Here is a 55464-nt window from a genome sequence, read left to right as displayed (position 1 = left end):
GCGGGCGCGCGGGTCCTCGGCGCGGTAGACGCGGTGGCCGAAGCCCATCAGGCGCTCGTGGTTGTCGAGGATGTCGGTCACGACCTTGCGGGCGTCACCGAGCTGCTCGACCTTCTCGATCATCGGCAGGACGCGCGCCGGAGCACCGCCGTGCAGCGGGCCGGACATCGCGCCGATCGCACCGGAGATCGACGCCGCCACGTCGGCGCCGGTGGAGGCGATGACGCGGGCGGTGAACGTGGAGGCGTTCATGCCGTGCTCGGCGGCCGAGACCCAGTACGCGTCGATGGCCTTGACGTGCTTGGGGTCCGGCTCACCGCGCCAGCGGATCATGAACCGCTCGGTGATCGTCCGACCTTCGCCGACACGGCTCTGGGGGACCATCGGCAGGCCGAGGCCACGCGCGCTCTGCGCAACGAACGACAGGGCCGTCACGGACGTACGGGCGAGGTCCTCGCGGGCCTGCTCGTCGCTGATGTCCAGCAGCGGGCGCATGCCGTACGCCGGTGCGATGATCGGCAGCGCGCTCTGGACGTCCACGCGGACGTCACCGGAGTGCACCGGAAGAACGTGCGGCTCGGCCGGAGCCAGCCCGGGGGTGAAGCTGTTGTCGACCAGCAGCCCCCACGCGTCACCGAAGGAGACGCGGCCAACGAGATCTTCGATGTCGACTCCCCGGTATCGGAGAGCCCCGCCCTCCTTGTCCGGTTCCGCGATCTCAGTCTCGAAGGCCACAACACCCTCGAGGCCGGGTTTGAAGTCGGACATGTTCTGTCCTGCCTTTCGTCCCCTTGATGTACAGACGCCAACTGGTAATTGAACCGCTTCATCCGCCGTGAGCCGTACCCGGGGGGGTGTGAGATGCGCAATTCTTTCCGTTTGGGCAACTCTCGCGGGAACCTTGTCGCGTCGTCCATGGTCCCTCGCGAGAGGATGTCCTGTCGTGGAGCATCATGATGTCGCGGCCATCCGAGAGTCCTACGCCGGCGCGGGCCTGCACGCCCGAGACCTCGCGGCCGACCCGCTGACCCAGTTCGGAACGTGGTTCACCGACGCCGTCGGGGCGGCGTTGCCCGAGCCCAACGCGATGGTGCTGAGCACCGTCGACGCCGACGGGAGGCCGAGCGCACGGACGGTCCTGCTCAAGGGGTACGGTCCCGAGGGCTTCCGCTTCTTCACCAACCATCGCTCCCGGAAGGCGCGGGCGATCGCCGCCGATTCCCGGGTGGCCCTGCTGTTCCCGTGGCACCCGATGCGCCGGCAGGTGATCGTCGAGGGGACCGCCGAGCGCCTGTCACGCGAGGAGTCGGCCGAGTACTTCCGGACCCGGCCCCGCGGCTCGCAGCTCGGGGCCTGGGCGAGCGAGCACCAGTCCGCGGTCGTGTCCGGCCGCGCCGAGCTGGAGAGCCGGTACGCCGAGCTGGCGGAGCGGTGGCCGGACGAGGTGCCGATGCCGGACTTCTGGGGCGGCTACCGGGTGATGCCGACGAGTGTCGAGTTCTGGCAGGGGCGTCCGGACCGCCTGCACGACCGGCTCCGCTACCGCCGTGCGGACCCCGGCGAACAGGGCGAATGGGTCATCGAGAGACTTAGGCCGTGAGTTCAACCCCCGATCCCCCCTCCCCGGACCTGGACCCCACCGCGGACGCCGCCCCGTCCGCGGCTCCGCGCGGCGCACGGTCGACGCGCCTCGGCGGGCTGGCGCGGCGGACCGCCATCGACACGCGCCCGCTTCGGCATCCGGCGTACCGGCGGCTCTGGATCGGGCAGGCGGTGTCGTACACCGGCTTCGCGCTCACCTCGGTGGCCATCTCCGTCCAGGTGTATGACCTGACGAAGTCCTCGTTCTGGGTCGGGATGCTCGGCCCGGCCAACCTGATCCCACTGATCGTCTTCGGGCTGTGGGGCGGCGCGGTCGCCGACGCCATGGACCGCCGGCGGCTGCTCATCCTGGCGTCACTGATCACGTGGGTCTCCACCCTGGGCCTGCTGGCGCAGGCGCTCTTCCGCGTCGGGAGCGTCCCGCTGATCATCGGGCTGGTCGTGGTGCAGGCGGTCGGGTTCGCCGTCACCTCGCCGACCCGCGGCGCGGTCATCCCGCGCCTGCTGCCGACGACGCTGGTACCGGCGGCCAACACCCTCAACTTCACCGCCTCGCAGGTCGCCACCTTCATCGGCCCGATGCTGGCGGGCGTCGTGGTCGGGCACGGCGGCTACGCCGTGGCGTACGGCATCGACGCCGCGCTGTTCACCGTCGGGCTGTACGCCGCCATCCGCCTGCCGTCGATGCCTCCGTTGGGCGACGAGACGGGGCGGCCCGGGCTGCGCTCGGTCATCGAGGGTCTGCGCTTCCTCACCACCCGGCCGGTGCTGATGATGTCGTTCGTCGTCGACATCATCGCGATGGGCGTCGCGATGCCGCGCGCGCTGTTCCCGGAGGTCGCCGACACCCGCTTCGGCGGCGAGGAGGCCGTCGGCTGGCTGATCGCGGCGATCGCCGTCGGCGCCGTCATCGGCGGCCTGCTGTCCGGCTGGATCGGCCGCATCCGGCGCCAGGGCATCGCCCTGATCGCCGTCATCGCGGCCTGGGGCCTGGCCGTCGCCGCGGCGGGGCTCGCGCACTCGCTGTGGCTCGCCGTCCTGTTCCTCGCCCTCGGCGGCGCGGCCGACCTCGTGTCGGCGGTGTTCCGGCAGACGATCCTGCAGACGTACGCCCCGGACGAGATGCGCGGACGCCTCCAGGGCGTGTTCACGGTCGTCGTCGCGGGCGGTCCCCGGCTGGGAGATCTCCGCGCCGGAGCCGTGGGCGCCGCGATCGGAGCGACCGCGTCCTGGGTCGGCGGCGGCCTCGCCTGCGCGATCCTCGTCGTCCTCGTCGGGCTGGCGGTGCCGTCCTTCCGCGGTTACACCGCCGACCGGTAGACGGGGCGGGGGCCCGGGACGGGGCCGAAAGGATCTTGAGGAGACTCGCCGGGACAGGGCATTGCCCCAGCGCGACCGGCGCACTACCGTTCGCACCGCCCACGTGATCTTCCGTACCCGCCCGGAACCGAGGACTTCATGCAGCGACGCCTGCGAGCGGCGACGACGCTCGCCCTGATCGGCCTGCCCGCGGCACTGAGCGCGGCCCCCGCCCACGCCGCCGCGCCCACCCCATGGTCCGCCGCTCGCACGCCCGGGGTCGCCGCCCGGACGCCGGGCGTCGCCGATGTCAACGGCGACGGCTACGGCGACCTGGCGATCGGAGCGCCGGCCGCGACCGGCGGCGGCAGGGTGGCCGTCGTGTACGGCTCGCGCGGCGGCGCCGACGTCAAGCACCATCAGGTCCTGGCCCCGCTGCGGTCCGGGGGAGCGTTCGGCACCGCGGTCGCGACCGCGGACTTCGACGGCGACGGGCACGCCGACCTGGCGGTGGGCGCTCCCGGTCGCGGCACCATCGAGATCTTCACCGGGAGCCGTTCTGGCCTGAGCCGCCGGGCCGTCCTGACCCCCGGAGACGGGGCGGGCCGGGCCCTCGCGGTCGGGGACGTCGACCACGACGGGCACCCCGATCTCCTGGTGGCGGGGAACTCCGCGCTCCTCGTCGTCGGGTTCGCCACCGGCGACGCGAAGGTCGTCGCCACGATCAAGGGCCGGGCCGCCCGGCGCGTGGCGATCGCGGCCGGGGACGTGAACGGCGACGGGTACGCCGACGCGGCCTGGAACGCCGACGGCCGCCTGCGCCTCCTCCACGGCTCGAAGACCGGGCTGCGCACGGCGCCGGTGACGGCGAGCGTGGGCGCCACCGGCGGCGTCGCGATCGGGGATGTGGGCGGCGACCGTCGCGGGGACGTCGTCGCGGGCGACCCCGCAGGGGCACACGGCGGGCTCGTGAAGATCTACCCCGGCGGTGACCTGCGGCACCCCCGTTCGTACGGGCAGGACTCCAGCGGCGTCCCAGGGAAGGGCGAGACGGGCGACGAGTTCGGCGCGGCGGTCGCCGCGCGCGACGTCGACGGCGACGGGCGCGCCGAGGTGGTCGTCGGCGCGCCGGGTGAGGACATCGGGAAACGACGGAACGCCGGTGCCGTGACCGTCCTGCGCGGGAACGCCGGCTGGCGGCTCGGCGCCGGCTCCTCGTCGTTCAGCCAGAACACCGAGGGCGTGCCGGGCGTCTCCGAGAGCGGCGACCGGTACGGCGGCGCGCTGTCCCTCGCCGACCTCGACGGCGACACCCGCCTCGACCTGGCCGTCGGCACCCCCGGCGAGAACGGCGGCGACGGAGGTGTCTCGATCTACCCCGGCCAGGGCATCGCGGGGATGATGGTCTTCGGCGGCAAGTCCGCCGGCGTGTCCGCGGCCAAGGCCGGCTTCGGCGCCTCCCTGGCGGGCTGACCGCGCAGGCGAGCAGGGTGAGGAGACCCCGGGTCACCAGGCCCGGGGGATTCTTCAGGGCCGGGTGGCCGGCTGCAGGACCTCGGCGGCGACCTTCAGATCCGAGACCAGACCGGCGTACGCCGCGTCGCGGTCGTCGGCGCGCAGTACGGCCGACGGGTGGACGGTCGGGACGTAGAAGCCGTTCTGCGTGGCCGACTCGTCGTCCAGCGGCGGGCGCGGGATCAGCTGGCCGCGTTGCCTCGTGACGCGGAAGGACGGGCCGAGCAGCGCCTTGCCCGCCGTGGCGCCGAGAACGACGATCACCTCCGGGTCGATGATGCGCAACTCGGCGGTGAGCCACGGCCGGCACGCCGAGATGTGGGTGGCGTCCGGCGTCTGGTGGATGCGGCGCTCGCCCGCTCCGGACTGGCTGAACCGGAAGTGCTTGACCGAGTTGGTGACGTAGGCGTCACCGCGCTCGATGCCCGCCTCGGCCAGCGCCTTGTCCAGCAACCGGCCGGCCGGCCCCACGAACGGTGCGCCCTGGCGGTCCTCCTGGTCACCGGGCTGTTCGCCGACCAGGACCACGCGCGCGGCCGGGCCGCCCGACCCGAGCACGGCCTGGGTGGCGTCCGCGTACAGGTCGCAGCCCCGGCAGTCCTGGACGGAGCGGCGCAGGCCGTCGAGATCCGCCCCGGCCGGGACGTAGTGTTCGGCTCCTTCGAAACGTGTCATCGCGCGCTCAATCTACCCGGCGAGGGGGTCCGAACCCGGCGGGGAAGAGCACGTCCGCGCGGGACGTTTCGAAGAAAGAGAAGAAGTGGATCGCCCCCCTGCCGCCGTCGGTTCCCCAACCGTCGCTGATCCGCCGTAGCATGGGGCGAGACTGGAGGAAGCCTTGACCGCACACGGCTTGATCGACACCACGGAGATGTACCTCCGTACGATCTTCGAGCTCGAAGAGGAGGGCATCGTCCCGCTTCGCGCGCGCATCGCCGAGCGGTTGTCACAGAGTGGTCCGACGGTCAGCCAGACGGTCGCGCGGATGGAGCGCGACGACCTGGTCAAGGTCGAAGGCGATCGCCACCTGGAGCTCACCGACACCGGTCGGTCCCTGGCCGTCCGGGTCATGCGCAAGCACCGGCTCGCCGAATGCCTGCTCGTCAACGTCATCGGGCTGCCCTGGGAAGACGTCCACGTCGAGGCCTGCCGCTGGGAGCACGTCATGTCCGAGGAGGTCGAGCGGCGGCTGGTCAGCCTGCTCGACGGCCCGTCGACGTGCCCGCACGGCAATCCGATCCCCGGTCTGACCGAGTTGGGCGCCGACGCCGAGGCACCGGCCGGGGAGCCGCTGGCGCTCATGACCGAGGTCGCGACCGTGACCGGGGTGCCGGTGGTCGTTCAACGCATCAGCGAGCAGGTCCAGGGCGACCGCGCGCTGATGCTCCAGCTCAAGGAGATCGGGATTCAACCGGGACGAGAGGTGACGCTTGCGGCCGCCGACGACGGTATCCGGGTGACGTGTGACGACGCAGCCGATAGTCCGTCCATCGAGATTCCACACCGTGTGGCCGCTCACGTCTTCGTGTCGAAGCGCTGAGTTGCCGGTTCCACGTATCCCGGCGCGGTGTTCGTCGTTCAATAGGTCGGGGGACCGTATTCGGGGGGCCGCGTGAGCGTTCGCAAGGTGACAGGCCCATGAAGCGTTGGGGTGACTCGCCCGTCGACGCGCTGCTGCCGCCGAAGACCGTGCTGGACGCCGCGGAGATGGCGGTCATCGTCTGCGACCGCTTCGGCAACGTCATCTACACCAACGCGTTCACCGAGACCCTGCTCGGTTACGGCGGCCCGGAGTACATCGGCCGGTCGTGGCTGTCCCTCGGCGTGGCCGAGGAGGATCACGAGCAGGCCAAGGATCTGGGTCGGCGCGTCCTGCGCGGCGGGGTCTGGGAGGGCACGTTCTGCAACGTCCGGGTCGACGGCAGCACGGTCTACACCCGGGCGTACGCCGTGCCCCTGCGGCACCCCTCCGGGGGCGTCGAGGGCCTGGTGATCTTCGCTCGGGAGGCGTTGCGCAGCAACCAGCGCGACCAGGACCGCTACGGCCTGCTCGAGCGGATCGGGGAGCGGCTCGCCGGCTCGCTGGAGCTGCAGCAGACGCTGCGCCGCGTCGCCGACACGCTCATTCCCCAGTTCGCCGATCACTGCTTCATCGACCTGTTCAGCGGTGACAAGCTCTTCCGCCGGGTGTCCCGGCACGGGGGCGGCTTCACCCCGCCGCCGGGCACGTGGGCGGAGGTCGGCGAGACCGTCGAGTATCCCCCCGGCCACTTCTGCGCGAAGGCCATGGCACGCCGCGACGCGGTGCTGATCGAGGACGTCGTCGCCGACCGGATGAAGGCGCCGCACCCGGCGAGCAAGCGGCTCGGCGACGAGGTCGGCGTGACGTCGATCGTCGCCGCTCCGCTGCTGGCGCGCGGAGAGCTGCTCGGTGTGATGAGCCTGGCCCTGTCCAGCATCAGCGTCCGGCCCGATCCGCACTACGACGGGTTCGACCGCGACCTCATCGGCGCCATCGCGAGCCGGGTGGCGCTCGCGATCGACAACGCGATGCTGTTCGAGGAGGAGCGCGAGACCGCCCTGGCGTTCCAGAAGCAGCTCCTGCCGGGCGACCGGCCACCGCCCCTCGACGGGCTGGAGATCGCCTGGCGCTACGAGCCGGCCCGCCCCCTCGAGTCGCACGGCCAGGGCATCCAGACCCAGGTGGGCGGCGACTGGTACGACGTGATCCCGCTGTCGGCGGGCCGGGTGGGCCTGGTCATCGGCGACGTCGAGGGCAGGGGCGCCCGAGCCGCCGCCGTGATGGGGCAGCTGCGGGCGGCGCTGCGCGCGTTCGCGCAGGACGACAAGCCCCCGGCCGACATCCTGACCAAGCTGGACGAATGGGTGCGCACGATGAACACCCCGGTCCGCTACGCCAACGGGGCCACGCCCGAGGCGCCGGAGACGCCGCTCGTGTCCGTCACGTACTTCGTCTACGACGCCTGGTCACGGCACCTCTCCTTCGCCAACGCGGGACACCAGCCTCCGCTGCTCATCCTCGACGGCGAGGTGGGCGAGCTGGAGGCCAGCGGCAGGGGCGCCATGCTCGGCGTTCGCCAGCCGGGCGTGGGCGGCGACATCCGGTACGAAGAGGAGACCCGCGAGCTGCCACCCGGCAGCACCCTGGTCCTCTACACCGACGGGCTGATCGAGCGCCGGCCCAAGGACGACGGCGACTACCAAAGCCGCGAGCAGGCGCGCGAGCTGCTGTACGAGGCGGTCCGCAAGGCGGCACGGGGCGACGTCGAGTCGATCGCCAACGCGGCGTTCGACGCCGTCCCCGGCGACATCGACGACGACGTGGCCATCGTCGTCGTCCGCACCTCGCCGAACCGCCTTCACGTCGAGGAGCGCACGTTCCCCGCCGAGCCCATCATGGTCTCGGAGGCCCGTCGCCTGGCCGCCGAGACGTTCGCCGACTGGGGCATGCTGGACGAGCAGTCCGACTTCGCCTGCCTGCTGGTCTCCGAAGTGGTTACCAACGTCGTGCTGCACGCGGCCAACACCCCGGCACCCCGGCGCGAGTTCGTCCTCGAGGGGGCATTGGGTCTCGACGGGCCGGGCGGTTTCGAGGACCCGTGGGACATGCCCGACCTGGGTCGGCGCGAGCCCGCCACCAAGGAGTTCACGCTCCGGCTCCGGCGCGGCGAGAAGGCCGTCTGGGTCGAGGTGCTGGACAAGGACATGCGCCTGCCCCGCATCCGGAGCGCCGGCGAGACCGACGAGGGCGGCCGTGGCCTCTACCTCGTCGACCAGCTCGCCGCCCGCTGGGGCTCCCGCCCGACCAGCGACGGCAAGGCGGTGTGGTTCGAGATCCCGCTGAAGTCCTGAAGCGGGGGTAGGGCGGTGGCCCGCGGACTCCCGGCACGCCGACCGGCGGTGACCCCTCGGCCGCGCTGGTTAGGGTGGAGGAGTGCTGGCGTGGGAGGTAGGGGAGCCTGGGCCGATCAAGACCGGGCCGCTGCGGGCGATCGACCGGCCGGTTCCCGAGCCGGGGCCCGGCGAGGTGCTCGTGCGCGTGCGCGCCTGCGGGGTGTGCCGGACGGACCTGCACGTCGCCGAAGGGGACCTGCCGCCGCACCTGCCCGGTGTGACGCCCGGCCACGAGATCGTCGGCGAGGTGGTGACCCCCGGAGACCGGTTCGCGGCGGGGGACCGGGTCGGTGTGGCGTGGCTGCGCCGCACCTGCGGCAGGTGCGCGTACTGCCGGCGCGGTGAGGAGAACCTCTGCCCCCGCTCGGTCTACACCGGCTGGGACGCGCACGGTGGGTACGCCGAGTTCGCGGTCGCCCCCGAGGCGTACATCTATCCGCTGCCCGGCGACCGGGCCGACGCCGAGCTGGCGCCGCTGCTGTGCGCCGGGATCATCGGGTACCGCGCGCTGCGCAGCGCCGCGCTGCCCCCGGCCGGCCGGCTCGGCATCTGGGGCTTCGGCGGGTCGGCGCATCTGGCCGCGCAGGTCGCCATCGCCCAGGGCGCCGTGGTCCACGTGTTCACGCGCGCGGCGGCGGCCCGTACGCTGGCGCTCGAGCTCGGTGCGGCGTCGGCACAGGACTCGTTCGACCCGAGCCCGGAGCCGCTCGACTCGGCGATCATCTTCGCGCCCGCCGGCGAACTGGTCCCGGCCGCCCTCGAACGCCTCGACCGCGGCGGCACCCTCGCCATCGCGGGGATCCACCTCACGGACATCCCGGTGCTGAACTACCAGGCCCAGCTGTTCCAGGAGCGCCGGCTCCGCAGCGTGACCGCGAACACCCGGGCGGACGGCGAGGAGTTCCTCCGGCTGGCCGACCGGCTGCGGCTCAAGGTCACGGTCACGCCCTATCCCCTGACCGAGGCGGACTGCGCGCTGGCGGACCTGGCCGCCGACCGGGTCAACGGAGCGGCGGTGCTGGTTCCACCCGGCCTCCGCTGACCGACTCGGCCGTGAGGCGCAGCGTGCCGGTGCGGGCTACCGGCTGACCGGCTCGGCCGTACAGCCCAGCGGTGCCGGGGTGTTGCTCAGGTCCGGCTCGCGCGGGCGGGCTCGGCGGCGACGTAGGCCCATGACTGGGTGAACCACAGCTCCCGGCCGATCAGGCGCGGGCGGGCCCCGGTCTTCGGGCCGCCGTCGAGCTCGGCGGTCAGCTCATTCCGGATCCGGTCGCCGTCATCGACGTCGGCGAGCCACGGGTCGATCGGGCGCTCGATCGTGAACACCTCGAGTCGGCGCGTCTCACCCCCGGCCTCCCGGACCAGGTCCATCAGCTCGCGGAACGTGCGCGTCGCCGTACGGGCCGGGTCGCGGAGGCGTTCGAGGCGTCCGCTGTCGCCGCCACGGGTCCGTACGAGGTCGGAGATGACGAGCCGTCCGGCGCAGACGCCGAAGAGCCGCTGGATCAGGGCGACGGGGTCGGTGTCCGGCGTGGGAGTCAGGCAGGCGGTGATGAGCGTGAACGGTCCTTCGGGTACGGACGCAGCGTCCGCGCTGGTCACATGGCGGACCCACGGGTTGAGAACATCCGAGGTGCCGCAGTCGAGGTCGAGGCAGGTGTCGTCGAGGCGAGGCTCGGCGAAGTCCACAAGCCTGCGCAGGTGACAGGCGGCTTCGCTGAGCGCGTGCGCGCTGGCTTGTGGCATCGATGTCTCCCGGCAAAAGAGTGCTCCGTACGCGGTATGACGTCTCAGGTGCATCTTGGGTTCAGAGAATGCCCTCCCGATTCATCCGCAATGCTTGAGCCTCCAGGCTGGATGCGAAGGCTCTCGCCGGGTCCAGACCCGTCATTGTTCCGAAACCGCTCTGCCAAGGATACGGACCGCGGTAGGGTGCGGTGCTATGCAGTTACGGTACGCCTATCGCCTGGCCCCCACCCCGGGACAGCAGATCGCGCTCGCGAGGGCGTTCGGGTGCGCGCGCGTGGTGTTCAACGACGGGCTGCGCGCACGACACGAGGCCCGTGAAGCCGGACTCCCGTATCTGTCCGATGGGGAGTTGTCCAAGCGGGTGATCACGGATGCGAAGAAGACGCCGGAACGTGCGTGGCTGGGTGAGGTGTCGGCCGTTGCGTTGCAGCAGGCGCTCGCCGACCTGAACACCGCCTGCCGCAACTTCTTCGCCTCTCTGAGGGGGAAACGGAAGGGGCCGAAGATGGCCCCGCCTCGCTTTAGGTCGAGGAAGGACAACCGGCAGACGATCCGCTTCACCAAGAACGCCCGCTTCGCCATCACCCCGGGCGGCAAACTTCGGTTGCCGAAGATCGGTGACGTGGCGGTCCGCTGGTCCCGCACCTTGCCCGCCGAACCGTCCAGTGTGACGGTGGTCAAGGACGCGGCCGGAAGGTACTTCGCATCGTTCGTTGTCCAGGTCGGGGAGGAGTCCCTCCCGCCGGTCGAGGCCGAGGCCGGGATCGATCTGGGGCTGGGGCATTTCGCGGTCCTGTCGGACGGGCGGAAGATCGACTCGCCGCGTTTCCTGCGCCGGGCGGAGAAGAAACTCAAGCGGCTGCAGCGGGCGCTGTCCCGCAAACAGCCCGGATCGAACAACCGGGACAAGGCCCGCTTGGCCGTGGCCCGCCAGCATGCCAAGGTCACCGACGCGCGCCGGGAGTTCCATCACCAGCTTTCCACGAAGCTGATTCGCGATAACCAAGCGATCTACGTGGAAGACCTCGCCGTGAAGGGACTGGCGCGCACCCGGCTGGCCAAGAGCGTTCACGACGCCGGCTGGTCATCATTCGTCGCAATGCTGGAGTACAAAGCCCGCCTGTACGGGCGAACCTTCCACCGGATCGACCGGTGGTTCCCATCCTCCAAGCAGTGCTCCGTCTGCGGGACCAACGCCGAGTCGATGCCGCTGAACGTCCGGTTCTGGACCTGCCCCTGTGGGGCGGTCCATGACCGGGACGTCAACGCAGCCAAGAACATCCTCGCCGCCGGACGGGCGGAGAGGCTAAACGCCTCCCACACCAGTGGGCGGGACGGCGCACGCCGTCCCGGTGGAGGGCAGATAAGACCACCCCACCAAGGTGGCAAGCCCGTCGAAGCAGGAAGCCACAGAGGTGCCGCATGACGCGGCACGGACTGAAACCCCAGCCTTTCAGGCTGGGGAGCGCGTCATTTTCCGGCCTGCTGCCCCCACATCATCAGTACCACGATCACGAAGACGACCATGAGCCCGATGGTGCGGTCGCGGGACATGCTGAGCCCGACGCGCTTCAGGGCGCGGCTGGCGATGAACGCCAGCAGGATCGCCAGCAGTGCGAGCGTTACGACCCCACTCAAGCTTCTTCTCCTCCAGTCCGACCCGAGACCCAGACTAACCCGGTGGAGCCCCGCGCTGCATGACGTCACTCGTCCGTGGGTACGGCGAGGAGAATTACAGGTGGTAATGCAGCAATTACTGACAGGGGGAGACATGCAGCGTAATCCGTACGTGCGCGCGCTTCCGGCGGCGGCTGCGATGGTCATGACGGCGGTCACCGTCACGGCGGGTCCGGCATCCGGCGCCGCACGGCCGACCTCGGTGATGGTCTCGCCGACGTCTCGAGCCCCGGTGTCCGCCCAGGATCGCGCCTGGCTGAGAGAGGCCCACCAGGCCAACCTCGCGGAGATCGAGGTCGGCGAGCTGGCCGGGAAGAAGGGCACGACCGCGGAGGTGCGCTCGGCCGGCCGGATGCTCGTGTCCGACCACACCGCCTTCGACGGCAAAGTGACCCGCCTGGCCGAGCGCCTCGGAGTCTCCCTGCCCAAGACGCCCACGCCCGCCGACGCGACGGTCGCCTCCCGGCTGCGGAACGAATCGGGGAAGACCTTCGACCAGAACTTCCTCAGCACCATGGTCGGCGGGCACCAGAAGGTCATCGCAGACACCCGGACCCAGGTCTCCCAGGGATCGTCCCCCCAAGTGATCGCCCTGGCCAAGCATGCTCTCCCCGAGCTGCGCACGCACTTGGCGATGCTGCGGAAGACTCAGACCTCCGGCTGAGCGGCCACCCGGTCCTCACGCGCTCACGTTCGGTCTTGGCCTGAATCAGTACTCGGCGATCTGTTCTCCGACGTCGATTACCTGTGGGTTGGTGGGCCACTTGGCGGCCATGCGCGCGTGTACTCGGGCGATCTCTCCGAGTGTCTTGCTCCCTCCGGTCGCCGAGACGATCGCGTGGGCTTGCCGCAGCCCCATCGATGCGGCGTCGGGTTCACCTCCGGCGGCGAAAGCGCCAGCGGCTCGGACGCGGTACGAGGCGACCCATTCGGAGTCGCGTAGGGCAGAGGGCAGGGCCTTGAGGGCGTCTGAGATCGTGTTCGCCGCGCGGAGGTAGGCGATCGGGTCGTCCGCCAGGTAGGCGAGGATGATGCCGCGCTGCATCGTGAGGAGCTCCGGCTCGTAGAAGTAGAGCGATTCCGGGTCATCGCCGGATTCCCCGTGGGTGATGACCTGCTCGGCCTCGCCGATGGCGTGTAGAGCACCGTCCTCGTCGCCCATGATCGCGAGTGCGCGGCCTCGTTGCTGGATCGCCATGGTCCGGGTTCCGGTGGCCGTGGCCATCTCTGCGGCCGCACCCGATAGGGCTGCCATCGAGCCAATATCACCGGTCACCCACGCCAGGTGGCCCTGCATGGACAGGGCGGTGGCCGTCAGGTCTGCTGGCTCCTTCTGGGGTGATCTCCCGGCGGTTCTCGGGGCTGGTCTTTTGGTTCGGGCGGTTTACGCGGTCGTGGTGGGCGCTCGTCTGGGTTCCGTCCGGATGGCGGCTGGTCGAGGCCGCTGATATCGACCAGCTCACCCGCGCGGTGCTGGAGGCCCGCACGTGGCCGTGGCCTCGGACGACAACGGTATCCGGCAGCGGGGCTGAGCGGCAGCCGTCGGATGAAATACGCATGCGGTGATATGTGGCCTGATATCGTTAGGCTGATTCGTCAATGGCCGATCGTTCGCGCGGCCGAGAACTCACGCATCGCCGACCTCGCAATCCCCGGCTTTCGGGATAACGCATTTTAGCTGCCGTTCCTACCTTGGACTCATCGAGATTCTTCGACTTCCAAGAGAGGAAAACTCATGGGAAACATGGGGATCACCGCGCGGACCGGAATCAGGACCGCCGTGGCCGCGGCCGTCCTGGGCGGCGGTCTGCTCGCGTCCATACCCTCGGCCAGCGCCGACTCGGCCCGTAGTGTCGAGGTATTCCTGAACAACCTCGCCCGCTGCGACCTGCTCCTCGTCACCGCCCGGCTCGACCACGGTGAGTGGGAGGTCCGGCCGCCGCAGCTCATCCTGCTGGGCGACCAGGGGCGGTGGGAGTCGGTGTCCCACGGGATCGGCACCGGGACCGAGGGTGAGGCGGACTACTTCACCCAGTCCTGCCGGAATCCGGCTCACAACAACAAGCGGATTCACTTCCACTGGGACAATCCGTTCTTCGGATCGAACTCTTATGACAGCGCAGGGACCGACGGGGCTTTCCGCTCGAACATCGTCGGCGGCTCCGGAAATCACGCAGGGGTGTCCGTCAGCTTCCTGCCCGTCTGACGAACCCGGCGGGAGGCGCTTTACCCGGCATATCCCGCCATCTCGGATTCGCTGAACGGCGCGCTGCGGGCCGCCGCGGACGGGTTCCGCGGCGGCCCGTGAACCCTCGCCGCCGCTGCGGCACAAGGGTGACCACAATGCTCGGTAAAGGTCCTTGATCGCTATGGTTCGGCCAGCGGTGCCGGGTTCGGGATCGATGGTGTTTCGGGCGCAGGTCGGTTCGCGCGACGATGCCGTCGTGCGCGGGCGAGCGTGGGGAGGGCGGCGGCGAGCGCGCTGATGGCGGCGAGGGTCGCGAAGCCGTACCGGGTGTCCGAATGATCGGTGATGGCCGCCACGACGAGCATGACGGCGACGGTGCCGGCGAGAGCGCAGGCGTTGGCGACGCCGAACACCCTCCCGATCCGGTGCTCGGGTGCCGAGGCGAGAAGCAGCGCCCGCGAGGCGATGCGCGCCTGCCCGAACAGGCACGCGCCGACGAGCACCAACGGCATCAGCCCGGCCACGCCGAACCACGGTTGTAGCACCAGCACGACACTGCACAGCAGGAACCCGGTCAGTGCGATGCGCAGATCCCCCATCCGGTGGCCGACCAGGCGGTACGCCGCCGCAGCGAGCAGGAAGCCGGTGCCGCCCAGGGCGTCGACCAGGCCGAGGACCGCGCTGCCGCGGTGCAGCTCCCCGACGACGAGGACGGGCAGCAGCGCGTTGAAGACCGTCACGACGACACTGCCCTGCGCGTACAGGAGGATGAGCCGGCCGGTGGACAGACGCCGGTCCGTTCCCCTGAGCGGGTCGTGCGGGCCGGTCTCCGGCGCGACGGCGGGGCGCGCGGGGCGGCGGCCGACCGCGAGCACGCACAACGCCGAGGCGAGGAACGTTCCCGCGTTGAACGCGAAGAGCGGTGTCGCCCCGAACCACTGGACCGCGAAGCCGCCGACCGACGCCGACAGGAGCATCCCGGCCTGCATCGCGATCTCGTAGTTCGCGTTGAACCGCCGCAGCTCGGCCGGCCGGACCCGCTCCTTGATCAGACCGGCGCTGACCGGCACGAACAGGGTGGCGACCGCCGCCAGCGCCAGGTTGGCGGCGTAGACGACGGTGTTGGCGGGCGCGCCGGCCGCCAGCCCGGCCGGCAGGGCCAGCGCCGCGAGCGCGCTCGCCAGGTCGCAGCAGATCCAGAGCGTACGGCGGTCGAACCGGTCGGCGAGGCGGCCGCAGGAGGGGGACAGCAGCGCCTGGGGAGCGGCGACCGCGATGAACAGCCAGCCGACCGCGAGCATCGTCTGCCCCGCCCGGACGAGCAGCAGGGCCGCGGCGATCAGCTGGATGTTGTTGCCCAGTGAGGTGATGAACGTCGCGGGGATCAGCAGGTGCTGGGCCCGGCGGACAGGGGCGTCGTCAGGGGGCACGGGGGTCCTCGGTGAGTCGTGCGATCGCGGTCGTCGACCGATCATCACAGGCCCCGACTGACATCTCCTGTCAGGATTCCGCGATCCTCACGACGTACTTGCCGCTGCCGTGCCCATCGGCCAGCAACTGGTGCGTGGCGGGTGTCTCGGCGAGCGATCCGACCTCGGTGACGGGCAGGTCGAGCCGCCCGTCGGTGACGAGGTCGAGGACGCGGCGCAGTGCCACGGCGACGCGGTGCGGCGCGGTGACCGCCAGGGCGCTGACGCTGAAGCCGGCGACGGCGATGTTGCCGGCGCGCAGCCGGTCCAGAGGCGGGAGCGCGCCCGACCGTCCACCACCGGCGTTGCCGAACAGGACGATCCGCCCGCCGGGCGCGGTGACCGCGAGGTCGGTGTCCACCATGGCGGTGCCGAGCGGATCCAGCACGACGTCCACGGCTCCGCCGGCGGCGGCGCGTACGGCCTCGGCGAGGTCGTCGTCGCGGACGACGGCGGCGTCGTAGCCGCTCTTGAGGGCGGCGGGGATCTTCTCCGCGCGGCCGACGACGCCGATGAGCCGCCCACCGCCGAGGGCGGGGACGAGCTGTGCCACCGCGCTGCCGACTCCGCCGCTCGCGGAATGCACCAGGACGGTGTCACCGGCGCCGAACCGGGCGGCGTCGGTGAGCAGCATGAGGGCGGTCGTGAGCATCAGCGGGGCCGCCGCGGCGGTCGCCGACGGGACCTCGTCGGGAACCGGCACCGTGAGCGCGGCGGGCGCGAGGGCGATCTCGGCCAGGCCGCCGGCTCCGGGAAGAAAGGCGGCGACCCGCTGCCCGACGGCCAGATCCGTCACGTCCTCGCCGAGTTCCCGAACGGTTCCGGCCACCTCCTTGCCCGGCGTGAACGGCCACGAGGCGACGTAACCGGCGTCGCCGCGCCGGGCCATCACGTCGATGAAGTTGATCCCCGCGTGGGTGACGTCGACGGTCACCTCTCCGGCGCCCGGGCGGGGCGCCTCGACGTCCCGGACCTCGGTGCGGTCCGATCCCTGCGACGGCCCGGTCATCACCAGAGCACGCATGACATCTCCTCGTTCGAGTTTCGACGTTCGTCGTACAACGAAGTTCGTATCACGGTTGTACGATGTTTGTCGAAAGAGAGGTTGGTGGCATGGCCCGATCGCAGCGACGCGTGCTGACGCATCCCGAGGTCGGCGAGGTCGATCTGCTGGACGTCCTGCACGCACTGGCGGACCCCACGCGGATGACGGTCGTCCGGACGCTGCGCGCCGAGCCCGAGCGGGCGTGCGGGACGTTCCCCGTGGACGTCGCACCGTCCACGCTCACCCATCACTTTCGGGTGCTGCGCGAGGCGGGTGTGATCCGTCAGCGCGAGGACGGAAACCTGCGCTGGAACACGCTGCGCCTCGACGACCTCGATGCCCGTTTCCCGGGGCTGCTCGACGCCATCGTCACCGCGTACGAGCGGCAGGAGTCCGCGCCCGGCCGATCAGTGGAGGCTGCGGCTCAGCCGCACTGATCTCCGTCGCAGGCGTCCGGCTCACCGGCGGGCGCGGCCGACGCCGCCGTCTCGGTGAGCAGGCGCCGGGGACCCGGGCCCTGCTCGCCCAACCGGTCGTACAGGTTCGACAGGCGGCACCGGCTCAGGGACAGGCAGCCGCAGCCGATGCAGTCGGTCAGGTCGTCGCGCAGCCGCTGGAGCTGTTCGATGCGGGCGTCGAGCTCGCTTCGCCAGGAGGCGGACAGCCGCGCCCAGTCCATGCGGGTGGGGGTGCGCTCGTCGGGCAGTCGGGCCAGGGCCTCCCGGATCTGGCTCAACGGAAGTCCGACGCGCTGGGAGACCCGGATGAACGCCACGCGCCGCAGCACGTCACGCGTGTAGCGGCGCTGGTTGCCCGCCGTGCGGCGACTGCGGATCAGGCCCTTGGCCTCGTAGAAGTGCAGCGCGGAGACGGCGACGCCGCTCCGCGCCGCGACCTGCCCGACCGTGAGCTCGCCGGCGTCCCAGCGGGGATGTTCCATGCGTTCCACCCTAGAACCCGGCCGTTCTTGAGAGCTCCGTCATATGAACGGCGGAGTAGGGCGAGGTAACCTCGTACTGACCGAATTGTGTTCGGTTCTTGTTGGGACGGAACCCCGAGAAGAGACTTGGAGGCGTCGTGGCCGAGGCGTACATCGTCGGAGCGGTCCGTACCCCCGTAGGCACGAAGAAGGGCGCGCTGGCGGCCGTGCACCCGGCCGACCTGGGCGCGCACGTGCTCAAGGAACTGGTCGAGCGCACCGGCGTCGACCCCGAGGCGGTCGACGACGTGATCATGGGTTGCGTCATGCAGGTCGGCCCGCAGTCGCTCGACATCGCGCGTACCGCCTGGCTGTCCGCGGGCCTGCCCGACCGGGTGCCCGGCGTGACCATCGACCGGCAGTGCGGGTCGTCGCAGCAGGCGATCCACTTCGCCGCCCAGGGCGTCCTGTCGGGCACTCAGGACCTCGTCGTGGCCTCCGGCGTGGAGAACATGGGCATGGTCCCCATGGGCTCCAGCGTGGCCATGGCGCTGGAGAAGGGCATGCCGTTCCCGTACGGCGAGGGCTGGTCCGCCCGCTACGGCGACCAGGAGATCTCCCAGTTCCGCGGCGCGCAGCTGATGTGCGAGAAGTGGGGCTTCAAACGCGGCGACCTCGAGGCGTTCGCCCTGGAGAGCCACCGCCGGGCGGTGGACGCGATCGGGAACGGCTACTTCGACCGGGAGACCGCGCCCATCGCCGGAGTCACCAAGGACGAGGGCGCCCGCCCGGACACCTCGCTGGAGAAGATGGCCGGGCTCCAGCCGCTCCGCGAGGGCTGGGAGCTGACCGCGGCGATCGCCTCGCAGATCTCGGTCGGCGCCGGCGCGCTCCTCATCGCCTCGGAGGAGGCCGTCCGGGAGCACGGTCTGACGCCCCGCGCCCGCATCCACACGCTCGTCGTCGAGGGCTCCGACCCGGTGTACATGCTCACCGGGCCGATCCCCGCGACCGAGAAGGCCCTGCGGCGGGGCGGGCTCACGATCGACGACATCGACGTGTTCGAGGTCAATGAGGCCTTCGCGCCGGTTCCGCTGGCGTGGGCCAAGGAGACGGGCGCCTCGCTGGAGAAGACCAACCCGAACGGCGGCGCGATCGCGCTCGGCCACCCGCTGGGCGCCACGGGCAGCATCCTGATGACCAAGCTCCTGCACGAGCTGGAGCGCACCGGCGGCCGCTACGGCCTGCAGACGATGTGCGAGGGCGGCGGCCAGGCCAACGCCACCATCATCGAGCGGCTCTGACGACGGCGACGGACGGGGCGGGGCGCGTCGGCGCACCCCGCCCCGCCCCTCATGTGTGTGCTCGGCGATGAGCGCCGCGGGGCAGCCCGGGGGAGAAGAAAGCCCGCCGCCTGCGCCGGGGCCGCGCGCCATCCCCCGTGCGAGGGAGCGGGAGGCGGCGTATCGGTCGCGTCGGTGAGGGCCGAAGATCGCGCCCGTCGGCGATCTCTTCGCGGACTCCGGTCGGAAGGATCGAGGGCATGAAGAAACGCGTATCCGTCGCGACTCTCGCCCTTACCGCCGTCGTCGGCACCGCCCTCGCGACGACCGCCCCGGCCGCCTCCGCCGCGTCCACGGCGCCGTTGCCGCCGCTGAAACCGGACCTCCTGCGCACGGCGATCTCCGGGTTGCCGAACGCCACCGTGACCGGCGCCATGGTCAAGGTCGCCGGCCCGGCCGGGAAGTGGCAGGGAACCTCGGGCGTCGGGAACATCGAGACGAAGGAGCCGGTGCTCGCCGACGGCAGCTTCCGGATCGGCAGCACCTCCAAGGTGATCACCGCCGCGGTGATCCTCCAGCTCGTCGCCGAGCACCGGGTCGACCTCGACCAGTCGGTCCAGCACTATTTGCCCGGAACGCTGCCGGCCTCCTACCCGAAGATCACCGTCCGGCAGGTCCTGAACCACACCAGCGGACTGCCCGCCGGGAACCTCGGCTACGGGGACGCCCAGTGGTACGTCGACCATCACCTCCAGAGCTGGACGCTCCAGGAGATCGTCGCCGACGCCGTCAAGAACCCGATGGCCTTCCCACCGGGCAGCAAGCAGTACTACAACGGCACCAACTACTTCGTCGCCGGGCTGCTCATCGAGAAGGTGACCGGCCGGTCGTACGGCGACGAGGTCCGGCGGCGGATCATCCGTCCCCTCCACCTGCGCCACACGTACGCGCTGGACCGCGACGACGTCCGCCTGCCCGGCCCGCACGCGCACGGCTACGTGGCCGTCACCGAGAACGGGACGACGACGTTGCACGACGTGTCCGAGCAGAGCCCCTGGCCGTCGTCGGAGGGCGGCCTGATCTCCACGACCGCCGACCTCACCCGCTTCGTCAACGCCCTGTTCCGGGGGCACGTCGTCCCCCGCCCGCAGCTGAGGGAGATGTTCACGACCCCCGACGTCCCGTACGCCGACGGGAGCCAGTGCAACATCGGGCCCGACGCGGGCCGGGCGTGCTACAGCGTGGGCATGACGAAGACGACCCTTCCGAACGGCGTCACCGTCTGGGGCAAGACCGGCTCGCGGCCCGGGTACACGAGCGGGATGTTCGCCACCCGTGACCTGCGCCGGACGGTCGTGTACTCAATGACCCCGACGGGCAACAAGGACGGGTCCGAGGGTCCCTACGTGCAGAAGATCGCCGCCGCGGTTTTCGACCCGGACCTGCTGTCCGGCGGCTGACCCCGGCATCCGCACGAAGGCCGCGCCCTCCTGAGCGGAGGTGCGCGGCCTTCGTAAAGAAGCCCACAACGCCGGCGTGTACCGGCCGCGTGGCACGAACCCTGTGCCCGACGACGTCACGCGTCATGGTCCTCACTGAAGAAGAACACCGGCCGCTGTACTCCGTCGGGCAGGCCGCCGCGATGCTGGAGACGCGCCGGAGGTTCCTGCACCGCCTCGATCGGTACGGCGTCGTGTGCCCCCGGCGTACGCCGGGCGCCACGGGCAGCATCCTGATGACCAAGCTCCTGCACGAGTTGGAGCGCACCGGCGGCCGCTACGGCCTGCAGACGATGTGCGAGGGTGGCGGCCAGGCCAACGCCACCATCATCGAGCGGCTCTGAGCGAAGCCGCGCGAGCGGCCATTGGTGTACCGGTTCTCCCGCCCCTAGGGGCGGGAGAACCGGCTGTTCGGCGCCGCGGCGTTCCGTGGGCTCGGCCCGCAGCGGCACTGTCGGCGATGCGTCGGGTGGTCAGGCCGTCAGCTACGCCGGGCCCTCCAGAGCGAAGACCGCCGGGTCGACCGCAGAACCGACTTGGCGGTCAGCTCCGCGAGCCCGATGATCTGCTCGTCCTCCGTCATCGCCGCCCTGTCCACCGCGAACTTCGCGGCGGCCGGGACGCCCGACCAGTCGGGCGTCGGCGGAGCCGGCGCGATGACCGCGGCGAGGTTGGCCAGCGCGGCCCTGTGCTCAGGAGCCCGCTCCGCGGAGAGGGCGGCCTTGGCGAGCGTCCGGGCGTACCTGACCATGTGGGCGTGCTGCTGTTCTGTCGCGGCCGGCGCCCACGTCTTCAGCTCCGACTCCAGCTCGGCGCACCGCGCCGAGTCGAACGGACCCTCGACGGCTTCCTCGGTCAGCTCGGCGAGCCTTGCCTTCCGCAGCCGAGTCGTCTCGTCGGTTTGGTGAGCCCCGAGCCACGCATACAGCCACAAGAAAAAGAACTCCATCTTCTTGGCCTCTCTCGGTTTTCTGTCCTGGTGCTGTGTGCACCCGGTTCCGGTCTTTTGCCGGTGCCATCTACCGTCCCTCCGTAAGGCGGACGTGCAAGCGGGGTGAACGGAGCTGACGGGCGGGCGCAGCGGGCCGCGGGGAATGGAGGGCCGCCGAACCCTGTCGTTTGCCTCGGCCAGGTTGACCCGTGCCGCACGGCCGGGCGCCCGGACCGTCCAGATCGGGACCTGTCAGAAGGCGGGACCCGGCAGAGCACGGCGAAAGCCGTGCAGCGCGCACAAAGAGGGGAAGTCGAAAATGGCAACCGGAGGAAGCCCGCAGGACAAGCTGGACGAGGCGATCAGGACCCACGCCCCCGAGGCTGTCAAAAAGGCGGCCAGGCAGGAGGTCGACCGCGCCGAGGACCCGAAGCCGGCGCAGGCGACGGACGCCGGGGGCGTCAGCCGAGAAGAGGGCGCGCGCTACACCTCCATGGGTTAGAGGTGGCAGTAGATCGCCGCGCCTGACGGCATTCACTGTGCGTTCAGTGAGTGCATCAGCTAGGGCGACACGTCCGCGCCTCCGGCGCGGATGAGAACAGCCGGCCTTGCCCCGAGCACGTGGGGGCAAGGCCGGTTTCGCCGTCGGCAGACTGAATGCGCGCGACCCGGAGTTCCGGATCGGTTCGTAAAGAAGCCCACAACGCGGGCGTGTACCGGCCGCGTGGCACGAACCCTGTGCCCGACGATGGCACGCGTCATGGTCCTCACTGAAGAAGAACACCGGCCGCTGTACTCCGTCGGGCAGGCCGCCGCGATGCTGGAGACGCGCCGGAGGTTCCTGCACCGCCTCGATCGGTACGGCGTCGTGTGCCCCCGGCGTACGCCGGGCGGCCACCGTCGTTATTCGGCGTACGAGCTCGGCCGGATCCGCCGCGTCATCGAACTGGCCGACGAAGGCGTCACGCTGGCCGGGATCCGTCAGATCATCGGCCTGGAGAAGCGCATCCGCGAGTTGGAAGCCCAGCTCGACGTCGCCTGGGACCGCGTCTTCCAGTTGGAGAAACGCTCGGTGATCCCGCGGATGCGCCGCGAGCGGATCCCCCCGCTCTGACGGCTCGCCCGTTCCGGACGGCTTACCCGACTCGGACGGCTCACCCGGCCGACCACGGCCTGACCTCGATGTCGCCGAGCCGGGCCAGGTCGGCCCGGTTCTCGTCGGCGAGGACGCGGATCAGGTCCTCCGCCTCGGCCGGCGTGACGTGGCGCCCCCGGGAGCACCGCGCGGCGGTGTCCGGGCTCTCCAGCCACAGCCGCGGCCCGTCCTCCCAGATCATCTGCACGACGTCGCCGGACCCGCCCTCGAACGTGGCGAAGTTGCCCTTCCGGGGTGTCAGGTCGAGCAGCACCTGGCGGGACTCCGCGAGCGACATCGGGACCGCCTCGTCCTGGGCGCGTCCCCGTCCGTAGTCGCAGTAGGTCACCCGGAGCGGGCCGGCGGCCTCAGGCTCCGGCCCACCGGGCCAGGTGGCGAGCCGGCCGAAGCGCCTCCGCCGCCACGTCATGGGCACCTCGATCCGCTGACCGGGATCGCCGTTCCACTCCGGGGTGAGGCCGTGGCGGCGCAGCGCGGCGACGATCTCCTCACCGATCCCCGCGGTCGCGGAGCCGTCCTCGCCGAAGGCGCCGTACGCCAGGAAGATCCCGTGACCGGTGACGGCCGCCTGGACGTCCTGGAAGTGGCAGAAGACGTAGCCGCGCGTCTCGGTGCCTTCCGGCACCTCCCCGCCGATCTCGGCCGTGCCGCAGGTCTGGCAGCACGTGAAGTTCTCCCGGGCCACGATCCCGGCCGTCTCGAGGTCCCGGAACGCCCGGAGCAACCGATCGGAGTCGAGGAGGTCCGGCCAGGACTCCTGGTCGGCGCGGTAGGCGGCGAACTCCTCTTTCGCGATCTCGGCGGCCGCCTCGGCGACGGCCGCGGAGTCCGGTGCGGTGTCGAGGAAGTCGACACAGTCCCCGACGATGGCGTCGAAGTCGTCGTCGCCGATGGCCAGGGCCTCGCGGATCCGGTCGCGGAGCAGGTCGCGGTCCTCGCTGTCGATCATCCGGCGATTATCGCAACCGGCGACGACACTCCCGCTCACGACCGGGTGCGGTCGTAGTGGCGCCGGGCCTTGGTGCGGTTGCCGCAGCGCCGCATCGAGCACCACTGGCGGTTACGCGCGGGGGAGTGGTAACAACCGATTAGCGGGACTTATGAGTTACGATCCGGTCGTAAATGGAGCTGCGTGATATCGAGATCTTCCTGACGTTGGCCGATGAGCTGCACTTCGGGCGGACCGCCGCTCGGCTGCACCTCACCCCGGCCCGGGTCAGCCAATCGATCAAGCAGCAGGAACGCCGCATCGGCGGACCGCTGTTCGAACGCACCACCCACAACGTCCGCCTCACCCCGCTCGGCCGGCAGCTCCGCGACGAACTCGCCCCGCTCTTCCACGGGGTGCGGCAGAGCGTGGAGCGGGCCCGGCAGACCGCCAGCGGCACCTCGGGAACGCTCACCCTGGGCACGATGGGCCCCCAGGCATGGATGATCGATAAGATCGTCCAGTTGTTCCAGACCCGGCACCCGAACGCCCGGCTCCTACACCGCGACATCAATTCGGTCTACCCGCTCGACCTGCTGCGCTCCGGTGACGTCGACGTCGCGCTGCTGTGGCTGCCGATCCACGAACCCGACCTCACCGTCGGCCCGGTCACCCACACCTCCCCGCAGGCGCTCATGCTCGCCGCCACCCACCCCTACGCCGACCGTGACTCGGTCTGCCGGGAGGATTTCGGCGATCTCACCTTCATCGCGCACAACTCCTCGATCCCGGCGTACATGGAGGAGGTGTTCCAGCCCTTCCACACTCCCTCCGGTCGCCCCGTGCCCCGCGGGCCCCTGGTCACCAACTGGGAGGACCAGCTGAAAGCGGCCAGTTCCGGGCAGGCCGTCATCGCGGCCGCGGCCGAAGCCGCTCGCTTCTACCCCTGGCCCAACCTCGTCTACCTGCCCATCCGCGACGCCCCATCCGTACGATGGGCGCTCGTCTGGCGCACCGCCGCCGAGACCCCGCTCGTCCAGGCCTTCGCCCAGGCCGGCACCGATCTCACCGCCGATCTCTGAACCGCGGCCCGCACCGCGACGGGACGGCGCGGGCCGCTGCGCGCCGCGCGGTCAGGCGACGGGGCGGTGGACGTTCTCGCGGGCGCTCGGGCCGGGCTCGGCCTCGGCGATCCATGGGCCGGGGATGGACGGGTCGAGCACGCCGTCCTCCAGCCAGGTGTGACGGCCGTCCATGATCTGCCGGGCCAGCTTGGCGTCGAGGTCGTCGGTGTTGTGCCAGAGCCGGCCGAACAGCTCGCCGATCCGCGCCCGCGCCTGGGCGCAGAACGCGTCCGCGAGCTCGTACGCCTCGGGCCGGTCGTCGGCCTTCGCCCGGACGCACACCGCGCTGATCGCGAAGAGTTCGGCGCCGATGTCGACCATGCGGCCGAGGAAGCCCTGCTTACGTTCGAGCGCGCCCTGCCAGCGTCCGGCGGCGTAGAACACCGAGCGGGCGAGCTTGCGCGAGGACCGCTCGACGTAGCGCAGGTGACGGGCCAGCGGGCCGAACTCGGCGTATGATCCCGGCCGCTGTCCCGCCCCGGCGATGAGGGTGGGGAACCAGGTGGAGTAGAAGCCTCCCGCGCGGCCGACGGCCTTGGCCTTGGCCTTCAGGCCGGCGTCGGGGTCGATGATGTCGCCGGCCACCGAGAGGTGCGTGTCGACCGCCTCGCGGGCGATCAGGAGCCGCATGATCTCCGAGGATCCCTCGAAGATGCGGTTGATGCGCAGGTCGCGCAGGAGCTGCTCGGCGGGCACGCCGCGCTCGCCGCGCGCGGCCAGGGACTCGGCGGTCTCGTAGCCGCGCCCGCCCCGGATCTGTACGAGATCGTCGGCGACGCGCCAGGCCATCTCCGAGGCGTACAGCTTGGCCAGCGCGGCCTCGATGCGGATGTCGCCCCGCTCGTCGTCGGCGAGGGCGCCGGCCAGGTCGACCATGGCCTCGAGTGCGTACGCCGTCGCGGCGATGAAGGAGATCTTGGCGGCGACGGCCTCGTGCTCACCGACCGGGCGGCCCCACTGGACGCGCTCCTTCGCCCACTCGCGGGCGATCTTGGTGCTCCACTTGGCCGCGCCGGCGCACATGGCCGGCAGCGACAGGCGCCCGGTGTTCAGGGTGGTCAGCGCGATCTTCAGGCCCTGACCCTCCTTGCCGACGCGATTGGCGGCGGGCACGCGGACCTGGTGGAAGCGGGTCACGCCGTTCTCGATGCCGCGCAGGCCCATGAAGGCGTTGCGGTTCTCGACGGTGATGCCCTCGGTCTTCGCGTCGACGACGAACGCCGTGATGCCGCCGCGGTGGCCGTCGGACCTCGGCACCTGGGCCATCACCACGAGCAGGTCGGCGACGACGCCGTTGGTGGTCCAGAGCTTGACGCCGTCGATGACGTAGTCGTCGCCGTCCGGGACGGCCGTGGTGCGCAGCCGGGCCGGGTCGGAGCCGACGTCGGGCTCGGTGAGCAGGAACGCGCTGATCTCGTTGACGCAGCGGGGCAGGAACGTCCGCTTCTGCCGGTCGGTTCCGAAGAGCTTGACCGGCTGGGGGACGCCGATGGACTGGTGGGCCGACAGCATGGCGCCGAGCGCGGAGTGCACGGAGCCGACGAGCATGAGCGCCTTGTTGTAGGAGACCTGGTTCAGGCCGAGGCCGCCGTACTCCTCGGGGATCTTCATGCCGAAGGCGCCGAGGGCCTTCAGGCCCTTGATGACGTCGTCGGGGATGCGGGCCTCGCGCTCGATGATCCGGGGGTCCACCTTCGTCTCGCAGAACTCCCGGAGCCGGGACAGGAACTCCTCGCCCTTGCCGCGCTCCTCCTCATCGGCCCGCGGGTGGGGGTGGATGAGGTCGAGCCGGAAGTCGCCGAGGAAGAGCTGCTTGCCGAAGCTGGGCAGGCGCCAGGATGTCTCGCGCGCCTCTTCGGCGACGCGGCGGGCGGTGCGTTCGTCCACGTGCGCCATTGAGGATCACCTCCACAGGAAGTTACTCCCTGGTTCTACCCGCTGGTAGCCCCGGTATTCGGCGGGTCGTCCCCGGCTAGGAAAGTGGGGCGACGCGCGGCAGTTCGACCCGTACGACCACCCCGGCGCCCGGCATCGAGCGCAGCGCGGCATGCCCCCCGTGCGCGGCCGCGATCGCCGCGACGATCGCCAGGCCCAGCCCGCTGCCGCCGCTGCCCTGAGCGTGGTGGAACCGGTCGAAGGCGCGGGCGGCCTCCTCCGGAGCGATCCCGGGCCCCTCATCGGCGACCTCGAGGACGACCGCGGCGTCCGTCCACACGAGCCGTACGGTCGCCGGAGTACGCGGCGGCGTGTGCGCCCGCACATTGGCCAGCAGGTTCGCCAGGACCTGCCGGATCCGGGCCTCGTCGGCCACGGTGACCAGCGTGTCCGGCACCTCCGTCCGGACCGGCCGGTCCGGCTCCACCGCGGCCGCGTCCGCCGCCGCCTCACGGGCGAGCGCCGCCAGGTCGACCGGCGCCGGGGACAGCGCCGAGCCCTTGTCCAGGCGCGCCAGCTCCAGCAGCTCCTCGACGAGGCGCCCCATGCGCGCCGCCTCGCCGGAGATCCGCCGCATCGCCTCCTCGGCGCTGACCGCGCCCTGCTCGTACAGGTCGGAGTAGCCGCGGATGGTCGTCAGCGGGGTGCGCAGCTCGTGCGAGGCGTCGGCGGCGAACTCCCGCACCTTCGCCTCCGAGCGCAGCCGCGCGAGGAACGCCTGCTCGATCCGGCCCAGCATGACGTTGATCGCCCCGGCCAGCCGCCCCACCTCCGACGGCGACTCCTCCATCCGGGCGCTCAGGTCACCGCCGCTCGCGATGCCGTGGGCCGTGGCGGCCATCCGCGACACCGGTGCGAGCCCCCGCCGGACCAGCCCGCGGCCGAGCAGGGCGATCAGGCCGAGGAGCACGACCCCGGTGATCGACTCGGTGACGAGGAGACCCGCCAGGGTCGCGCGGACATCGCTCAGCGGATCGACGATCACGACGACGTTCCTCCCGCGCGCTCCCACGCGAGCGATCGCGCGCATCCGCCCGAACCGGAACGGCTTCGCCCGTCGCGCCTCGGCGAACAGCGGATCGGGGCCGAGCCGTGCCGCGCGCTGGAGCGCCGCCGCGGGATCGGGCCCACCACTGCCCGCATGGACCCGACCGTCCGGCGTCATGGTGAGGACGATGTAGCGGCCCGGGGCCACGGTGTCGGCGGCCCGCGCCGGCGCACCGCCTCCAACTGGTTGTTCACGCGGTGCAGCAGGTAGCCCCGCAGCACGACCGCGCTCACCCCACCCATCAGCGTCAGCCCCACCGCCGTCACGGCGAGCAGCCCGGCGACGAGCCGGCTGTTGAGCGATCTCATGGCGAGGGGCGCAGGGCGTAGCCGACGCCACGCTGGGTGTGGATCAGGTCGGGCCCGAGCTTGCGGCGCAGATAGCTGATGTAGGTCTCCACGACCGGTGAGCCCGCCGAATGGTCCCAGCCCCAGACGTTCTCCAGCAGCTGCGTCCGGCTCAGCACCCGTCCCGGGTTGCGCATGAAGTACGCGAGCAGCCGGAACTCCGTGGGGGAGAGTTCGACCTCCGTGCCGGCCCGGCGCACCGTCCAGTGGGCGATGTCGACCTCCAGGTCGCCCACGCGCAGCAGCTCGTCGGCGGACCCACCCGGCCGGGCGCGCCGCAGCACCGCCCGTACGCGGGCGACCAGGGCGTCCACCGCGAACGGTTTGGTCACGTAGTCGTCGCCGCCGAGCGTCAGCCCCGTCACCGTGTCCGACGGGGTGTCGCGGGCGGTGAGGAAGATGATCGGTGTCTCGTCACCCTCGCCGCGCAGGCGGCGGCAGACCTCGAAGCCGTCCAGGTCGGGCAGCATGATGTCGAGCACGATCAGCTGCGGGTGGTCGTCGCGCACGTGGCGCAGCGCCTCGGCTCCCGTGGCCGCCGTCACGACGGTGAATCCGTGGAAGCGCAGGGCGATCTCCACCAGATCGCGGATGTTCTGCTCGTCGTCGACGACGAGCACTCGTGGGGTGTCCATCGGCTCCATCATCGCGCCGTTCCCGGCCCGGGGGGCGGCGCCGCCGCCGACCCGGGCCGGGGCCGCTCAGCTGTGGGAGGGAGCCGGCGACGCGGTCTCCCGGGCCGGTACCCGCTTCGGCACGACCACGCGTCTCGCCGTACGGGTGCCGCCGTTCTCCAGACCGGCGACGAAGACGAAGTCGCCCGTGGCCAGCTTCGACAGCGTGGACTTTCCTCCGTCCTTGCGGACCTTGGTGTTGCCGTCGGTCCTCCACTGCCAGGTGACGCCGTCGGCGCTGCGGACGCTGAGCGTACCGCCGCTCGTCGCGGTCAGCCTGCCCCGCTGCCAGCCGACCTGGGCGAAGCCCTTCTTCGTGCGGACGGTGGCCTGGCCGTGGATGCCGCGAGCGGCACGGACGCCGCGCAGCGGACGATGCTTCCCTCTGGCGGCGGCGGTGGCGGGGGAGCCCCCCGACGCGCCGGCCGACGCGGGGACGGCCAGGTAGACGCCCGTACCGACGACCCCGACGGCCAGCGCGGACACGCCACCCAGAATCTTCTTGTTCAACTCGGCCTCCTTTCAGGTTGCCGTCATCCAGTGAAGAGGAAGGTCTTGAAGAACGCGGGGGAGGAGTCTGGGAGATCCGTGGGAGCTCGCTAGGAACGGTCCAAGGGGGCGAGATTGGGCAAAGTGCTTGACCGTGGCGGTCCACGGGGGTTCGCTGTCCGTGATGAAAGAGACACGGAGGCCAACCCTCATCGTCTCCGTGCAGCGCGCGCTGCATCTCATGGAGGCGGTGGCGTCGCACCCCGGCGGCGCACCGGCCAAACAGCTCGCCCGGCAGGTCGGCCTGCCGCTGGCCACGACGTACCATCTGCTGCGCACACTCGTCCACGAGGGATACCTCGTGCGTACGGCCGACGGGGCCTACCTCCTCGGCGACCGTGTCGACTCCCTCTCCGGCGACCGGCGCACCCAGGACCGGCTCGCCCGCATCCGCGAGACGCTGACCTCGCTCCGTGACGAGCTCGGGGTGGCGACCTACCTCAGCCTGTACGAGGAGGGGGAGATCCGCGTCGTCGACATCGCGGACGGCCCCCGCACTCCCCGCGTCGACCTGTCGGTCTGCCTCAGCCAGGCGGCGCACGCCACCGCGATCGGCAAGTGCGTCCTGGCCCAGCTCGCCCCGCCCGCCCGCCGTGACCACCTGGCCCGGCACCCGCTGATCGGCCTGACGCCGAACACCATCACCCACCACGGCGAGCTCGAACGCCGGCTCGGCTCCACGCTCGCCATCGACCGAGAGGAGTACCTCCTGGGCACCGGATGCGCCGCCGTACCCGTGACCGACGCGGCTGGAAAGGCGGTCGGAGCGGTCGCGGTCTCCTGCAGCCCGGCGAAGCTGGCGAAGATCGAGGCGTTCGCGCCGCACATGCGGGCCGCAGCCGCACGCATCAACCGCGCACTCACCATCTGAAAATAGTCACCTTGCGGACACCGCGGATTCTCGCGAACCTTTGTGCCATAAGGGCGCGAAGCCCCCACAGATTCCCGCCCCGGGCCCTGGTCCGACCTCGATGTGCTCATGGCCACGGCTGTCGTTGGGTCCAGGCCTTCCGGCCACCACGGTCCCGGGGCGGGGCACTCTCTCTGACGTGCTGCCGGTTCACGGTGGCCGCACGACCACCGGCTGTGGATAGACTTCTCACCCACTTGGGCCCGTCGTCGACATTCAGCGAGTGATCGCATGCCAGCGAAGAACAATTCCATCGCACGCTCCCTCCTCGGCCTGCTCGGCAGCGGCAGGGGCGGGGAGGCACCGCAGACCTTCGACGGCGACCAGCCGGCCGCCGGCGAAGGTCAGCTGGAGAACCACCTCGGCGGCGATGAGGCGAAGAACTACCGCCAGTACGAATACGACACGGTGGCGCCCCACGTCGGCCGGTCACTGCTCGAGGTCGGCTCCGGCCTCGGCCACTTCTCCGAGCAGTTCGCGGGCCGCCTCGACTACCTCGTCGTCAGCGACAACGACCCCTACTGCGTCGAGCAGCTGACAAAGCGCTACCAGGGCAACGACGACGTCGAGGTGCTCGACCTAGCGCTGCCCGCCGAGATCAACATCAGGCGCAAGGTCGACACGGTCGTCATGATGAACGTCCTGGAGCACATCAAGGACGACGTCGATGCGCTGAAGGACCTCGCCTCGGTGGTCGAGCCCGGCGGGCGCATCGTCATCTGGGTGCCCGGCTACATGCAGCTGTACGGCGACTTCGACCGCAAGGTCGGCCACGTGACCCGCTACACGCCGAAGACCCTGGCCGCGACCGTCAGCGGCGCCGGGCTCGGCATCGACGTGCTCAAGCCGATCAACTTCCTCGGCGGCATCGCCTGGTGGCTCGCGGTCCGCCGCGGCGGCGCCGGCTACCCCGACCCCAAGCTCGTCAAGATCTACGACCGCACGGTCGTGCCGACCACCCGCCTCATCGAGCGAGTCGTCCGCCCGCCCTTCGGCCAGACCGTCTTCTGCGTAGCCCGCGTCCCCGAGTAGCCGCCCGTCGCACGGCGACACACCGAACCCCGACGTCCTGCGGCCGCCTGCCGGCGCCGATCGCGAGCGATCGCCCCTGTCCCGGCTTCTGCGCGGCTGATCGTCGAGAGTCTCCGTCGCTCCAGCGACGAAGACTCTCGATGATCACGTCATCGTGGCCGCGATTCCACCAGCTGGATCGCCCGTTGGCCGAGCGATCCGGCCGGACGTTGCCTCGCTTACGCCAGGCGTTTGATTTCGGCGAGCTCGGCGGCCGTCAGTTCGACGCCGGGTGCGGTGATGACGACGTGTACGGTCTTGCCGCGCTCGACGTAACTCACCCACCGTGCGGCGGCGAGGTGATCGACGATGGAAAGACCGCGTCCGTTCTCGGCGAGCTGCCCTCCTTCGTTGCTGGCGGGCATGGGCCGGTGGTCAGGGTCGGTGACCGCCAGGTGTGCCCACCGGGCGGTGACGGTCATTTCCATACCGATCGGCCAGAGGTCGTCCGGCCAGGTGCGTAGTGCGCCGGTAGCGCGGATCGCGTTGGTGACGATCTCGCTGGCGACCAGGCCGATCTCGTAGGCGTCGAATGGGTAGCCGAAGACGGCGGTGGAGGCGAACGAACGGGCTCTGGCGACGCATTCGGGCATGACGGCCGAGGCGGTGCAGCGGGGGGTGCTGAACCAGGCGGGGCCCGCTGAACTCGGCACCGATGAGATCGAAAAGCGAGTGAAGATCCGCGCTGAACGGCAGCGCATCCTCGAAGGCGACGATCCAGTGAGGCTGTTCGTCGTGATCGACGAGGCCGCGTTGCGGCGTACTGTCGGCGGTCCGGATATCATGCGCGCTCAGCTGGACCACCTGATCAAGATGGCGGCCCGAGCGAATATCACGCTCCAGGTGATCCCATTCGACGTTGGCCCGCATCCGGGAACCGGCGGCCGATTCACGATCATCAGTTTCCCGGCAGAAGATCCTGATGCTGTTTACATCGAGACGATTGCTGGAGAACTGCTTATCGAGAGTGAGGGAGTCGGCCGGTACCGCCGCGCGTTCCGCCGTCTGAACGCCGAGGCCTTGTCGCCTGAGGATACGATCGCGCTCATCGGCCGAATAGCCGGTTCCTGACCCATCGGACGAGAGATGTGTACCCATGACCCAGCGTGAGCTTTCTGCCCTGGATTGGCGCAAGTCCGGGCGCTCGGACCAGCAGGGCGCGTGCGTTGAAGTGGCCGTCGTCAAGGGCTGACCTGGCGAATGAGAAAACCCCTGGTCGATGACCAGCGGTGCGGCTGATCGTCGAGGGTCTTCGTCGCTCTTTCGACGAAGACTCTCGACGATCACGTCGTTGTGGCCGCACCCCGGGAGTTCCGCGCAGGAGCGGCGTGCCGAATGCTCGGTGACCGCGGGCGCTAACCGGGGCGAACCCCTGCAATCCTGTCGGCCAGGTCGCCCGTTGACCGAGCGATGTGTCCGGGCGGCGCACGCCACGGCTGTCCTCGTCGTTTCGGCTTACCCGGTCAGGCGGAGGCGGTGGGCGGTCGCGGCGGCGGCGCCGCGGCTGGGGACGCCCAGCTTGGCGAGGATGTTGGACACGTGCACGCTGGCGGTCTTCGCGGAGATGAACAGTTCCTCGGCGATCTCTCGGTTGCTGCGTCCCGCCGCCAGCAGGCGCAGCACCTCCTGCTCGCGAGGCGTCAGTCCGAGCGGTGCCTGACCGCCCGGCCGGCCGTCCAGGCGGAGCCGGGCGCTGCGGGCGACCAGGTCGATGTCCGCGCGCAGCGGCCGGGTCTTCAGCCGGTCGGCGAGGTCGGCGGCGCGGCAGAGGAGGGCCGACGCCTCGTCGCGGTCGCGGTCTGCCAGGGCGGCCTCGGCCGCCCTCAGGAGCGCGTTCGCCAAAGGGTACGGTCGGCCGAGCGCCTCCCAGGCGGCCGCGGCGGCCGTCCAGGCGGACCGGTCGAGCACGCCGTCGGCTCGGGCGGACTCTGCCTCGAAGGTCGCGCGCTCGGCCTCCATCACGGGACCGTACGCGGGGATCGCCGTCGCGATCTGCCGTAGCCGTCCGGCGAGCGCGACGCTCCGCTGGAGGGCGCAGGTCCGTATGCCCGCCAGGAGGATCGGCCAGCTGAGCCGCGCCTCCCCGCCGAGCTCGAGCTCGGTGACGGCGCGTTCGGTGGCCGCGATCGCGCCGGGGCCGTCGCCCTCGGCGAGGCGCCACTCGATGGTCAGGCGGGCCAGCGGAAGGGTCTGCTGCGGATAGGGATCGTCGACCGCGCACAGCGCGGTCAGCTGCCTCACCATCCCGTCGACCACGTCGCCGTCCCCGCGGGCGATGGCGATGCGGGCACGGGTCAGCAGCAGCTGGCCGCGCCTCCCCGGGGCGGGTGAGAGCTCGTCGGCCCGTTCGAGGGTCTCCATCGCGTCGTCCCAGCGGCCGAGCGACACCTGTGCCTGGGCGAGGTTGCCCGCCGCGAAGACCCCTTGCGTACGGGCGCGGCCGAGGGATTCGGCCAGCGTCAGGGCCTTCTGGGCCAGCCCGATGGCGTCCTCCGTGCGGCCTTGCACGTCGTGCACGTCGCCCCCGTTGATGAGCGCTCGCAGGCGGGTGTCATCGTCACGGGCGCGGGCCGCGCACGCCGCGGCGCGGTCCAGGGTGGCCAGCGCCTCGGTGAAGCGCCCGCGATGCGCGTCCGTGATCGCCAGGTTGTTCAGGGCGTCGGCGGTGGCGCAGTCGTCGCCGACACGGTCGGCGAGCGCGAGTGTCTCCTCGATGATCGGCCGTGCCTCGTCGTCCCGGCCTCGCAGCGTCAGGACGCTGCCCAGGCGGGCCAGCACCGCGGCCCGCTCCGGTGAGTCGTCCGGCAGGAGGCGCTCGGCGCGCCGCAGGTCGTCGAGGGTTCCGGCGTGCCCCCGCTCGAACTTGAGCCGCGCCCGTTGGAGCAGCAGGAGCGCGACCTGCTCCGGTTCGCGTTCCTCGTCGACCTCGGAGAGGGCGGCGCGGACGAACGCCAGCCCGCGTTCCGGTTCGCCGGAGGCCCAGGCCGCCTGGGCGGCCTTCCTGAGCACGTCGACGTGGCAGGCGCCGGTGTGCTCTCGCGCGTCGGGGACGCGTTCCCACAGTTCGAGGACGCGTTCGAGCATCTGCAGCTGCTCGGCGTAGGCGAACGCGGACTCCGACTCGCGGGCCGCCTGCCAGGCCGCCCGGAGGGCGCGTTCGGGATCGTGCGCGTTCGCCCAGTGCATGGCGACCTCGACGGCGGGGCGACCGCCGGCGCTCAGCGAGGGGTCGTCCTGCAGCGCCTCGGCGAACCGCTGGTGGGCGCGAGCGTGCTCGCCGGGGAGCAGCTCGTCGTGGATCGCCTCCCAGATCAGCGCGTGCCGGAAGGCGTACGCCCCCTCGTCGACCACCAGGACGTTCGCGTCCACGGCGGGCCGCAGGAGCGACGACAACCTCCCGTCGTCCAGCCCGGTCACCGCGGCGAGCAACGCGTGCCCGAACCGTACCCCTGCCGTGGTGGCCAGCCGGAGCACGTCCTGGGTCTCCTCGGGCAGCCGGTTGACGCCGGCCAGCACGAGGTCCCGCACGGACTCGGACATCCCGCAGTCGGGGGAGCCGGCGGTCGCCTCGACGAGCAGCGGGATGCCGGAGCTGCGCTCGTACACCGCGTCGACGATCTTGGGGTCCGGCTGCCGGCCGAGGATGCCGGCGAGCTGGCCGGCCGTCTCCGTGCGCGTCAGGCGGGGCAGGTCCAGGCGGACCACGCCCTCGATGCGCTCCAGCTCCGCGATCACCGGGCGCATGGGGTGGGAGCGGTGCAGTTCGTCGGAGCGGAACGTGATGACGAGCAGCACGGCGGTGTGCCGGAGGTTGCGCAGCAGGAAGGTCAGCAGGTCGCGGGTGGACCGGTCGGCCCAGTGGGCGTCCTCCACGATGAGGATCAGCGGGCGCCGCTCGGCGAGCCGTTCGAACAGGAGGAGCATCTGCTCGAACAGGCGGACCCGGGCGTTCTCCGGATCCGGGCCGGCGGTCGGCTCGCCGAACTCCGGAAGCAGGCGGGCCAGGTCGCGGGCGCCGTCGTGCGGCATCAGTGCGGCGATCTCCGCCGCACCCGCCTCTCGTACGAGCTGGCGGAGCGCGGCGGTGAACGGGGCGTACGGGAAGCCGACGGTGCTGAGTTGAAGGCAGGCGCCGCTGAGGATGAGCGCCTCACCGCGGACCCGCTCGGCGAACTCCCCGACTAGGCGGGTCTTGCCGCCGCCCGCTTCGCCGCCGATCAGCACGGCTCCGGGGGTCCCGGCCGTGGCCCGTCGGAGGGCGTCGGCCAGGACGGCGAGCTCCGGCTGTCGGCCTACGAAGGCGGGGCTCACCTCATGCGCGCGCACGCCGTCCAGGATGCCACGCATGTCCGGACCTCAGGATGCCCAGACGGGACGCCGCCGTGGCATCCGAGGGGACAGGCCGCGGGACGTGGGGAGGCGACGGAAGCGGCGCTCCCGTGCCGCCTCCCGCCGCCATTCGCGCGTACGCTCCGCGTTCAGTGCGTACATGATGTCGGGGTGCATGGTGTCCTCCTCGAAGAGCCGCTGACACCATCCAGACTCGGCCTAAGACGGGATCCGGCACATGGGGTGAATGTTGTATCCGGCGTTCCCGTCCGCCTGCGCCGGGCCTCCGCCCCACCTAAGGACCGTCACCGGAGGGCTCGGGGTCCTTAGACGATGCCGAGACGGTGTGCGGCGGCCGCGGCCTCGCCGCGGCTCGCCACCTGCAGCTTCGCCAGGATGTTGGACACGTGGACGCTGGCGGTCTTGGCGGAGATGAACAGCCGGCCGGCGATCTCGCGGTTGCTGCGGCCGTCGGCGACGAGCCGGAGCACCTCCAGCTCGCGGGGGGTGAGGCCGAGGACGGGGGCGCCGGCCCGGCTGCTCAGGGCGATCCTGTTCCGCCGGGCGTACACCTCGATCCGCTCGCGCAGCGGCCGGGCGCCGAGGTCCTCGGCGATCTCGGCGGCCTGCCGCAGCCGCGCGGCCGTGTCCTCCCGGGTTCCGGCGTCGTGCGGGCCGCTCGCCTCGGCCGTCCGCAGCAGCGCGTACGCCAGGGGATAGGGCTGCTTGAGGGCCCCGAAGGCGTCCGCGGCCGCCGCCCAGGTCTCCCGGTCGAGCACGCCTTCGGCGCGGGCCGCCTCGGCCTCGAAGAGCAGCGCGTACGCCTGCTGGACGCGGCCTCCCTCGGGGGCCTTCTCGGCGTACGCCCGTACCCGGGTCAGCAACGCGGCGGCGCGCTCACCGCCGGCCTCGGCGCACGCCCGCGCGGCGGCGCACAGCAGCGGCGGCCCGTAGCGCGCGCTGACCGAGGGCTGCAGCTCCGTCAGCACGTGCTCGACGGCGTCCAGTGCGCCGGAGAGGTCACCCTCGGCGACCCGCAGACCGATCCGCAGGCCTTCGCACGGGAACAGCTCCTGGGTGCGGGAGAACGTCGGCGCCAGCACCGCGTCCAGCGTGCTGACGGCGCGGGCGGCGGTGTCGAGGTCGCCCCGCGCGACCGCGATGACCCCGATGATGTGATGCAACGAGGCGCGGGTGAGCGGCGGCGGGGACAGCTCCAGGGCGTGCTCGATGACCTCCAGCGCCTCGTCCCAGCGGCCCAGCGACAGCAGGGGCTCGGCCAGGTTGATGGACAGGAAGGCGCCGGAGGTTCGGGCCACGCCGTGCTTGCCGGCGAGCGCGACGCCACGCCGCGCCACCTCGACGGCGCGCTCGTGCTCGCCCATGCCCTCCAGGACGTGCGACTCGTTGGTGGCGATGCGCATCATCGCCGAGTCGTCCGCCCCTCCCCGCACGTACACCGCCTCCGCCTTGGCCAGCTCGGCCAGGTGACGTTCGCCCTCGGCGTCGGAGAAGTCGCAGCCGGCGATCGTCGTCAGCGCGTGCGCCTCGACCGTCGCGTCGCCGACCGCGCGGGCCGTGGTGAGGGCCTCGACGGCGAGCGCCCGCGCCTCCTCCAGGCCGGCCGGCAGCAGGTACAGATGCTGGGCGAGGGTCGACAGCACCCGGGCCCGCACCGCGCTGGGCGGGTCGGCGGGCACCAGGCGGGCCGCCTCGCGCAGGTCGTCCAGCGCTTTCGGATGGCCGAGGTGGATCTTGAGCCGGCCGCGGTGCTCCAGGACGCCGGCCGCCCGGATCGGATCGTCGATCTCCTTCAGCGCCGCCTTCGCGAAGGCGACGCCGCGTTCGGTCTCCCCGGCCAGGTCGGAGGCGTCGATCGCCATCTCCAGGACCGCGGCGTGGTCGACGCCCAGCCGCTCGGCCGCGTCCGGCACCTTGTCCCACAGCTCGAGGACGCGGTCCAGCATGCGCAGGCATTCGGTGTACGCGGTCGCCTCCTTGGCCACCTGAGCGGCCTTCCAGGCGCTGACCAGCGCCCAGGTGGCGTCGTGCGCGGAGTACCAGTGGTGGGCGAGCTCGGCGGGGGCGCGGCCCATGGGGACCAGCGACGGATCGGCCTCCAGCGCCTCGGCGAACCGGGTGTGGGTGCGAGTGTGCTCGCCGGGCAGCAGGTCGCCGTGGACCGCCTCGCGCATCAGCGCGTGCCGGAAGCCGTACGCCTCACCGTCGACGACCAGGACGTTCGCGGCGACGGCGGGCCGCAGCACGCGCGACAGCGCGCCGTCGTCCAGGCCCGTGACCGCGGCCAGCAGCGCGTGCTCGACGCGGTCGCCCCCGGCGCTGGCGACGCGCAGGATCTCCTGTGTCTCCTCCGGAAGCTTCCGCACACTGCCGAGGATCAGGTCGCGCAGCGACTCGGGCAGCTCACCGTTGATCTGGCCGTCGCAGCTCAGCAGGGCCTCGACGAACAGCGGGTTCCCCTCACTCCGCTCGTAGACGGCGTCGAGGGTCCGCTGGTCCAGGTCACGGCCGAGGATGCCGTTGGCCTGCTCGGCCACGGCACGGTGGGGCAGGCGGTCCAGGTCGAGCCGCCGGACCCAGTCGACCCGGGCGAGTTCGGCGAGCAGGGGGCGGAGCGGGTGGTCCCGGTGCAGTTCGTCGGAGCGGTAGGTGGCGATGACCAGCAGGCCGGAGGGGAGGTTGCGGATCAGGTAGCTGAGCAGGTCGCGGGTGGACCGTTCCGCCCAGTGTGCGTCCTCGATGACCAGGACGGCCGGCTCGTGCTCGGTCAGCCGTTCGAACAGCAGCAGCACGTGGTCGAACAGGCGGATGCGCGCCTCCGCCGTGCCGGTCTCGGTGTCGGGCGCGCCGAACTCCGGGAGCAGCCGGGCCAGCCCCGCCGGTGTGCCGCCGGGCAGCAGCGAGGCGACGCCCTCGACGCCGATCTCCCGGACCAGCCGGCGCAGCATGGCGCTGAACGGCGCGAACGGCAGGCCCTCGGCGCTGATCTGGAGGCAGCCGCCATAGAAGGTCCGTACGCCGGGGTTGGCGTCCAGGAACTCACGGATCAACCGGCTCTTGCCGACGCCGGCCTCGCCGCCGACGAGCAGGGCGGCCGGCGCCTCCCGCAGGGTCCTGTTCAGGAAGGCGAGCTCTTCGGCCCGACCGGCCAGAACGGCGCTGATCCCCTGCTGATTCTGCACGGATCAAGGATGCCACCAGGGCGGGACAAAACGGACCGGTTATTCGGTGGGCGTATGCGTCCAGCCGTCGGCTCCGTCCAGGTCCGGCGCGCGTCCCGGGGGCAGCGGCGGATCGAGCAGCGTCCGTACGGGGCTGCCGTCGATGACGCCGCGCTGCTGGAAATGGTCGACGGTCCGAACCTCCGCCGGGGACAGCACCGGTGCGACCGGCGCGCCCGCGTCGGTCAGCCGGGCGACGACGGTGTCGCGGGGCAGTGCGGCGATCTTCTCGGAGATGTCCCGATCGAGTTCCTCGGCCCGGCTCAGCCGCTCGGGGAAGGACAGACCGGCGTGGTGGTCGAGGCCCAGGGCCCGGCAGGTGGCCGACCACAGCCGATCCTCCGAGACGACGCCGAGGCTGACTTTTCCGCCGTCGTGGGCCGGGTAGACGCCGTACCCGGGCACGGGACCGCGTCCCCGCCCCGGCCCGGAACCGCCGGGCGGGGGTGCCGAGGTGACCGGGACGGTGCCCGCCCAGTTGGCCAGGACGTCGGCCATGCCCAGGTCGATCCGCTCACCCCCGCCCTTGTGACAGGCGGCCAGGATCGCGAACGCGGCCATGGTCGCCGCGGCCATGTCCGCGACCGGGAACTCGTGCCCGCCGTCGTCCGGCGGGACCGTCCCCGTGTACGCGCGGTAGTTGACGTCGTGTCCCGGCAGCGAGGCCAGCGGACCGCTCGCGCCGTATCCGGAGATCGAGCAGTAGACGATCCGGGGGTTGACCGCCCGTACGGCGTCGTAGCCGACGCCGAGCCGGTCGGCGACGCCGGGCCGGTAGCCCTCGACGAAGACGTTCGCGTCCGCCGCCAGCTCCCGGCACCGCGCCGCGTCGGCCTTGAGGTCGATGACGATGCTGCGCTTGTGTCGGTTGAGCAGGTCGAAGTGGCCGCGGAACGCCCGCATCGGCTCGCCGCCGGGCGGCTCGACCTTCAGCACGTCCGCTCCGAGCTGGGCCAGCAACTGCGTGGCGTACGGCCCCGGCCGCCACATCGTCAGATCCAGCACCCGAAGCCCACCGAGCAGTCCCATACCTCGTTATACCAAGCATCTGCTTGGCCTGACCGATTGTGGCGTAAGATGGAATGTCTTACGCTTGGTGTATGGCCGACACGATCACGTTCCGTACCGACTCAGAGACCGAGCATGCTCTCGACGTGCTCACCAACGACGGCAGCTCGCGCTCGGCCGCGATTCGCCAGGCGGTGCTCGAAGCGGCCGTGCGCAGGGAGCGTGCGGCGGAGATGCGCCGTGCCGTCCTCCGCATGCCCCTGGGTGAGCCGGACGGCGTCAACATCGCCGAGGAGATCTCCGCCGCTCGCGAGGAAGAGCGCTGATGATCTATCTCGACTCCGCGGCGGTCGTCAAGCTCGTCCATGCCGAGGCGGAGTCTCAGGCGCTTCGCGACTGGCTCGACGACCGCGCCGACACGGGTTGGATCAGCTCCGCCCTGCTGGAGATCGAATCGTTCCGTGCTCTGGCGCGGTACGCGCCTGAGGCGGTGGTGCGTCTGCACCCGGTGCTCGACCTCATCGAGTTGGTGGAACTCGAGCCGAGCATCCGTATCCTCGCGCAGACGATCAGACCCGTCACCGTTCGAAGCCTGGACGCGATCCACCTCGCCACCGCACTCCGCATCCGGACGCGGCTGACCTCGTTCGTCACCTACGACAAGCGTCTGGCAGAAGCGGCGGCAGGCGCGGGCCTGGTCGTCGACATGCCTGCTTAAGCGCCTTGGTGAGGGCCTGATCTGGCCGGGGTCGGAGGTGCCCGTCCGTACGGCGGGCGCCTCCCTGCCGAAGAGTGGGCGTGTGGGGGATGACGGCTCGATTTCACCGGCTGATAGCCATATTTCCTGCAAACACCGGCCGTCTGGTGTTCAGCCGGTGTGTGAATCGTCGTTGATTGTGGAATGCATCCCTCCGTAACTGATCAACACGGGGGGATGGATCAGTGCCCACGAATACCACGACGCGGTCGACCGCCCGCCGTTCCACGGCGAGCTCGAGCCGCACAGCGAAGACCGGCGCGAAGAAGACCGCCGCGACCAAGAAGTCCACCAAGACGGCCGCGGCGAAGAAGTCCGCGAGCACGTCCAAGAAGAGCTCGGTCACTCCGGCCGCCGCCGCGACCAAGGTGTCGTCCGCCGCCACGAAGGTCTCGTCCGCCGCGTCGAAGATGACGGCGGCGGCGAGCAAGGCGACGAGTTCGGCTCAGGCGATGAACACCGCCCTGAAGGCGATGAACACCGCGACCAAGGCGATGGCCACCGCTGCGGAGTCGCTCACCACGGCCGCCAAGGCGATGTCGGCGATGAAGCCGCCGGCCGCCGCGGAGTCCCGGAGCACGACGAAGCGGGCCACGACCACCAGGACCGCCGCGGCCAAGAAGCCGTCCACCGCGACGGCGAAGAAGACCACGGCCAAGAAGAAGACGACGACCGCGAAGCCCAGGAGCACGGCGAAGGCGAAGCCCAAGGCCGCCGCCGAGGCGCCGTCGGGTTCGGGGGAGTCCAAGGCGGGGCCACCGCCGGAGAGCGCGACCGTCGGCCGGCCGGCGGCACCGGAGCGGGCCGGCGGGTTCCTCAACGGGCTCGTCGGGAGCCGCAATCCACTGTGACGGGGCGGGGCGACCGGAGCCCTCACCGCGGCGGTGGCGGCTCCGGCCACGGATCATCGCCCGGGCCGGGCGGGACCGATCCCGGTGAGCCGACACCCCTCCTGAATGCCGCTCGCGACGCGGAGCTGTCAAACTGTCGTCGAGAGGTGATCCAGGGATGCAGGACAACGAGATTCTCGGTCATATCAACGATCTTGTGGATGAGGAGCACACGCTCCGTGAACGGTTGCAGAAGGGGGATCTGACCGCCGACGAGGAGCACCAGCGGCTGCGGTCGGTCGAAGAACAGCTCGATCAGTGCTGGGATCTCCTGCGCCAGCGCAGGGCGCGGCGCACCGCGGGAGAGGATCCCGACGGCGCCGACGCCAGGCCGGCCGGTGAGGTCGAGGGCTACCTCCAGTAGACGCCGATCGGCCAGGTGTGCACGGGTGCGTTCGTGTGCATGTGCTCGACATAGCGGCGCGTCATCAGCCGTAGCGCCTCCTCGCGGTCGCCGCCGGCCGCGCGGACGGTCTCGACCTGCCACGTCGCGCCGTTCTGGCCGGTCACGCAGCGTTGTTCGATGATGCCGAGCAGCCGGTCCCGTACGACCGTGTCGACACCCCACCGGTCGAGGCCGGTGACGGCCTTGGGCAGCAGGTGGCTCAGCACGAGTTCGGCGACCGGCACTTCGCCGACGCCGGGCCAGAAGACCCGGGCGTCCAGGCCGTACCGCGCGCCCCGGCGTGCGTTGTCGGCGGCGGACGCGAAGGACATCCGCTCCCACACCGGGTGCTCCTCCTCCGCCAGGGCGCGTACGAGGCCGTAGTAGAAGGCGGCGTTCGCCATGGTGTCCGCGACGGTCGGACCGGCGGGCAGGACCCTGTTCTCCACCCGCAGGTGCGGGCGGCCGGCGCCGACGGCGTACACCGGGCGGTTCCAGCGGTAGATCGTGCCGTTGTGCAGCGAGAGCTCGGCCAGCTCGGGGATCTCGCTGCGGGCCAGGGCCTCCAGGGGGTCCTCGTCCTCGCACAGGGGCAGCAGCGCGGAGAAGTAACGCGAGTTCTCCTCGAACAGGTCGAACGCCGAGTCGATCCAGCGTTCGCCGAACCAGACCCGGGGCCGTACGCCCTGGACCTTCAGTTCCTCCGAGCGCGTGTCGGTCGCCTGCTCGAACAGCGGGAGCCGGGTCTCCCGCCACAGCTCGCGGCCGAAAAGGAACGGTGAGTTCGCGCCGACCGCGACCTGCACGCCGGCGATGGCCTGGGCGGCGTTCCAGGACGCCGCGAAGTCGTCCGGGCCGACCTGCAGGTGGAACTGGACGCTCGTGCAGGCCGCCTCGGGCGCGATGCAGTCCGCGGTGGTGCGCAGTCGCTCGACGCCGTCGATGTCCAGCGACAGGTTCTCGCCACGCGCCGCGAGGACCTGCTCGTTGAGAAGCCGGTAGCGCGGGTTGGCCGACAGTGCCGCCTCGCCGAGGTCGGACTCGCGCAGTGTCGGCAGGATGCCGACCATCACCAGTTCGGCGCCCGCTGTACGCGCCCGCCCGTCGGCATGGTTGAGGTTGTCGCGGATGGCCTGTTCGAGCATGGCGAGCGACTTCCCGGCCAGCGACCCGGGCGGCATGTTGATCTCGATGTTGAACTGCGCGAGCTCGGTCGCCCACGCGCCCGGATCGGCGATGGACTCCAGAACCGCCGCGTTCCGCATCGCAGGGCGGCCGGTCTCGTCGACGAGGTTGAGCTCGACCTCCATGCCGATGCAGGCGCGGTCGTCCTCGAATCGGGACTCGCGCAGCATCGCCGACAGGGCCTCCAGACAACGCCGGACCTTGTCCCTGTAAAGCCGCCGGTCCTCCTTGGTGATGGTGACCGCCGCCACGTCCCTGCCCATGCCAAGCCTCCGGGGATGTTCGTCCCATTCTTCCCAAAGGAGGGCATACCCCTAGTCGACGATGGTAAGAATCGCGTCGCGATCTTTCGCCGCCGACGTGGCGAGAGTCTCGTAGCGCGAGCGGTGTTCCCGGATGGCCTCGGTGATCTGTCCAGCCTCGCGGATGAGGCGGTCCTTCTCCCGTACGGCGGACTCGGCGGCCGCCCGGCGGCCGAGCCGCCGCGTGATCCACAGGACGGCGCCGGCGATGGCGACCACCCCGGCGAGGACCGCGAGAGCGGGGATCCCGGCCACGGCGGTGAGGACGAGGACCAGGACACCGGCGACCGCCAGGGACAGCCCGGCCCGCTCCGCCACCGGGCTGGTCGCGTACACGTCGTCGACCCCGGCCTCCAGCTCCGCCGTCGACTCCGTTCCGTCCGGCCCCACCGACAGGTGCCAGCCGCCGACCCGTACCCGTACGCGCGCGGGGAGAGGGCGGGACGCCTTCTCCGCGAGGTCGCCGGCGGCCTCGGCGATCCACCGGCGCCCGGTGCGCAGGGCGAGCGAGCGCAGCGCCGGCGCGGCCTTGTCGAACATGTCACCCCGCAGCAGCGCGAGGGTCTCCCCGCCCGGGGCGTCCCACGCCCGGGGCTGCTCGGAGTCACCGTTCTCGATGATCCGGCGTAGCTCGCGGGCCCGGGCGATCAGCGGAGCCTCGTCGGGGCTTCCCTCGTCGACGAGCACGGTCAGCAGCCGGGCGAACTCCGCCAGAGAAGTGTCATCGGGCGTTCCCGCGGGGGGTTCGGCCGCGGGGAGCGTCTCTTCGACCCGGGCCCGCAGGCGGGCGAGGCGGGCGGCGTTCGCCGGCGGCTCGGTCAGGGCCGCCTCGCCCTGCAGGGTCCGGGGCATCCAGGAGGTCTCCGCGCGCCCCACCACGGAGGCGATCTTCTCGCGCCATGCCCTGCCCTCCCCGGCCACCGCATCGGCCGGGAGGCCGTCGACGAACTCGGCCAGGCGACGTTCGATGTGGGACCGCCCCATCTCGCCGAAGACGCCCTCGGCGCAGGCCGTCCACAACCGCCGCTGCACGCGGGTGACCGTCGTGCCCAGGGGTGGCAGGGTCCGTGCCAGCCACGGCGCGGCCAGGGTGTCCCGGCCCGCGACGGCGAGCGCGAGCGTGAGGAACAGGGCGGTCCGCGGCTCGTCGCGGCGGGTCGCCTCGGTGGCGTGCGACTCGGCGGCCACCTCGTCGCCGCGGACCAGAGCGTGCAGCGCCTCGGCGGCCGGGCCGAGCCAGTAGCCGGGGCATTCCGCCGTCTCCCGGCGGGGCGGGTCGGTGACCTCCCGCGCCAGCGAGGTCAGCAGCCGCCGGGTCTCGCCCCGGATCGCGATCTCCCGGTCGAACGCCGCGAGCTCCAGGCGCAGATCCGACAGCTCCACGAAGGCGTCGAACGACCTGGCCAGGCGGTCGATCCGCCGTTCGAGCGTGCCCTGAACCTCCGACAGCTTCGACTGGAGCGTCCGCGAGCGCCGCTCGGCGTCGTCATACGCCGCGTTCAGCTCGCTCTGAAGGTCGCGGATCTGGCGATCCTGCCTGTTGTCGACCCACCAGTCGTCGCTCACGCCGCCTCCTGGACCTTCGGGGGACCCCATCGCCGCATATGCGACGCTCTGAGCGGCTGGTGCGTTCCACCTGTCCCTCGACATCCCGGCACGAACCGACCCGAAGGAAGGTGAACGCCGACCTTCTCGACTTCAGCCGGAAGTCCAAAGATTTCACCTTGCCGCAACCCACATCCGTCCTTGATCCCAAGCGGTGCGAGCACAGACACGGTGCGGGTGAGTCGCCATGACCTGTGGCGGCTCATCCTGAAGTTCCGGGACCTCGTAGAAGCTCATGGCGAGCGTTGCTGGTTTCACATGGAGGATTGGGACCTATCGTTCGAGCAACCGGCCGATGCGGTTGACCACGCGAATGCGGCGCTCTTCGGGTACGGACCGGACTATCGGATGAGGTGTGACCTTTCTCCGGCTTATCGCTGGCCAAGTGGCGCTCCGTACGACGGTAAGCCAGTGATCGCGGTCCGGGTGCGCGATGCGTACGACTGGCGTGCCTATGGCTCGCACTACCGCCGCGGCCATACCAATCAGGCGCTGTGCGGCTTCAGCTTCGCACCGGAAGAAGCGAAGCGCATCACGAGTGAGCCGAACTGCCGAGAGTGCCTGCGGGAACTCGCCTTGGCCAAGGCGCTCAGGGCCGACGGCGAGGACTCGCCGGAGTAGTGGCGATCTTGAGGAGCTTTCGGACCTGCGGCTGTGCAGGGTCGCCTCTTGATGTACTATGTGCGCGAACTTGTACAACCTAAACCACTAAAGACCACAAACAGGGAAAGAAGGCCATGAAACTTAGCCCTCTTGACATTGCCGTTATCGAATACGCCACCACCTGGGCGCGCAAGTGCGGCGCAGATTGGCGCTTCGATGACACGGTCAATGCGAACCGCCGCCTGCACACGTACCTGCACGACTTCCACGGCAGCCGCCGCCTGACCACCACGTTCCCCCATCTGCTGGACCGGTCGGCGGAGGAGTGGGGCGTGCGCGCGATGGTGTGGGAGCTCCGTGTCGACGACGTGTGGTCCGGATTCGTCATCACCGGTACAAGCCACACCTTCTTCGGGTTCCACGACCTGGAGAAGAATGAGTGCCTCGTCTGGGAGTCTGCCTTCGACTTCTCGCAGTTCTGCGACGTGCTGGACCAGTACGAGCAATTCCCGCAGAACTGAGAACCTGTCGTCCGTGCCGGATTAACGCGGACGACCCCAAGGAAAGAAGGCTGTGGGCCTTCTTCAGCCGCCGAGACTCGCGTCTCGGCGGTTTTCCATTTCATGGCGCTCGGCCGATTGCAGGATCAGCGAAGAGGCGGGGGACGGAGAGGGTGGCCGGCGGTAACCGGCAACGACCAATGACAGCCGCTCGTGTGCAGGTCAGCGGCCGGTAGGCGCGCAGCGCCGCAGATGGCAATCTCGGTTGATCAGTTCAAGTTCATCAAGGGTTGAGAGACACCACGGTCCGGTGATCATCGCCAGAGATCACCGGACCGGCCGCTACATGCGCTCCGGAGTCGCCACGCCGAGCAGCGCGAGGCCCTTGCCCAGGGTGCGCAGGGTCAGCGCGCACAGCGCCAGGCGGGAGGCCTTCGTGGCCTCGTCCGGCGCCTTCAGCACCGGGCAGTTCTCGTAGAAGGTGGTGTAGGCCGAGGCGAGGTCGAAGAGGTATGCGCACAGCCGGTGCGGCTCGGTCGTCTCGCCGGTCTGGTGCACGGCGGCGCCGAACCCCAGGAGGTGCAGCGCGAGCGCCCGCTCGGCCTCGTGACCGAGCACGATCGGCCCCGTCGCCTCCTCCGGGCTCAGGCCGCCCTTGCGGAAGATCGACCGGATCCGCGCCGTGGCGTACTGGAGGTACGGCCCCGTGTTGCCCCGGAACGAGATCATCCGGTCGAAGTCGAAGACGTACTCGCTGCCGCGCGCCGTCGACAGGTCGGCGTACTTCACCGCGCCGATGCCGACCGCCTCGACGACCTGCCGCCGGGTCTCGCCGTCGAACGGCTCGTCGTGCGGCACCTCGTCGAACGCGGCACCGGCGCGCTCGACGGCCTCGTCCAGCAGCTCGGTCAGCTTGATCGACTTGCCGCTCCGGGTTCGGAAGATCTTCCCGTCGGGGCCCAGCACGCTGCCGATCTGGGCGTGCTCGGCGCTGACGCCGTCCGGCAGCCAGCCTGCCATCCGGGCCACCGCGAACACCATCTGGAAGTGCAGCGCCTGCTGGCTGCCGACCACGTAGATCATCCGGTCGACATTCATCTTGTCGACGCGGTACCGGATCGTGGCCAGGTCGGAGGTGGAGTAGTTGTAGCCGCCGTCGCTCTTGCGAATGATCACCGGCAGCGGGTCGCCGTCCCGGCCGGTGAACCCGGGCGGGAACACGCACAGCGCGCCCTCGCTGATCACCGCGACGCCCTTGGCCTGAAGCTCGTCGGCGATGTCGCCGAGCATGTCGTCGTAGAAGCTCTCGCCCCGGATGTCGTCGTCGGTCAGCGTGACGCCGAGCCGGCCGTACACCTTGTGGAGGTAGATCTTCGACAGGTCGACCAGCCGCTCCCAGTGCCGGATGGTGTCGGCGTCGTGGGCCTGCAGCTTCACGACCCGCTCCCGCGACCGCTGGGCGAACTCCGGATCGGAGTCGAAATGCTCCCGGGCCGCCTGGTAGAAGGCGTTGGGGTCCGTCTCGAGGAGCTTGGCCTGCTCCGAGCCCTCGCCCACGTCGAGGAGGAGCTCGATCAGCATGCCGTACGGCGTGCCCCAGTCGCCGACGTGGTTGTCCCGGATCACGTGGTGCCCGGCGAACTCCAGCACCCGCGCGATCGCGTCGCCGACGATCGTGGTCCGCAGGTGGCCGACGTGCATCTCCTTGGCGATGTTCGGCGAGGAGTACTCCACGATCGCCGTCTGCGGCGCGTCGGTCTTCTCGACGGACAGCCGCGCGTCGCCGAGCATCTCCTGGGCCTGCCCGGCGATCCAGCCGGGGCCGAGCGTCAGGTTGACGAACCCCGGGCCGCTGATCTCGACCTTCTCGCAGACGTCGGACACGTCGAGGTGGGCCACGATCTCGGTGGCGATGTCGCGCGGCTTCCGGCCCAACTTCTTCGCGAGCGGAAGCGCGACGTTGGCCTGGAAGTCGGCGAACTGCGACGGGCGGATCACCGGGTCGGCGTCGGGCTCTCCGAACGCCGCCCCGAGGGCGGCCTGGACGCGGGCGGCGAGAACGTGCTGCGGGTCGGACATCGAGATCCTCGTGAGTACGGCTTCGGCAGCCTGCGGCTGCGACGTTCGTTAAGCCTATCGGCGAGCGGCCACGGTCCCGTCCGAATATCGCCTCGGGGAGCACGCCGCGAGGTCCTTGCCGCCGTCCTGGACTCATTGCCGCTGTTCTTGACCGTCCAGATGGGGCGAAAGGGGCAGGACGACGTCCACGCCGGCGGCAAGGCGGCAAGGGCGTCAGCCGGTCTCGCCCACCACCGTGAAGTCCAGGCCGGCGCGTCCCAGCCGCCCGAGGAGGGCGTCGCCCATCGCCTGGGCAGTGGTGACCTGGCCGGCGGTCTCGGGCAGGTCGTCGAAGGCCAGGCACAGGGCGGACTCGGCGAGCATCTTGGCGGTCTCCTCATAGCCGGGATCGCCGCCGGCGACCTTGGTCACGATCTTCCGGCCGCCGCCCTCCCCGGCGAAGTGCACACTGAACCAGCTCTTGGCCCGTCTCTCCGGGGACGGGCCGTCCCCGGGCGTGAAGCGTTCGAGCAGCCGGTTCCGTACGGGCCCGATCTGGGCGGCCGCCGCGATCCCCGCCGCCCCGGCGGCCAGGCCGACGGCCGACGGCAGGTGCCGCACCGCGCCGAAGTGGCTGTAGGCGAAGTCGGGGCCGTAGCGGTCGAGGGCCGCAGCGGAGCGCCGGACGACGTCGGGGTCGATGGTCGGCAACGGCAGCGCCCAGGCGCCGAGCCCGGCGTTGCGGTGCGGACGCCCCTGGACCGCGCGGACGCGGCGGCCCGCCACGGGAGGCTCCGCCCGTCTGCGCCTGCGGTGGATCTCCGCCGCAGTACGGAAGTGCGCCGCGGCGGTGATCGCGGAATGAACGGTGCCGCTGGACGGCGCCCCGCTCGCCTGGACGTATCCGCGCACCCGCAGCGGGACGTCCTCGGGGAGCCGCTGGACCGTGAAGTAGACGCCGAGGTCGTGCGGCACCGAGTCGAACCCGGACGCGTGCACGATCCGCGCCCCGGTCTCGGCCGCCCGTGCGTGGTACTTGAGGTACATCAGGTCGACGAACTCCGGTTCCCCGGTGAGGTCGACATAGTCGGTGCCGGCCTCCGCGCACGCGGCCACGAGCGGTTCGCCGTACGTGACGTACGGGCCGACCGTGCTGATCACCACCCGGGCGGCCGAGGCGACCTCCCGGAGCGAGGACGCGTCGCCCGCGTCGGCGCGCAGCAGGGGCAGGTCGAGCCCGAGCCGGTCGCTCAGCGCCTGGAGTTTGCCCGGGTTTCGCCCGGCGAGCGCCCACTTCCCGGTCGCGTGCGCCGCGAGGTACTCGGCGGTGAGCGCGCCGGTGAATCCGGTGGCGCCGAACAGCACGATGTCATAGGGACGATCCACGGGTCCTCCGTCCGTCGTACGTCCTGCCTACCGCTCCGGTCCGGATCATGGAAGGCCCCCGCGACGACTGTGGCGAGTCCCACCTCCTGGGCCATGAATCGCACTTCCCACGACCCGGCGGTCAGGTGTCCTCGGCGTCGGGCTCGCCGTGTCCACGGCGGTTGAACCGGTGCGGGCGGGTGGCGGCGAGGCCCTCGCCGATCTGCTCGACGATCCGGCCCGCGGCGAGGTCGCGGGCGAGGACGCAGGCCGCGGCGATCCCGGGCGCGTGGGAGGCCCCGTGGGCGATCACGACCGTGCCATTGAGGCCCAGGAGAACGCCACCCCCGTACGTCTCCGGGTCCAGGCGGTCGCGCAGCCCGCGCAGCTGCCGCCGCTGCAGCAGCGCGGCGGCCCTGGCGAGCCGGCCGGAGCCGATCGCGGCGCGCATCTCCGTCACCGCCAGCCGTACGGCACCCTCGACGGTCTTGAGCGCGACGTTGCCGGTGAACCCGTCGGTCACCACGACGTCCACCGCGCCGGACAGCAGATCGCCGCCTTCGACGTTGCCGGTGAAGTCGACGCCGGGCAGGTCGCCCGACAGCAGTTCGTGGGCGCGGCGGGTCAGCTTGTTGCCCTTGCCGGCCTCCTCGCCGATCGTCAGCAGCCCCACCCGGGGCGACGCGACGCCGAGCCGGATGCGCGCGTACGCGGTGCCGAGCGTGGCGAACTGGACGAGCATCTCGGGTTTGGCGTCGGCGGTCGCGCCGGCGTCCAGGAGCACCGTCGGGTGCGGGCGGGTGGGCAGGACCACGGCGAGCGCAGGGCGCATGACCCCCGGCTGTCCCCGCAGGCGCAGCCGGGCGGTCGCCACGACCCCGCCGGTCGAGCCGGCGGACACGAGCGCGGCGGCGTGGCCCCGGCGGATCAGGTGGCAGGCGACCGCCACGGACGAGCGGGGCCGCCGCCACCCGGCCAGCGCGCCCTCGTCCATGGCCAGGGCGTCCTCGGCGTGCGCGATGGGGATCTCGCCGAGCGCGCCGTGGTCGCGGAGCAGATCCCGGATGCGGCGGGCCTGCCCGACCAGGACGAGGCGGACGCCGTGCTCACGGGCCGCGGCGACGGCGCCGGCGACGACCTGCTCGGGCGCCTCGTCGCCGCCCATCGCGTCCACCGCCACCCGCGGGCCCTCGCCCCGCTCGTCGGCGTGGGGGCCGGTCCGCGATTCGGGCCGCCGGCCGGCCTGGTCACCGGACCCCCCTTCGGTCTGCTCCTCGGGCCGCCTCCTGGCGCGCCGGTCGGCCGGTCCCGCCTCGACGCGTCGCGCCGCGAGCGGCCTGGAGGACTGCGCGCCCTGACGGCGCCTCTCGACCGATCCCGTCATGCCGGGTCCTGGCAGCCCTGGCCGAGGCAGGGTCTGCGGACGACCTCGCGGCCGTTCACCGTGATCACGTACTCCTGATGGGGATGCGGGGAGTTCGCCTGGTAGGCGACGGCGTCCACCCGGACCGGCTCGCCGCGGTCGGTCCGGCCGACGCACTGCACGCGGACGACCGACAGCATGTCGGCCGACAGCGTACGGCAGCGCATCCCCGCACGGACGGTGTACCCGATGCCGCGCAGCTCGTCGGTCGCGCCCCGGGCGGTGGCGTTGAGCAGCGAGCTCTCCGACACCTTCCGCACGGGATTCCCGCACGCGGCGACCGCGAGCAGCGGGATCAGGGCCAGGACGAGCGTTTTCACAGGTCCCGCACCGCCTGGGCGACGGCCTCGGGCCGGTCGATCTGCACCAGGTGCCCCACGTCGGGCAGGACGATCTGCCGTCCGCGCGGGCTCAGCCGCGCCAGGGCGGCGTGCGCGCGCCTCCACGCGTCCTCGCCGCCGCGCATGTCGCCCAGGGCGGTGATCACGCGCAGCGGGATGTCGGGGAACGGCCGGTGCCTCCGCAGCACGAGCAGGTCGGCGGCCATCTGGCGGTAGGCGGCGTCCTCGGCGAGGAGGGTGCCGAGGACGTGCCCGCGCGTGCAGACGGCCCGGACGTACTCCGGCGGTGCGACGTGCCCGCGCGCGGTCATCATCCGCATCGCCAGGCCGTACGCGGCGGGGCCCGCGAGCCGGGCGAAGCCGGTCGCGTCGGCGATCGTTCCGGCGAGGCGGGCCAGGGGTTCGAGGCGGGTCAGCGGGCGGGCGTACCTCGGCCTGCGCGGCTCCGCGCTGGGATCGACCAGCACCATGCCGCCGACCAGTTCGGGGTGGAGCCGGGCGAACGCCTCGGCGTGGAAGCCGGCGAACGAGTGCGCGACCATGATCACCGGTGCCCCCGCCCACCGGGCCAGGGCGGCGAGCCGGTCCGCCTCCGCACGGAGGGTCCCGGTGCGGCGTACGGGAGGGCTGCCGCCGAGGCCGGGCCGGTCGAAGCCGATCACGCGGTGCTCGTCGCGCAGCAGCGTGACGACCGGGATCCAGTCGAACCAGGCACCGCCGAGCCCCGCGCTCAGCAGCAGGGGAGGCGATCCCGTTCCCTCCGAGACGACGTGCAGGCGGTCTCCGCCGACGGTGATGAGCTCGCCGGGCAGGCGGTCGTTCACGGGCTCGCGGCCCTCTCCCGCACCGCCGTGGGCGAGCCGTCCCCGGCCGGCCGGACCGGACGGGTGACGATCCGCCCGGCGGCGCGGGCGCGCCGTCGTCCCGTGTACAGCTCGGTGGCGATGACGAACAGCCACACCGAGATCACCGTCACCTGGATCCGCTCCATGACGCCCAACGCCAGGCCGAAGTACATCAGGGGCAGCGTGGCCAGCGCCGCGGTCGTCTCCACCACCATGACGGGCCAGCTCCAGCGGGCGAGCACCGGCCAGCGGCCGTACCGGCGGGCGGCGATGGTGAGGGCGATGAGACTGACGATGCCGCTCATGACGACGAGCGTGCTCGTCACCGAGTGGAACTCATGGGCGAAGGAGACCGTGCCGGCCCGCTCGCGCAGCGCGCAGGTCGGGTCGGAGTTGGGCGCGCAGTCCATGGCGAGCAGGGAGTCGCCGATCGAGAAGGCGCCGAACAGCAGCAGCGCGAGCCAGCCGCCGAGCGCCCAGCCGCGCGGCCGGAACCGGCGGACGACCAGGGCGGCGACCGCGATCGACACGGCGCCTGCGAGGAAGTCGCAGCCGGAGAAGAACCCGTGGTACGGCTGGTCGGTGGCGGACAGCTCGCTGACGTACCCGTTGACCGCGTCCAGGTGGGGGTTGATGAGGAACTGCAGGACCCAGGAGCTGTAGACGATGCCCGCGACGGCGGCGAGGGGCGGCACGAACGCCGGTGCCGTCGCCGAATCGCGTGAACGCCTCGCCGAGCTCAACTCTCACTTCCTCCGGAATCGAGTCTAGGTGTCCCGGCCCGGTCGCTGGGGACTACCCCACGCGGGCGGACTCAAGCGGCGAAGCGGCGCGTTCTTACGATCCTTGGAAGATTCTGGAGAAAACGCCGGCGTCCTCGTCCAGACCGCTGCACGTGTCGTTCCTGGCGGTGGTGTCCGGCGTGCAGGGGGTGTCCCGGGTGATCGACCACATCGACAGGCGGCCCAGGTGACGGGCGTCGGCCCAGTCGCGGATCTGCCGGGCGTCGGCGGACTGGAACCCGGCGCCGGTGTCGGTGACGCCGATGACGGGCGTGATGCCCATCCGCCGCCAGACCGTGTCGGCGTCCTGGCGGTAGAGCCGCTGGAGCTGGCCGTGGGCGGCGGCCGCCGAGGCGATCAGGGTCGGTCCGGGCCCGCCCGCGGGGAGGAGGTCGACGATCGAGACGTCGACCCCGGCCGCCATCGCCGAGCGCAACGTGGCGAGCGCGGCGCCGGCGAGGCCGGAGCGGTGCAGCGGGAGGGTGAACGACACGCGGAGGCGGGGGTGGTCGTGCCGCAGCCGGGCCAGCGCCTGGATGCGGCGCCCGGCCGACGTGCCGTCGCCCAGCGCCGCGTCGGTCAGGTAGAAGTCGATCTGTTCGGTGCCGGCGGTGGTCAGCGCCGAGCGGTACCGCTCGGACAGCGCGGCGACGTCGGTGCAGCTGCGGGCGAGTTCGGTGGCGTGCGGGCCGCCGAAGGAGACGATGGTCTCGCCGGGGACCTTCTTGATCCTCTTACGGATGACCGGGTCATTGATCGGCGTCATGCCGCCCCACGTCGCCGTGCATCCGTCGCCGGCGGCCACGAACCCGAGCGTGTAGTCGCGTACGCCGGTCCGCGCCGAGGTCTTCGCGAAGTCCAGCGGCGGCCAGGTGAGCACGTCGGCGTACGGCGCGAAGGGGATCGCGGCGGCCGGAGCGGCCGAGGCGGTCGTGTCCGGTGCGGCGGTGGCCGGGGCGGCGGCGGACGTCGGGCGGGCGGTGGTGGTCCGCGAGCGCGTACCGGGGATCTCCGTCATCGCCGCGCCGGGCCGGGAGGCGGCGGAGTGGGAACGGGCCGATGGGACGGCGTGCTCGTCGAGATGGGCGGTCGCGGCGAGGACGGCGGCGCCGCCCGTGCCGGGAATGAGCAGACCGGCCGAGAGCAGCGCGATCCTGCGGCTCAGTCGGGGTGATGCGCGGCGCTTGCGGTGTCTGCCCACGACCTCTCCTCGTGGGGCGCCAGGGACACCGCTGACCACGGTGACCGCTGTCGCAGGTGGGATCCGTCTCCCGCAGTATGACGCAGCCCCCGGTCAAGATCACCGACTGGCTTCCGCGTGTCGGCATGACACTTCCGCGGTCCTTCGAACGTTGATCGTTCAGTGGGCTCCGCCGCTGCGTATCGATAAGCCTCCTCGCGGGTATCAAATACGTAAGAAACGGGGCTTAACAGTTCAATAGGGGTGGGGAGCGTGGCATGCCGCGGCGCGATGGCGCCGCGGCCCAACTGTGAAGGAGGGCAATCCCCGACAGCGAGGCGCCCACGGCGGGTCCCGAGATCCGGTCCGCCAGGCCTCGCGCACGCGTTGCCCGTCGACTCGGAGGAGTAACGTCAACGTGACCTTGGTCAATGACGCGGCGCCGGCCGCGGTGAACACCACCGGCCGCAGGTTCCGCGCCTTCACGGCGAAGCATCTGGACGAGCTCACAGCTCGCGCCGGGCTGACCGCCGAGCAACGCCTGGCCACCCAGGCCGTCGCGACGGTTCTGCCGTTCCGCACCAACAGCTACGTCGTCGACGAGCTGATCGACTGGTCCGCCGCCCCGGAAGACCCGATCTACCGGCTCGTCTTCCCACAGGAGGACATGCTTCCCGCGGAGGACGTCGCTCGCATCTCCGACCTGCTGCGCCGGGGAGCGCCTCGGGCCGAGGTGGACGCCGCCGCCCGCGAGGTGCGGCGGAAGCTCAATCCGCACCCAGCGGGACAGCTGCAGCTCAACATCCCTTCCCTCAAAGAGGAGCCGATGCCCGGGGTGCAGCACAAGTACCCCGAGACGGTGCTGTTCTTCCCGAAGCAGGGCCAGACCTGCCACGCGTACTGCACCTACTGCTTCCGGTGGGCGCAGTTCGTCGGCGAGCCCGACCTGAAGATGGCGGCCGACGACGTCGACCGGCTCAAGCGCTACCTGATCGCCCATCCGGAGGTCACCAGCGTCCTGTTCACGGGCGGCGACCCGATGATCATGGGTGAGTCCGTGCTCCGGCGCTACGTCGAGCCGCTGCTGGAGCTGGAGCAGCTCGAGTCGATCCGGATCGGCAGCAAGGCCCTGGCGTACTGGCCGCAGCGCTGGGTCACCGACCCCGACGCCGACGACACGCTCCGCCTGTTCGAGAAGGTCGTGGACTCGGGCAAGAACCTCGCGTTCATGGCGCACTTCACCCACCCGCGCGAACTCGAACCGCACCTCGTGTCGGAGGCGACCCGGCGCATCCGGAACACCGGCGCGGTGATCCGTACCCAGGCCCCGCTCATCCGCACGATCAACGACACGCCCCTGACGTGGGAGACCATGTGGCGGCAGCAGCTGCGGATGGGCATGGTCCCTTACTACATGTTCGTGGAACGTGACACCGGGCCGCAGGACTACTTCGCCGTGCCGCTCGCCCGCGCGTACGAGGTCTTCCGGGACGCGTACAAGAACATCTCGGGGCTCTGCCGCACCGTCCGCGGCCCGTCCATGTCCGCCACGCCCGGCAAGGTGTGCGTCGACGGGGTCGTCGAGATAGGTGGGGAGAAGCTCTTCGTCCTGCACTTCATCCAGTGCCGCGACCCGGAGTTCGTCAACCGGCCGTTCTTCGCCAAGTACGACCCGGAGGCCGTGTGGCTGACGGATCTGCGGCCGGCCTTCGGCGACCGGTTCCTGTTCGAGGGGCATGTTCCGGGCGGGGACGTCACCGCGCACGACGTCGTCGCCGCGGGCCCGTCCCTCTGACCGACCGGCCCGCCGACGTCGGCTTCACCATCACCG

56 protein-coding genes and 1 pseudogene (1 of these 57 only partly in view) are annotated in these 55464 nt (G+C 71.3%); 26 read left to right on the top strand and 31 right to left on the bottom strand.

Features of this window, described 5'->3' with window-relative positions:
• Nucleotides 1–768, bottom strand: the 5' portion of a protein-coding gene (locus NE236_RS40470; protein ID WP_252847601.1) for a citrate synthase 2. It extends 339 nt beyond the left edge of the window; the window shows 768 of its 1107 coding nt (coding positions 1–768); its start codon is at nucleotides 766–768; its stop codon lies off the left edge, out of view.
• A gap of 175 nt (nucleotides 769–943) precedes the next feature.
• On the opposite strand from NE236_RS40470, the gene pdxH reads away from it, so the two are divergent.
• The 3 genes from pdxH to NE236_RS40455 all read left to right on the top strand — a co-directional run bounded on the left by pdxH (nucleotide 944) and on the right by NE236_RS40455 (nucleotide 4374).
• Nucleotides 944–1600: a pyridoxamine 5'-phosphate oxidase gene (gene pdxH, locus NE236_RS40465; RefSeq protein WP_252847600.1), complete on the top strand. Its 657-nt coding sequence runs from the start codon at nucleotides 944–946 to the stop codon at nucleotides 1598–1600.
• Nucleotides 1597–2922, top strand: coding sequence for an MFS transporter (locus tag NE236_RS40460; RefSeq protein ID WP_252847599.1), 1326 nt, complete (start codon nucleotides 1597–1599; stop codon nucleotides 2920–2922). Before pdxH ends, NE236_RS40460 begins: the two co-directional genes overlap by 4 nt.
• Nucleotides 2923–3060: 138 nt before the next feature.
• The gene (locus tag NE236_RS40455) at nucleotides 3061–4374 is read left to right on the top strand and encodes an FG-GAP-like repeat-containing protein (RefSeq protein ID WP_252847598.1); all 1314 of its coding nucleotides are present in this window, start codon (nucleotides 3061–3063) and stop codon (nucleotides 4372–4374) included.
• Between the two features lie 54 nt (nucleotides 4375–4428).
• On the opposite strand, the gene NE236_RS40450 is transcribed toward NE236_RS40455, so the two are convergent.
• Nucleotides 4429–5091 (bottom strand): UdgX family uracil-DNA binding protein, encoded by a 663-nt coding sequence (locus tag NE236_RS40450; RefSeq protein WP_252847597.1) that lies wholly within the window; start codon nucleotides 5089–5091, stop codon nucleotides 4429–4431.
• A gap of 163 nt (nucleotides 5092–5254) precedes the next feature.
• Here NE236_RS40450 and NE236_RS40445 point away from each other — a divergent pair, with 163 nt between their 5' ends.
• The 3 genes from NE236_RS40445 (at nucleotide 5255) to NE236_RS40435 (ending at nucleotide 9373) form a co-directional block, all read left to right on the top strand.
• Entirely contained in the window at nucleotides 5255–5956 is a 702-nt protein-coding gene (locus NE236_RS40445; protein ID WP_289851524.1) for an iron-dependent transcriptional repressor DtxR, read from the top strand.
• Between the two features lie 98 nt (nucleotides 5957–6054).
• Entirely contained in the window at nucleotides 6055–8289 is a 2235-nt protein-coding gene (locus NE236_RS40440; RefSeq protein ID WP_252847596.1) for a SpoIIE family protein phosphatase, read from the top strand.
• 82 nt (nucleotides 8290–8371) lie between these two features.
• Complete coding sequence (locus tag NE236_RS40435) at nucleotides 8372–9373, top strand: zinc-dependent alcohol dehydrogenase family protein (protein ID WP_252847595.1); 1002 nt, start codon at nucleotides 8372–8374, stop codon at nucleotides 9371–9373.
• Nucleotides 9374–9459: 86 nt separating this feature from the next.
• Here the strand turns inward: NE236_RS40435 and NE236_RS40430 are convergent, their stop codons facing one another.
• Nucleotides 9460–10077, bottom strand: a complete 618-nt coding sequence (locus NE236_RS40430) for a class I SAM-dependent methyltransferase (RefSeq protein WP_252847594.1) — start codon at nucleotides 10075–10077, stop codon at nucleotides 9460–9462.
• Between the two features lie 196 nt (nucleotides 10078–10273).
• Here NE236_RS40430 and NE236_RS40425 point away from each other — a divergent pair, with 196 nt between their 5' ends.
• The gene (locus NE236_RS40425; protein ID WP_252847593.1) at nucleotides 10274–11506 is read left to right on the top strand and encodes an RNA-guided endonuclease InsQ/TnpB family protein; all 1233 of its coding nucleotides are present in this window, start codon (nucleotides 10274–10276) and stop codon (nucleotides 11504–11506) included.
• A 44-nt stretch (nucleotides 11507–11550) separates the two neighbouring features.
• Here the strand turns inward: NE236_RS40425 and NE236_RS40420 are convergent, their stop codons facing one another.
• On the bottom strand, nucleotides 11551–11718 hold the full coding sequence (locus NE236_RS40420) for a hypothetical protein (protein WP_252847592.1): 168 nt from the start codon (nucleotides 11716–11718) through the stop codon (nucleotides 11551–11553).
• Nucleotides 11719–11851: 133 nt separating this feature from the next.
• Here NE236_RS40420 and NE236_RS40415 point away from each other — a divergent pair, with 133 nt between their 5' ends.
• Entirely contained in the window at nucleotides 11852–12421 is a 570-nt protein-coding gene (locus NE236_RS40415) for a DUF4142 domain-containing protein (RefSeq protein WP_252847591.1), read from the top strand.
• 45 nt (nucleotides 12422–12466) lie between these two features.
• Here NE236_RS40415 and NE236_RS40410 read toward each other — a convergent pair whose 3' ends face one another.
• Nucleotides 12467–13012: a hypothetical protein gene (locus tag NE236_RS40410; protein WP_252847590.1), complete on the bottom strand. Its 546-nt coding sequence runs from the start codon at nucleotides 13010–13012 to the stop codon at nucleotides 12467–12469.
• Between the two features lie 480 nt (nucleotides 13013–13492).
• On the opposite strand from NE236_RS40410, the gene NE236_RS40405 reads away from it, so the two are divergent.
• Nucleotides 13493–13963 carry an aegerolysin family protein gene (locus tag NE236_RS40405; protein ID WP_252847589.1) on the top strand — a complete coding sequence of 157 codons (471 nt, stop codon included), beginning with the start codon at nucleotides 13493–13495 and terminating at the stop codon, nucleotides 13961–13963.
• 161 nt (nucleotides 13964–14124) lie between these two features.
• On the opposite strand, the gene NE236_RS40400 is transcribed toward NE236_RS40405, so the two are convergent.
• Both NE236_RS40400 and NE236_RS40395 read right to left on the bottom strand, forming a co-directional pair.
• Nucleotides 14125–15375, bottom strand: coding sequence for an MFS transporter (locus NE236_RS40400; RefSeq protein WP_252847588.1), 1251 nt, complete (start codon nucleotides 15373–15375; stop codon nucleotides 14125–14127).
• A gap of 70 nt (nucleotides 15376–15445) precedes the next feature.
• Nucleotides 15446–16438, bottom strand: a complete 993-nt coding sequence (locus NE236_RS40395) for a quinone oxidoreductase family protein (RefSeq protein ID WP_252847587.1) — start codon at nucleotides 16436–16438, stop codon at nucleotides 15446–15448.
• Between the two features lie 89 nt (nucleotides 16439–16527).
• On the opposite strand from NE236_RS40395, the gene NE236_RS40390 reads away from it, so the two are divergent.
• Nucleotides 16528–16896 carry an ArsR/SmtB family transcription factor gene (locus tag NE236_RS40390; protein ID WP_252847586.1) on the top strand — a complete coding sequence of 123 codons (369 nt, stop codon included), beginning with the start codon at nucleotides 16528–16530 and terminating at the stop codon, nucleotides 16894–16896.
• On the opposite strand, the gene soxR is transcribed toward NE236_RS40390, so the two are convergent.
• Nucleotides 16884–17399 (bottom strand): redox-sensitive transcriptional activator SoxR, encoded by a 516-nt coding sequence (gene soxR / locus NE236_RS40385; protein WP_252847585.1) that lies wholly within the window; start codon nucleotides 17397–17399, stop codon nucleotides 16884–16886. The two genes, NE236_RS40390 and soxR, sit on opposite strands and share 13 nt — an antisense overlap.
• Before the next feature lie 137 nt (nucleotides 17400–17536).
• Between soxR and NE236_RS40380 the strand changes: the two genes are divergently transcribed.
• From NE236_RS40380 to NE236_RS40370, 3 genes and pseudogenes are all read left to right on the top strand, one after another.
• The gene (locus NE236_RS40380) at nucleotides 17537–18682 is read left to right on the top strand and encodes an acetyl-CoA C-acetyltransferase (protein WP_252847584.1); all 1146 of its coding nucleotides are present in this window, start codon (nucleotides 17537–17539) and stop codon (nucleotides 18680–18682) included.
• 239 nt (nucleotides 18683–18921) lie between these two features.
• Entirely contained in the window at nucleotides 18922–20121 is a 1200-nt protein-coding gene (locus NE236_RS40375) for a serine hydrolase domain-containing protein (protein WP_252847583.1), read from the top strand.
• A 254-nt stretch (nucleotides 20122–20375) separates the two neighbouring features.
• Nucleotides 20376–20504: pseudogene (locus NE236_RS40370) on the top strand (acetyl-CoA C-acetyltransferase); the annotation flags it as partial.
• 137 nt (nucleotides 20505–20641) lie between these two features.
• Here the strand turns inward: NE236_RS40370 and NE236_RS40365 are convergent.
• A complete protein-coding gene (locus NE236_RS40365; protein WP_252847582.1) occupies nucleotides 20642–21109 on the bottom strand; it encodes a hypothetical protein in 468 nt (155 codons plus the stop codon).
• A 301-nt stretch (nucleotides 21110–21410) separates the two neighbouring features.
• Between NE236_RS40365 and NE236_RS40360 the strand changes: the two genes are divergently transcribed.
• Together NE236_RS40360 and NE236_RS40355 are read left to right on the top strand one after the other, a co-directional pair.
• On the top strand, nucleotides 21411–21593 hold the full coding sequence (locus NE236_RS40360) for a hypothetical protein (RefSeq protein WP_252847581.1): 183 nt from the start codon (nucleotides 21411–21413) through the stop codon (nucleotides 21591–21593).
• A 222-nt stretch (nucleotides 21594–21815) separates the two neighbouring features.
• Nucleotides 21816–22205, top strand: coding sequence for a MerR family transcriptional regulator (locus NE236_RS40355; RefSeq protein ID WP_252847580.1), 390 nt, complete (start codon nucleotides 21816–21818; stop codon nucleotides 22203–22205).
• Between the two features lie 40 nt (nucleotides 22206–22245).
• Here the strand turns inward: NE236_RS40355 and NE236_RS40350 are convergent, their stop codons facing one another.
• Nucleotides 22246–23196, bottom strand: a complete 951-nt coding sequence (locus NE236_RS40350; RefSeq protein WP_252847579.1) for a DUF6891 domain-containing protein — start codon at nucleotides 23194–23196, stop codon at nucleotides 22246–22248.
• Between the two features lie 35 nt (nucleotides 23197–23231).
• Nucleotides 23232–23336, bottom strand: coding sequence for a CGNR zinc finger domain-containing protein (locus NE236_RS40345; RefSeq protein ID WP_308209216.1), 105 nt, complete (start codon nucleotides 23334–23336; stop codon nucleotides 23232–23234).
• Between the two features lie 33 nt (nucleotides 23337–23369).
• On the opposite strand from NE236_RS40345, the gene NE236_RS40340 reads away from it, so the two are divergent.
• Nucleotides 23370–24257, top strand: coding sequence for a LysR family transcriptional regulator (locus NE236_RS40340; protein ID WP_252847578.1), 888 nt, complete (start codon nucleotides 23370–23372; stop codon nucleotides 24255–24257).
• 51 nt (nucleotides 24258–24308) lie between these two features.
• On the opposite strand, the gene NE236_RS40335 is transcribed toward NE236_RS40340, so the two are convergent.
• The 5 genes from NE236_RS40335 to NE236_RS40315 form a co-directional block, all read right to left on the bottom strand.
• Nucleotides 24309–26195: an acyl-CoA dehydrogenase family protein gene (locus NE236_RS40335; protein ID WP_252847577.1), complete on the bottom strand. Its 1887-nt coding sequence runs from the start codon at nucleotides 26193–26195 to the stop codon at nucleotides 24309–24311.
• 76 nt (nucleotides 26196–26271) lie between these two features.
• Entirely contained in the window at nucleotides 26272–27399 is a 1128-nt protein-coding gene (locus NE236_RS40330) for a sensor histidine kinase (RefSeq protein WP_252847576.1), read from the bottom strand.
• A complete protein-coding gene (locus tag NE236_RS40325) occupies nucleotides 27396–27590 on the bottom strand; it encodes a hypothetical protein (protein WP_252847575.1) in 195 nt (64 codons plus the stop codon). Before NE236_RS40325 ends, NE236_RS40330 begins: the two co-directional genes overlap by 4 nt.
• Nucleotides 27587–28264: a response regulator transcription factor gene (locus NE236_RS40320; protein WP_252847574.1), complete on the bottom strand. Its 678-nt coding sequence runs from the start codon at nucleotides 28262–28264 to the stop codon at nucleotides 27587–27589. The genes NE236_RS40325 and NE236_RS40320 overlap by 4 nt, the downstream gene beginning before the upstream one ends.
• Nucleotides 28265–28330: 66 nt before the next feature.
• On the bottom strand, nucleotides 28331–28813 hold the full coding sequence (locus NE236_RS40315; RefSeq protein ID WP_252847573.1) for a DUF5666 domain-containing protein: 483 nt from the start codon (nucleotides 28811–28813) through the stop codon (nucleotides 28331–28333).
• A 163-nt stretch (nucleotides 28814–28976) separates the two neighbouring features.
• Between NE236_RS40315 and NE236_RS40310 the strand changes: the two genes are divergently transcribed.
• Entirely contained in the window at nucleotides 28977–29723 is a 747-nt protein-coding gene (locus tag NE236_RS40310; RefSeq protein ID WP_252847572.1) for an IclR family transcriptional regulator, read from the top strand.
• A gap of 270 nt (nucleotides 29724–29993) precedes the next feature.
• Nucleotides 29994–30794 (top strand): class I SAM-dependent methyltransferase, encoded by an 801-nt coding sequence (locus NE236_RS40305; RefSeq protein ID WP_252847571.1) that lies wholly within the window; start codon nucleotides 29994–29996, stop codon nucleotides 30792–30794.
• Nucleotides 30795–31012: 218 nt separating this feature from the next.
• Here the strand turns inward: NE236_RS40305 and NE236_RS40300 are convergent, their stop codons facing one another.
• Nucleotides 31013–31426: an ATP-binding protein gene (locus tag NE236_RS40300; protein WP_252847570.1), complete on the bottom strand. Its 414-nt coding sequence runs from the start codon at nucleotides 31424–31426 to the stop codon at nucleotides 31013–31015.
• Here NE236_RS40300 and NE236_RS40295 point away from each other — a divergent pair.
• Nucleotides 31425–31904, top strand: coding sequence for a DUF5753 domain-containing protein (locus NE236_RS40295; protein ID WP_252847569.1), 480 nt, complete (start codon nucleotides 31425–31427; stop codon nucleotides 31902–31904). The genes NE236_RS40300 and NE236_RS40295 overlap by 2 nt on opposite strands.
• Nucleotides 31905–31929: 25 nt before the next feature.
• Entirely contained in the window at nucleotides 31930–32025 is a 96-nt protein-coding gene (locus NE236_RS40290; RefSeq protein ID WP_252847568.1) for a DUF397 domain-containing protein, read from the top strand.
• Between the two features lie 263 nt (nucleotides 32026–32288).
• On the opposite strand, the gene NE236_RS40280 is transcribed toward NE236_RS40290, so the two are convergent.
• The 3 genes from NE236_RS40280 to NE236_RS40265 all read right to left on the bottom strand — a co-directional run bounded on the left by NE236_RS40280 (nucleotide 32289) and on the right by NE236_RS40265 (nucleotide 39433).
• A complete protein-coding gene (locus NE236_RS40280) occupies nucleotides 32289–35180 on the bottom strand; it encodes an ATP-binding protein (protein WP_289851522.1) in 2892 nt (963 codons plus the stop codon).
• Between the two features lie 308 nt (nucleotides 35181–35488).
• Nucleotides 35489–38365 (bottom strand): helix-turn-helix transcriptional regulator, encoded by a 2877-nt coding sequence (locus tag NE236_RS44165; protein ID WP_308209214.1) that lies wholly within the window; start codon nucleotides 38363–38365, stop codon nucleotides 35489–35491.
• A gap of 39 nt (nucleotides 38366–38404) precedes the next feature.
• A complete protein-coding gene (locus tag NE236_RS40265) occupies nucleotides 38405–39433 on the bottom strand; it encodes a CaiB/BaiF CoA transferase family protein (RefSeq protein ID WP_252847567.1) in 1029 nt (342 codons plus the stop codon).
• 71 nt (nucleotides 39434–39504) lie between these two features.
• On the opposite strand from NE236_RS40265, the gene NE236_RS40260 reads away from it, so the two are divergent.
• Nucleotides 39505–39738 carry a hypothetical protein gene (locus NE236_RS40260; RefSeq protein WP_252847566.1) on the top strand — a complete coding sequence of 78 codons (234 nt, stop codon included), beginning with the start codon at nucleotides 39505–39507 and terminating at the stop codon, nucleotides 39736–39738.
• A complete protein-coding gene (locus tag NE236_RS40255) occupies nucleotides 39738–40130 on the top strand; it encodes a type II toxin-antitoxin system VapC family toxin (RefSeq protein WP_252847565.1) in 393 nt (130 codons plus the stop codon). Before NE236_RS40260 ends, NE236_RS40255 begins: the two co-directional genes overlap by 1 nt.
• Before the next feature lie 103 nt (nucleotides 40131–40233).
• Here the strand turns inward: NE236_RS40255 and NE236_RS40250 are convergent, their stop codons facing one another.
• Nucleotides 40234–40599, bottom strand: a complete 366-nt coding sequence (locus NE236_RS40250) for a hypothetical protein (protein ID WP_252847564.1) — start codon at nucleotides 40597–40599, stop codon at nucleotides 40234–40236.
• A gap of 15 nt (nucleotides 40600–40614) precedes the next feature.
• Nucleotides 40615–40989: a hypothetical protein gene (locus tag NE236_RS40245; RefSeq protein ID WP_252847563.1), complete on the bottom strand. Its 375-nt coding sequence runs from the start codon at nucleotides 40987–40989 to the stop codon at nucleotides 40615–40617.
• Between the two features lie 188 nt (nucleotides 40990–41177).
• Between NE236_RS40245 and NE236_RS40240 the strand changes: the two genes are divergently transcribed.
• Nucleotides 41178–41423, top strand: a complete 246-nt coding sequence (locus NE236_RS40240; RefSeq protein WP_252847562.1) for a DUF2630 family protein — start codon at nucleotides 41178–41180, stop codon at nucleotides 41421–41423.
• Here NE236_RS40240 and NE236_RS40235 read toward each other — a convergent pair.
• The gene (locus NE236_RS40235; protein ID WP_252847561.1) at nucleotides 41411–42892 is read right to left on the bottom strand and encodes a glutamate-cysteine ligase family protein; all 1482 of its coding nucleotides are present in this window, start codon (nucleotides 42890–42892) and stop codon (nucleotides 41411–41413) included. The genes NE236_RS40240 and NE236_RS40235 overlap by 13 nt on opposite strands.
• Before the next feature lie 51 nt (nucleotides 42893–42943).
• Nucleotides 42944–44497: a hypothetical protein gene (locus NE236_RS40230; RefSeq protein ID WP_252847560.1), complete on the bottom strand. Its 1554-nt coding sequence runs from the start codon at nucleotides 44495–44497 to the stop codon at nucleotides 42944–42946.
• Nucleotides 44498–44713: 216 nt separating this feature from the next.
• Between NE236_RS40230 and NE236_RS40225 the strand changes: the two genes are divergently transcribed.
• Complete coding sequence (locus NE236_RS40225; protein WP_252847559.1) at nucleotides 44714–45157, top strand: hypothetical protein; 444 nt, start codon at nucleotides 44714–44716, stop codon at nucleotides 45155–45157.
• A gap of 116 nt (nucleotides 45158–45273) precedes the next feature.
• A complete protein-coding gene (locus tag NE236_RS40220) occupies nucleotides 45274–45660 on the top strand; it encodes a hypothetical protein (protein WP_252847558.1) in 387 nt (128 codons plus the stop codon).
• Nucleotides 45661–45981: 321 nt separating this feature from the next.
• Here the strand turns inward: NE236_RS40220 and argS are convergent, their stop codons facing one another.
• The 7 genes from argS to NE236_RS40185 all read right to left on the bottom strand — a co-directional run bounded on the left by argS (nucleotide 45982) and on the right by NE236_RS40185 (nucleotide 53654).
• Entirely contained in the window at nucleotides 45982–47718 is a 1737-nt protein-coding gene (argS, locus tag NE236_RS40215) for an arginine--tRNA ligase (protein ID WP_252847557.1), read from the bottom strand.
• A 213-nt stretch (nucleotides 47719–47931) separates the two neighbouring features.
• Nucleotides 47932–49083, bottom strand: a complete 1152-nt coding sequence (locus NE236_RS40210; protein ID WP_252847556.1) for a saccharopine dehydrogenase family protein — start codon at nucleotides 49081–49083, stop codon at nucleotides 47932–47934.
• A gap of 121 nt (nucleotides 49084–49204) precedes the next feature.
• Nucleotides 49205–50227, bottom strand: coding sequence for a phosphate acyltransferase PlsX (gene plsX, locus NE236_RS40205; RefSeq protein WP_252847623.1), 1023 nt, complete (start codon nucleotides 50225–50227; stop codon nucleotides 49205–49207).
• 215 nt (nucleotides 50228–50442) lie between these two features.
• Nucleotides 50443–50805 carry a hypothetical protein gene (locus tag NE236_RS40200; protein ID WP_252847555.1) on the bottom strand — a complete coding sequence of 121 codons (363 nt, stop codon included), beginning with the start codon at nucleotides 50803–50805 and terminating at the stop codon, nucleotides 50443–50445.
• Nucleotides 50802–51650 carry an alpha/beta fold hydrolase gene (locus tag NE236_RS40195; RefSeq protein ID WP_252847554.1) on the bottom strand — a complete coding sequence of 283 codons (849 nt, stop codon included), beginning with the start codon at nucleotides 51648–51650 and terminating at the stop codon, nucleotides 50802–50804. The genes NE236_RS40200 and NE236_RS40195 overlap by 4 nt, the downstream gene beginning before the upstream one ends.
• Entirely contained in the window at nucleotides 51647–52414 is a 768-nt protein-coding gene (locus tag NE236_RS40190) for a DUF998 domain-containing protein (protein ID WP_252847553.1), read from the bottom strand. Before NE236_RS40190 ends, NE236_RS40195 begins: the two co-directional genes overlap by 4 nt.
• Before the next feature lie 94 nt (nucleotides 52415–52508).
• Nucleotides 52509–53654, bottom strand: coding sequence for a glycoside hydrolase family 18 protein (locus NE236_RS40185; protein WP_252847552.1), 1146 nt, complete (start codon nucleotides 53652–53654; stop codon nucleotides 52509–52511).
• A 397-nt stretch (nucleotides 53655–54051) separates the two neighbouring features.
• Here NE236_RS40185 and NE236_RS40180 point away from each other — a divergent pair, with 397 nt between their 5' ends.
• Nucleotides 54052–55428, top strand: coding sequence for a KamA family radical SAM protein (locus NE236_RS40180; RefSeq protein WP_252847551.1), 1377 nt, complete (start codon nucleotides 54052–54054; stop codon nucleotides 55426–55428).
• Nucleotides 55429–55464: the final 36 nt, after the last annotated feature.

Source organism: Actinoallomurus purpureus (assembly GCF_024055795.1).
GTDB lineage: Bacteria > Actinomycetota > Actinomycetes > Streptosporangiales > Streptosporangiaceae > Actinoallomurus > Actinoallomurus purpureus.
Note: the sequence above shows the minus strand (reverse complement) of the source record. Positions and strands in the feature narration are given on the sequence as shown.

Excerpts from the sequence above, each read along its gene's own strand:
- NE236_RS40455 (WP_252847598.1), top strand. The coding sequence starts at position 3,061 with ATGCAGCGACGCCTGCGAGCGGCGACGACGCTCGCCCTGATCGGCCTG.
- NE236_RS40450 (WP_252847597.1), bottom strand. The coding sequence starts at position 5,091 with ATGACACGTTTCGAAGGAGCCGAACACTACGTCCCGGCCGGGGCGGAT.
- NE236_RS40440 (WP_252847596.1), top strand. The coding sequence starts at position 6,055 with ATGAAGCGTTGGGGTGACTCGCCCGTCGACGCGCTGCTGCCGCCGAAG.
- NE236_RS40430 (WP_252847594.1), bottom strand. The coding sequence starts at position 10,077 with ATGCCACAAGCCAGCGCGCACGCGCTCAGCGAAGCCGCCTGTCACCTG.
- NE236_RS40425 (WP_252847593.1), top strand. The coding sequence starts at position 10,274 with ATGCAGTTACGGTACGCCTATCGCCTGGCCCCCACCCCGGGACAGCAG.
- NE236_RS40415 (WP_252847591.1), top strand. The coding sequence starts at position 11,852 with ATGCAGCGTAATCCGTACGTGCGCGCGCTTCCGGCGGCGGCTGCGATG.
- NE236_RS40410 (WP_252847590.1), bottom strand. The coding sequence starts at position 13,012 with ATGGCAGCCCTATCGGGTGCGGCCGCAGAGATGGCCACGGCCACCGGA.
- NE236_RS40405 (WP_252847589.1), top strand. The coding sequence starts at position 13,493 with ATGGGAAACATGGGGATCACCGCGCGGACCGGAATCAGGACCGCCGTG.
- NE236_RS40395 (WP_252847587.1), bottom strand. The coding sequence starts at position 16,438 with ATGCGTGCTCTGGTGATGACCGGGCCGTCGCAGGGATCGGACCGCACC.
- NE236_RS40390 (WP_252847586.1), top strand. The coding sequence starts at position 16,528 with ATGGCCCGATCGCAGCGACGCGTGCTGACGCATCCCGAGGTCGGCGAG.
- soxR (WP_252847585.1), bottom strand. The coding sequence starts at position 17,399 with ATGGAACATCCCCGCTGGGACGCCGGCGAGCTCACGGTCGGGCAGGTC.
- NE236_RS40375 (WP_252847583.1), top strand. The coding sequence starts at position 18,922 with ATGAAGAAACGCGTATCCGTCGCGACTCTCGCCCTTACCGCCGTCGTC.
- NE236_RS40365 (WP_252847582.1), bottom strand. The coding sequence starts at position 21,109 with ATGGAGTTCTTTTTCTTGTGGCTGTATGCGTGGCTCGGGGCTCACCAA.
- NE236_RS40360 (WP_252847581.1), top strand. The coding sequence starts at position 21,411 with ATGGCAACCGGAGGAAGCCCGCAGGACAAGCTGGACGAGGCGATCAGG.
- NE236_RS40350 (WP_252847579.1), bottom strand. The coding sequence starts at position 23,196 with ATGATCGACAGCGAGGACCGCGACCTGCTCCGCGACCGGATCCGCGAG.
- NE236_RS40340 (WP_252847578.1), top strand. The coding sequence starts at position 23,370 with ATGGAGCTGCGTGATATCGAGATCTTCCTGACGTTGGCCGATGAGCTG.
- NE236_RS40335 (WP_252847577.1), bottom strand. The coding sequence starts at position 26,195 with ATGGCGCACGTGGACGAACGCACCGCCCGCCGCGTCGCCGAAGAGGCG.
- NE236_RS40330 (WP_252847576.1), bottom strand. The coding sequence starts at position 27,399 with ATGACGCCGGACGGTCGGGTCCATGCGGGCAGTGGTGGGCCCGATCCC.
- NE236_RS40325 (WP_252847575.1), bottom strand. The coding sequence starts at position 27,590 with ATGAGATCGCTCAACAGCCGGCTCGTCGCCGGGCTGCTCGCCGTGACG.
- NE236_RS40320 (WP_252847574.1), bottom strand. The coding sequence starts at position 28,264 with ATGGACACCCCACGAGTGCTCGTCGTCGACGACGAGCAGAACATCCGC.
- NE236_RS40310 (WP_252847572.1), top strand. The coding sequence starts at position 28,977 with ATGAAAGAGACACGGAGGCCAACCCTCATCGTCTCCGTGCAGCGCGCG.
- NE236_RS40305 (WP_252847571.1), top strand. The coding sequence starts at position 29,994 with ATGCCAGCGAAGAACAATTCCATCGCACGCTCCCTCCTCGGCCTGCTC.
- NE236_RS40295 (WP_252847569.1), top strand. The coding sequence starts at position 31,425 with ATGACGGCCGAGGCGGTGCAGCGGGGGGTGCTGAACCAGGCGGGGCCC.
- NE236_RS40300 (WP_252847570.1), bottom strand. The coding sequence starts at position 31,426 with ATGCCCGAATGCGTCGCCAGAGCCCGTTCGTTCGCCTCCACCGCCGTC.
- NE236_RS40290 (WP_252847568.1), top strand. The coding sequence starts at position 31,930 with ATGACCCAGCGTGAGCTTTCTGCCCTGGATTGGCGCAAGTCCGGGCGC.
- NE236_RS40280 (WP_289851522.1), bottom strand. The coding sequence starts at position 35,180 with ATGCGTGGCATCCTGGACGGCGTGCGCGCGCATGAGGTGAGCCCCGCC.
- NE236_RS40265 (WP_252847567.1), bottom strand. The coding sequence starts at position 39,433 with ATGGGACTGCTCGGTGGGCTTCGGGTGCTGGATCTGACGATGTGGCGG.
- NE236_RS40260 (WP_252847566.1), top strand. The coding sequence starts at position 39,505 with ATGGCCGACACGATCACGTTCCGTACCGACTCAGAGACCGAGCATGCT.
- NE236_RS40255 (WP_252847565.1), top strand. The coding sequence starts at position 39,738 with ATGATCTATCTCGACTCCGCGGCGGTCGTCAAGCTCGTCCATGCCGAG.
- NE236_RS40240 (WP_252847562.1), top strand. The coding sequence starts at position 41,178 with ATGCAGGACAACGAGATTCTCGGTCATATCAACGATCTTGTGGATGAG.
- NE236_RS40235 (WP_252847561.1), bottom strand. The coding sequence starts at position 42,892 with ATGGGCAGGGACGTGGCGGCGGTCACCATCACCAAGGAGGACCGGCGG.
- NE236_RS40220 (WP_252847558.1), top strand. The coding sequence starts at position 45,274 with ATGAAACTTAGCCCTCTTGACATTGCCGTTATCGAATACGCCACCACC.
- argS (WP_252847557.1), bottom strand. The coding sequence starts at position 47,718 with ATGTCCGACCCGCAGCACGTTCTCGCCGCCCGCGTCCAGGCCGCCCTC.
- plsX (WP_252847623.1), bottom strand. The coding sequence starts at position 50,227 with ATGGGCGGCGACGAGGCGCCCGAGCAGGTCGTCGCCGGCGCCGTCGCC.